We start from the raw sequence: 57,671 nt of genomic DNA on the forward strand, positions 1-57,671 counted from the left end.
CTAAAGCCTGGTTGCTTAAAGCTTCTTCGCTTTTTCGATCGCTTCGTCGATAGAACCTACCATGTAGAAAGCCTGCTCTGGCATGTGATCGTACTCACCTTCCAGAATGCCTTTAAAACCACGGATAGTTTCTTTCAGCGGTACATATTTACCTGGCGAGCCAGTGAATACTTCAGCAACGAAGAACGGCTGAGACAGGAACCGCTGAATTTTCCGTGCACGGTAAACTAAGGTCCGGTCTTCATCAGAAAGCTCATCCATACCTAAGATGGCGATGATGTCTTTCAGTTCTTTGTAACGCTGCAGTACCGTTTGTACGCCACGGGCAACGTCATAATGCTCTTTACCGATAACCAATGGATCTAACTGACGAGAAGTTGAATCCAGCGGGTCGATTGCCGGGTAAATACCCAGTGAAGCAATGTTCCGGCTCAGTACTACCGTTGCATCTAAGTGCGAGAAGGTAGTAGCTGGTGACGGATCGGTTAAGTCATCAGCAGGAACGTAAACAGCCTGAATAGAGGTGATAGAACCGGTTTTAGTAGAAGTGATACGCTCTTGTAACGCACCCATCTCTTCCGCCAGCGTTGGCTGATAACCTACCGCTGACGGCATCCGGCCTAACAGAGCTGATACTTCAGTACCTGCCAGAGTATAACGGTAGATGTTATCAACGAAGAACAGCACGTCACGGCCTTCTTCCCGGAACTTCTCGGCCATGGTTAAGCCGGTTAACGCAACGCGTAAACGGTTACCTGGTGGCTCGTTCATCTGACCATACACTAACGATACTTTATCCAGTACGTTAGAGTCTTTCATCTCGTGATAGAAATCGTTACCTTCACGGGTCCGCTCACCTACACCGGCGAATACTGAGTAGCCGCTGTGCTCGATTGCGATGTTCCGGATCAATTCCATCATGTTTACGGTTTTACCTACACCGGCACCACCGAACAAACCTACTTTACCACCTTTGGCGAACGGGCATACTAAGTCGATAACTTTAATACCGGTTTCCAACAGGGCGTTTGATGCCGCTTGCTCTTCGTATGAAGGCGCAGCGCGGTGGATTGACCAGCGCTCTTCTTCACCGATCGGGCCAGCTTCATCAATCGGGTTACCTAATACGTCCATAATACGACCTAAGGTCGCTTTACCGACAGGTACCTGAATGGCTTTGCCTGAATTTCCAACCAGGGTACCACGACGTAAACCGTCGGTGGTGCCCATTGCGATAGTACGAACTGTACCGCCACCCAGCTGCTGCTGTACTTCCAGCACTAACCCAGCCAGATCACCGTCAGTCACGTTTAACGCGTCATAGATGCTAGGTACCGCTTCTTGTGGAAAATCGATATCCACAACGGCGCCAATGATTTGGACGACCTTACCTTGACTCATGATGTTTCCTCAAATTTCTCAAAACTGTTCACCTTAGCCTACAGCTGCCGCACCTGCGACAATTTCGCTGAGCTCCTGGGTAATAGCGGCCTGACGTGCTTTGTTATACACCAGCTTCAGGTCGTCCATTAAATTACCGGCATTGTCGGTAGCGGCTTTCATCGCCACCATTCGCGCTGCATGTTCACTGGCAGCGTTTTCAACAACCCCCTGGTAAACCTGCGACTCGATATAGCGGTCCAGCAACATATCTAAGATAGGCTGCGGGTCCGGCTCGTACAGGTAATCCCATTTATGCTCTTTTGGCGAAACTTCTGTTTGCGGCAAAGGTAAGAGTTGATCGATCACTGGCTCTTGCTTCATGGTATTTACAAAAGTGTTATATACCAGGAATAAGCGGTCAATCCGGCCATCCAGGTATGCCTGCAGCATAACCTTGACCGAACCAATCACATCAGCCAAACGTGGTACGTCACCTGAACCCGTTTGTTGTGCTACGACTTTACCGCCGAAACGCTTAAAGAACGCGGTGGCTTTGTTACCGATAACGGCAAACTCTGCTTCCACGTTCTGGCTTTTCCAGCTTTTCATTTCCAGCACAACTTTCTTAAACTCGTTGGTATTCAGGCCACCGCAAAGACCGCGATCGGTTGAAATAATAATGTAGCCAACCCGTTTAACGTCACGCTCCGATAAATACGGGTGACGGTATTCGATGTTGCCCTGAGCAATATTACCGATAACTTTGCGCATACCTTCAGCGTATGGGCGGGTTGCAGCCACGCGCTCCTGCGCTTTGCGCATTTTGCTGACCGCAACTTTTTCCATAGCACTGGTGATCTTGCGAGTATTGTTAATACTCCCGATCTTACTTTTTATCTCTTTACCACCGGCCATGACTGTATCTCCGTTTCATTCAACGAACGGGGTGGCTGTTGCCACCCGCGTAATTTACCAAGTCTGAGTTGCTTTAAACTTCTCAATTGCCGCTTTCAGCGACGACTCGATTTGATCGTTGTAGTTACCGGTTTTCGCGATATCAGCCATCAGCTCGGCATATTCGGCTTTCATAAAACTGATTAAAGCAGCTTCAAAATCCTGGATTTTGGCCACTTCAACATCTTTCAAAAAGCCTTTTTCGATAGCGAAAATAGACACACCCATTTCGCCAACGCTCATCGGGCTGTACTGCAGCTGTTTCATCAGCTCAGTAACCTTCTGACCGTGCTCTAACTGGGCGCGGGTTGCTTCATCCAGGTCAGACGCAAACTGAGCGAATGCCGCCAGTTCTGAGTACTGAGCTAATGCCAGACGAATACCACCACCTAATTTCTTGATGATCTTGGTTTGTGCCGCACCACCTACCCGCGATACTGAAATACCAGCGTTAACCGCAGGGCGGATACCGGCATTAAACAAATCAGATTCTAAGAAGATCTGACCATCAGTAATCGAGATTACGTTGGTAGGAACGAACGCTGATACGTCACCGGCTTGGGTTTCAATAATTGGCAGGGCGGTTAATGAACCGGTCTGGCCTTTTACTTCACCATTAGTTAAACGCTCAACATAGTCGGCATTAACGCGTGATGCCCGCTCCAGCAAACGTGAGTGAAGATAAAATACGTCACCCGGGTAGGCTTCACGGCCTGGTGGACGGCGTAACAGCAACGAGATTTGACGATAAGCAACAGCTTGTTTAGACAAATCATCATAAACGATCAGTGCATCTTCACCGCGGTCACGGAAGTATTCGCCCATGGTACAACCAGAGTATGGCGCCAGGAACTGCAACGCGGCGGCTTCAGAAGCAGAAGCGACTACCACGATAGTATTTGCCAGCGCACCGTGCTCTTCCAGCTTACGCACTACGTTAGCAATGGTAGAGGCTTTCTGACCGATAGCGACATAAATACATTTAACACCAGTGGTTTTCTGGTTGATGATGGCATCAATTGCTAAGGCTGTTTTACCGGTCTGACGGTCGCCGATTAACAATTCACGCTGGCCACGACCGATAGGGATCATCGCATCAACCGACTTATAACCGGTTTGCATCGGCTGGTCGACTGACTGACGGTCGATTACGCCCGGGGCGATTTTTTCTACCGGGGCATAACCCGCAGCTTCAATCGGGCCTTTACCATCGATAGGCGCACCTAAGGTATTAACTACCCGGCCTAACAGCTGTGGACCAACCGGTACTTCTAAGATACGGCCGGTGCTTTTTACTTTAGTACCTTCGGTTAAGTCCGCGTACGGACCCATTACCACAGCACCAACAGAATTGCGCTCTAAGTTAAGCGCGATAGCATAACGATTGCCAGGAAGCTCGATCATCTCACCTTGCATACAATCAGCAAGGCCATTAATCCGGATAATACCGTCAGTTACCTGAACGATAGTACCTTCGTTACGAGCTTCACTGACCACTTCAAACTGAGCAATTCTACTCTTGATCAGTTCTGAAATTTCAGTGGAATTCAGTTGCATACTCTATTCCCCAATTACGACTGCAGCGCAGTTGCTAAACGATCCAACTTACCGCGGACCGAGCCATCAATAACCATGTCACCTGCTTTGATCAGCATGCCGCCGACCATGTCAGGATTGACGCTACAGTTCAATTTAACTTTGCGTGCCAAACGTTGCGATAATGCAGCTATCAGCTTGTCTTGTTGAGCTTTATCAAGGGCAGTAGCAGAAGTAACCTCGACGGTTATTTCTTTCTCATATGCCGCTTTATGTTCAACAAAGGCAACCAATACTTCAGGCAACGCCAACAAGCGGTGATTTTCTGCCAGTACCTTTATAAAGTTCTGACCCTGCTCGTTGAGTTGCTCACCACAAACCTGCAAAAACAGGTCGGCTTGCTTTTCAGCAACCCCAGAAGTACGCAACAGTGCTGCAACCTGGTCGTTTTCTGCGACTTGCGCAGCAAAGGCCAGCATTTGCAGCCAGGCATCCAGCGCTTTTTGCTCAACAGCAAAATCGAAGGCCGCCTTGGCGTACGGACGAGCAATATTCGTCAAATCAGACATAGCTCATCCCCATTACAGTTCTTGTACCAGTTTTTCCAGAATGTCGCTGTGAGCAGCTTCGTCGATAGAACGTTGCAGAATTCTCTCTGCACCGGCTACCGCTAAGGCAGCTACCTGCTTGCGTAAATCTTCGCGTAAACGATTCCGTTCCGCTTCAACTTCGGCTTTGGTCTGCGCCAGGATGTTATCCCGCTCAGCATTCGCTTTCTGGGCCGCTTCCTCAATCATCTTCGCTTCGCGTTTTCTCGCTTGCTCAATAATTTCAGCAGCTTGTGCTTTAGCATCTTTTAACTGATCTTTGGCTTTGTCCTGGGCTAACGCCAGGTCTTTTTCCGCCCGATCAGAAGCTGCTAAACCGTCAGCAATTTTTTGTTGGCGCGTTTCGATGGCATTCATCAGCGGCGGCCATACAAACTTCATACAAAAAAGTACGAAGACGGTAAAAGCGATTAATTCACCTAACAGAGTGGCGTTTAAGTTCACGTCCGCTCCTCCTTATTTAGTTGTTCGACGATTAAAAAACCTTCAATTACAGTGCGAACAACATGTACATAGCGATACCTACGCCGATCATAGCTACGGCATCGATAAGACCAGCAAGGATGAACATTTTAACTTGCAGTGAAGGAGCCAGTTCAGGCTGACGGGCACAAGCTTCTAAAAACTTACCACCCATGTTACCGAAACCCAGTGCTGTACCAATAGCACCAAAACCGATTAACAACGCTACAGCGATTAATTTAATAGCTACTGCAATTTCCATTTTTATCTCCGATATTTCTATAGTTAAAGTTAAAGTTAAAGTTAAAGTTAAAGTAAAAATTAATGGTTATCTGAACTGGCCATACTTAAGTACACAATGGTCAGCATCATAAACACGAACGCCTGTAATACAATTACCAGAATGTGGAACACGGCCCAGACAAAGTGCAACGGCAGTTGTGCCAGACCAATCGCACCAATCAGGATAAAGATCATCTCCCCGGCATACAGGTTACCGAATAACCGCAGCGCCAATGAGAATGGCTTAGCCACCAGCGCAATCAGTTCGAGTAATAAGTTGAACGGGATCAGCAAAATTTGCAGAGGGACATTTTTGGTACTGAACGGATGTAAAGTCAGCTCTTTAATAAAGCCCAGCACGCCTTTAATCCGGATAGAGTAGCCAATCATCAGCAAAAATACGCCAACCGCCAATGCAGCTGTCATATTGATATCTGTGGTAGGTACAATTTTCATATAGACATCTTTCGAGTCCATGCCAAACGCCGTTTCACCAACAAAACCGGCGAAGGCAGGCAGAAAGTCTACCGGCACTAAATCCATCAGGTTCATTAAAAACACCCAGACAAAAATAGTTAATGCCAGTGGTGCGATTAATTTACTTTTACCGTGATAGGTGTCTCTAACGTTGGCCGCAACAAACTCGACCACCATTTCGATAAAGCACTGAAGCTTTCCTGGTACACCGACGGTAGCTTTATTCGCTACACTGCGGAATATCCAGAGAAATAATATCCCCAGGCCAATAGACCACGCTAAGGTATCGACATGCCATGTCCAGAACCCGGCCTCGCTACACGCTTTGTTAAACGCGACACTGCCATCGACAGTACACATTTTAGCGTTAGTAAGGTGGTGCTGAATATGGCTAGACAGTGTTAACTCTTCACCTGCAGCCATGTTTCATCCCAATAGTTTAATGTTTAAAGAAAAACGGTGCTGTCCACTGTGTCAGTAAGGTGATCAGGAAACCAGTAATAAATGCCTCTGGTACTAAATGCTCCTGTTGTAACACTACTGCACACAATATAACAGTTAACAATACTTTCAAACTGTGGCCACGCATCAGCGCTGCCGCTACTCTCTCTGCCTGCTCTGCGCCACTATAACGAAACGCAAAAAAAGCGAATACAAAATTCGGTACTGCTGCGGCCAAACCGCCTTTAAAGGCTGATTTAGCGCCAGCGCTGTCTGTTAGCAAAAAAAACGCCAGTGCTATACAACCGGCGACGATTACCTGAGCTAATACTGCGAAATACGCGGATTTTCTGCTCTGGCTTGCGATATTTTCTGCCACTGTACCCCTCGTTGTAATAGCCCATGCAGGGGTAGAAAAAACTTGCGAAAGTATACTTATTTGCCTCTGATTTGCAACAAAAAGCGGTTTAAGCCGCTGCTTGTCCATATCATTGAGAAATAAACCACTTAATCTTCCCCGGTAATTTGCATTTTGGCTAAAATACCGTCGAGTTCGGCCAGGCTGCTGTAATTAATAACCAGATTACCTTTGCCTTTTTTGTTATACATAATCTGCACAGGTGCGGCAAAACGTTCACTTAACCTTTGTTCCAGCGCGTCAACATCCGGATCTTTTGCTTTTGCTGTCACAGGTGTTTTCGGTTCAAGAATCCGCCGCACCAGGCTTTCGGTTTCACGCACAGTAAGCTGTTTATGGGCAACCAGACGGGCAGTTTCAGACTGGTTATCATCAGCCAGCGCCAGCAAAGCCCGGGCATGGCCCATTTCGATATCACCGTGTTCCAGCAACACCTTAACATCGTCATTCAGGGCATTTAAACGCAGTAAATTAGTGACGGTTGCCCGCGACTTACCGACTGCATCAGCCACTTGTTGGTGCGTTAAGTCAAATTCGGTTAATAAACGATCCAGGGCAACAGCTTCTTCCATTGCATTCAGATCTTCACGCTGAATGTTTTCAATTAGCGCTATAGCTACTGCGGCCTCGTCTGGCACATTTTTAATCAAACAGGGTACTTCGGAAAGCCTTGCCAGCTGCGCGGCCCGCCAGCGCCGCTCGCCAGCAATGATTTCATAACTGTTATCGCTGATGGCGCGTACTACAATTGGCTGAATGACGCCCTGGGCCCTAATGGAACTGGCCAGGTCTTCTAACGCATCTTGTGACATATCTTTGCGTGGCTGATATTTACCCGGCCGTAAAAACTCGACCGGCAGTTTCTGCAGTTCAGCAGATTGCTGGTTAGCGTTATTATGCTCCGTCGATTTATTCGATGTAAGTAAAGCATCTAAGCCCCGGCCTAAACCGCGTTTTTTCACCGCCATGCGCAAAAATATCCTTTAACTTATCGTGGTTATACTGAGGTTGCTTTGCCACTGGTTTTTTTTTCAGAACGCCGCAGAATTTCACCGGCTAACGCCAAATACGCTTTAGCGCCGGTTGAGTTTTTATCGTAATACATCACCGGTGTACCAAAGCTGGGCGCTTCTGCTAACCGGACGTTACGCGGGATTACAGCCCGGTATACCTTGTCACCAAAATGTTGTTTTAATTGTTCTGACACATCATTAGCCAACCTGTTACGGGGGTCATACATGGTACGCAGGATACCTTCGATTTTAAGATCAGCATTAATTACCGCTGCCAATTTATTAATGGTATCGACTAATGCTGTCAGGCCTTCCAATGCAAAATATTCACATTGCATGGGCACCAGCACGGTATCAGCGGCGGCCATAGCATTAACGGTTAGCATATTCAGCGAGGGCGGGCAGTCGATAAAAATAAAATCATAACTACTGCGGTAATCTTTTAAAGCGGTACGCAGACGAAGTTCGCGGGCAAAAACATCCATCAACCTAACTTCAGCAGCAGTAACATCCGAATTAGCTGCGATCAGATGATAGCCACCGCTGGTTTCTTTGACGACAACTTCAGTCAGTGGTTTTTGATCGATCAGTAACTCATAAGAGGTAGCATGCACTTCATATTTATCTACCCCACTGCCCATAGTGGCATTGCCCTGTGGGTCGAGGTCGATTAGCAAAACCTTGCGTTTGGTGGCCGCCATTGATGCTGCTAAATTGACAGCAGTGGTGGTTTTTCCTACCCCACCTTTCTGATTGGCAATGGCGATGATTTTACCCACAAGGCTCCCTCATTATGGTTAAGTACTGGTAAGAATAACCAGATGCCTGCTGGCATCCAGTTCAGGTACCTGCAAAGGTATAACTGCGCTTACTTTAACAAAATCCGGCAAAGCTGCAATTTCTTCTTGCACCGCCGCGCCTTTCATTGCATAAAAATTGCCGTTGGCAGCAGGCAGATGGCGGCACCAGTGCAGCATATCACTGGCTGAGGCAAAAGCTCTGCTGATAACACCATCGTATAGTTTTTCTGGATGATGTTGTTCTACCCTGCTTTGCAATGGCTGAATATTACTCAGGCCAAGTTGTATTTTTACCTGATTTAAAAAGCGGATCCGTTTGCCAAGGCTGTCCAGCAAAGTAAAGCTTTTTTCGGGGTGGTAAATAGCCAGTAACACGCCTGGCAAACCCGGGCCGGTGCCAACATCAATAAAATGTTCACCCTGCAGATATGGTGCTATCACCAGACTGTCCATTACATGCTTAACCAGCATTTCTGCAGGGTCGCGCACTGACGTCAGGTTATAGGCGCTGTTCCATTTGTGTAATAGCCGGACATAGTCAATACACTGTTGTAGTTGACTGTCGCTCAGCTGCAGGTTGGTTTGAGCTACCAGTTGCCGCAGTTTTTCAAGCATACCGATCCTTTCAGGCATAGCAACGCCAGGTTAAGCTGATTTACGAAGTAGACCCTGTTTTTTCAGATAAACCAACAACACAGAAATAGCCGCTGGGGTAATACCTGAAATCCGTGACGCCTGGCCTACCGTAGCCGGTTGGCTTTGATTTAATTTCATAACAACTTCATTTGATAAACCTTTAACGGCGGTGTAATCAAAAGAGTCTGGTAATCTGGTTGCTTCATTGCGCTGTTGTTTGGCAATTTCATCCTGCTGACGATTAATATAACCTTCATATTTAATCTGAATTTCAACTTGTTCTGCCGCAATCGGATCGACCAGAGATGGCCCTAGATCATCAATTTGCATCAGTTGCTGGTAAGTCATTTCCGGCCGGCGCACCAATTCTTCCAAACTGGCTTCCCGGCTCAAAGGGGTTTTCAGTAACTGATTAACCGCTGTTAAAGCCGGATGTTGTGGGTGGATCCAGCTTTGCCGTAAGCGCTGGCGCTCCAGCTCTATCAGCTCCATTTTTTCATTAAATGCCTGCCAGCGTTGATCATCCACCAGACCAAACTCACGGCCTTTGGTAGTTAAGCGTGCATCGGAGTTATCTTCACGCAGCAATAAGCGATATTCAGCCCGACTGGTAAACATCCGGTAGGGTTCTTTGGTACCCTGTGTGGTTAAATCGTCAACCAGTACCCCCAAATAAGCCTGATCCCTACTAGGTGCCCAGGCTTCTCGTTCAGTGGCAAACAGCGCAGCGTTTAAACCAGCGAGTAAGCCTTGTGCACCGGCTTCTTCGTAACCAGTAGTACCATTTATCTGACCGGCAAAAAACAAACCTTTAATAAATTTAGTTTGTAATGAACTGCTAAGATCACGTGGGTCGAAAAAGTCATATTCAATTGCATAACCCGGTCGGGTAATATGAGCATTTTCCATACCTTTGATTGAGCGAACTATCGATAACTGGACATCAAAAGGTAAACTGGTTGAAATACCATTTGGATAAAGCTCATGGGTAGTTAAGCCTTCAGGTTCAATAAAAATTTGATGCTTATCTTTATCGGCAAACCGCATCACTTTATCTTCAATTGATGGGCAATAACGTGGACCAATTCCTTCTATTACGCCGGTGTACATTGGTGAGCGGTCCAGATTATCGCGGATCACCTGATGGGTTTGTTCATTGGTATAGCTTATATAACAGGGTATTTGCTTTGGCTGATCGCTGTGTTTACCTAAAAAAGAAAATACCGGTGTTGGATTATCCCCTGGCTGGGCCTGCATCAGCGAAAAATCGACTGTTCTGGCATCAATTCTTGGTGGGGTACCGGTTTTTAATCTATCAACCCGAAATGGCAGTTCCCGTAAACGTTTTGCTAATGCTATTGACGGTGGATCACCTGCTCTGCCGCCGGAAAACTGTTCCAAACCAATGTGGATCTGACCCCCTAAAAATGTTCCTACCGTCAGCACTACTGCTTTTGCACGAAACTTTAAGCCCATTTGGGTAATGACACCCTGTACCTGATCCTGTTCAACTATCAGATCATCACAGGCTTGCTGAAAAATTCGCAGATTAGGTTGGTTTTCCAGGATTTGCCGGATTGCTGCCCGATATAGCTGACGATCTGCCTGAGCGCGGGTGGCCCTTACTGCAGGCCCTTTAGAGCTGTTCAGGGTTCGAAACTGAATACCACCTTTGTCTGCTGCTATTGCCATTGCGCCGCCAAGGGCATCAATTTCTTTAACCAGATGGCCTTTGCCAATACCACCAATAGCCGGGTTGCAAGACATCTGGCCCAGAGTTTCAACGTTATGAGTCAGCAATAATGTTTGTAAGCCCATTCTGGCAGCAGCCAAAGCAGCTTCGGTACCAGCATGACCACCACCGACAACGATCACATCAAAAGTTTCTTGATACAACATATCTGCCTCAACTCTGGCTTAACAGCCGCTTCAAAATAGGGCGCGTATTGTAGCGCGATCCAAGCACTTGTGAAACGTCTAAAGCGGATCAGGATCGCATAAATATATATAAGATCTATTTAAAGATCTTTTTACTACTATTACTACTAAGCAGCCTGTTTTCGGTGGATAAGCATTTTTTACGATATCGGATCAATAGCTTAAATAGGATCAGATCCTGTGATCAAGGTTGGATCAAGTTAGTTTGAACTGGTGGACAACTTAGCTACTTATACACAGGTGAAGTTGATATTTTTTTTATAAAGGGTATAAGTACAGGTTAGTAACCGGATAAAAGCTTAGTTATACACATTTTGATTTATATATTTAGAATATTGTTGATAACTTGGGGGTAAGACTCTTGCAGGTATTTAGGTATTCCATGGTTAAAACCACGTTTTATCAATGCTTTATCAGGTGATTGTTAAGCCAGTAAAACTTTAACCGGGTAAAGTAGCGGTTGGTTGGTTTTATTGCTGAGGTCAACCGGGAGCAGTGATTTGTTTATCTGTTCTTCCTGAGATACTTGTGTTTTGGCGAGTGGTTATCACTCGCCTTTTTTTATTTGCGCTATCAAAGCAGGTAGCCAAACTAAAGCCTGATCTTCAGGTAAATCTGCTGTCAGAACATCTATTTCCAGATTAGCTAACAGCTGTTTTGCGCCCTGTTGTTGTAATAACAAGCTCAATGTTTTGCCTGCCTGACAAAAAGTATCGTAACTGGAATCACCTAAAGTGATCACGGCGTAAGAAAGTGTGGTAAGATCACGCCGATCTTGTGCTAATTGATCCGCAAAGGGTTGAATATTATCAGGCAGATCTCCTGCGCCATAGGTGGATGTGATCACTAACCAGATGTGAGTCGGGTTTAGCTGATCCAAATCGGGTTGAAGATGAAGCGTTGCTTCATATCCCGCTTGTACCAGTGTTTCAGCAACTTGTTCTGCCACATATTCCGCTGCGCCCATTTGGCTGCCAACGAGGATTTCTATCATGGTGATCCTCCAGGTGGTAAATGTTTGGCTATACTACTGGAATAAAATCGGGGAAAGCTAGGTCTTTTGCCCGTTTTCGTGTTTTTACTGCATTGCAGGCCAGGTAAAAACAACAATAGCACTTACCAACAAGCCTGCGTGTGATTGAGGTTATAACAACGTATGTCTGAAACTTTGTCTTTTTCCCAGCTAATGCTGCCGGAACCGCTGGTACGCGCGGTCACTGAACTTGGTTACGAAACACCATCGCCTATCCAGGCGGCGGCTATTCCAAAACTATTAGCTGGTGAAGACGTGTTAGGCCAGGCGCAAACAGGTACCGGTAAAACCGGTGCTTTTGCTCTGCCTTTACTTGCGCGGCTTGACCCTGCGCAAAACGATCCGCAAATTCTGGTGCTGGCACCTACCCGCGAACTGGCTATTCAGGTAGCTGAAGCCTTCCAGGCATATGCGCGCTATATGCCGGCATTCCATGTGTTGCCTTTATATGGCGGCCAGAGCTACACCAATCAGCTTAAATCGCTGAAACGGGGTTCGCAGGTTATTGTCGGTACGCCAGGTCGTATTTTGGATCACCTTGACCGGGGTACTCTGAAGCTGGACAAGCTGCGCGCTATCGTGCTGGATGAAGCCGATGAAATGCTGCGGATGGGCTTTATAGATGACGTGCAAACCATTATGGATGCCACGCCACCAGGCCGCCAGGTGGCGATGTTCTCGGCTACTATGCCCACTCAGATCCGGGCTATTGCCCAGAAGCATCTGAAAAATGCTGAAGAAATTAAAATTGCTTCGAAAACCAGCACAGTTGAACGCATTACTCAGCGTTATGTATTGCTGGACTCTAACCAGAAGCTCGATGCCTTAACCCGCTTACTGGAAGGTGAAGAATATGATGCCAGTATCGTGTTTGTTCGCACCAAAAGTGCTACCGAAGAAATAGCCGAAAAGCTGGGTGCCCGCGGCTATGCTGTTGCTTGTTTAAATGGTGATATGAATCAGGCACATCGTGAGCAAACCATTCGCCGGATGAAAGCCAGCCAGCTGGATATTATCGTTGCCACCGACGTTGCAGCCCGAGGCCTGGATGTAGAGCGGATTAGCTTAGTGGTAAACTACGATATTCCGTATGACAGCGAGGCTTATGTCCACCGGATTGGCCGGACCGGCCGCGCCGGACGTGAAGGTAAGGCAATACTTTTTGTGTCGCCTCGTGAGCGTCGTTTACTACGCACCATTGAACACGCAACCAAGCAACCGATTGAGCAAATGTCACTGCCTACTGGTCAGGTGATTGAGCAGCGCCGGATCGAGTCGTTCCGTGAACAACTGGCCCAAACTATTGAAACTCAGAACCTGAGCTTTTTTCAGGAGCTGGTTACAGATTGGCGTGAAAAACTGGAAACAACGGATGTTGACCTGGCTGCTGCCTTGTTATTCCTGGCACAGAAAGATCAGCCGCTGAATGTTGCCAAACAATTTCCGGAATTACGCCAGCCACATGCCCGCGGTGAGCGGGAAGAACGGCCAAGGCGTGAACGTAGCGATCGCCCTGAACGTTCAGGTGACCGTCCGGAACGTTCAGGCGAGCGACCAGATCGCGGGCCACGTGTTCGCCGCGAAATGAAAGGTGATTATAATAATTACCGGATTGAAGTGGGTAAAGAGCACGGCGTGCGTGCCGGTGATATCGTTGGTGCTATCGCTAACGAAGCCAATATTGACAGCCAGTTTATCGGTAACATTAAACTGTTTGATCATTTCAGTACCGTTGAATTGCCAGCCAATATACCCGCTGAAATTTTCCAGCACCTGAAAAAGGTGTATGTGCGTAAGCAAAAGCTGAATATCACTATTGATACCGGCAGCGCTGCAGGTAATGCCAACCCGGGTAGTGGTGGCGAAAAACGCAGTGGCCCTGGACCGCGTCCGGGTGCAGCGCCAAGGGCACCACGTAAACCAAGAGATTAAAATCGTTAAATACGATAAATATCTGGCCTCGCTGTTGCGGGGCTTTTTTTTGGCGACAGAACAACTGGTAAATGTGCCGAACGCTGCTTGTTTGCCTGGCTTAAGTTCCTTATGGTAGTCAGCTAGTTATAACCGCTGAAAATAATAAGAGCGTACCTTTTATGCCTGCAGTTTTGTCCCGGCTTGTGTTGCCACCATTGTCACTATCATCGTTGCCTGTGCTTAGTTTGCTGGCAGTATTGTTTTGCAGCTCTTTTGCGGCCGAGAGTGCTATTCGCCAGACTAAAGGCGATTATGAAGATAAGTTCCGCCAGTTAGATGAAGTGTTGCCCACGCCGAATATTTACCGTAACGCCGCCGGTGAACCCGGCCAGCAATACTGGCAACAGCAGGTTGACTATAAAATGGACGTGGTGCTGGATGAAGCACAACGGCGGCTTAGCACTAAGCAGCAAATACGTTATAAAAATAATTCGCCTTACACCCTTAAATACCTTTGGCTGCACCTTGATCAGAATATTTTTAAAAATGATTCAATGGCCGAGATGAGTACTGATTTTGGTGGGATTGGCCGCCGCGGTCCGGAAACGTCGGTCGGCGATGGCGAGATTACCGCCCGCTTAAGTCTGGAAGAGTTGCGCCGGCAGCAATTTATGGCTGATAACGAATTAGGCTTTCAGGTTTCAAATGTGAAAAGCAGCGCTGGCAAAGCATTGCCGGTAACTGTGGTCGGCACCTTAATGCGGATTGATCTGGAAACCCCGTTAAAGCCGGGCCAGCAGGTCGATTTCAGCCTCGATTTTGCTTTTAACATTGTGGAAGAAGATGCGGTGTCTGCCCGCGCTGGCTATGAACATTTTCCGGATGATGCCCGTGAAGGCGGTAACGATATTTTTCTGTTGGCGCAGTGGTTCCCGCGTTTAGTGGCTTATACCGACTATGAAGCCTGGGCCAACAAAGAGTTTTTAGGCCGGGGCGAGTTTACTCTGGAGTTTGGTGATTACGACGTTAAGCTTACCGTACCGGGTGATCATATAGTGTCTTCAACTGGTGAGCTGCAAAACAGCAGCAAAGTATTAAGCCGCGAGCAATTAAACCGGTTGGAGCAAGCTAAAACGGCCAAGCGGCCGGTATTTATTGTTACTGAGCAGGAAGCGCTGGAAAACGAGAAAGAGGGCACAGACAGCAGTAAAACCTGGCATTTCAAGGCGAAAAATGTCCGGGATTTTGCCTGGGCCTCGTCGCGCAAATTTATCTGGGATGCCAAAGGCTATCAGCAGGGCGGTAGCGAGCAACCGTTTGTGATGGCTATGTCGTTCTATCCGAAATAAGGCGGTGAGCTTTGGCAGAAGTACTCCACAGAAGCCGTGGTTCACACCATGGAAGTGTATTCCCGTTTCTCGTTTGATTATCCGTATCCGGTAGCGCAGTCAGTTAATGGCCCGGTTGGTGGTATGGAATACCCGATGATCACCTTTAACGGCCCCCGTACTAAATTGCAGGACGATGGCAGCCGCACATACTCTCAGGCCGAAAAACGCTTTTTAATAGGCGTAGTGATCCATGAAATTGGCCATATTTATTTTCCGATGATTGTAAACTCTGACGAGCGGCAATGGACCTGGATGGATGAGGGGTTAAATAGTTTTCTGGATGGGGTAGCCGGGCGTGAATGGGACCCGACGATTCCATGGGGCGTAGAACCACGCGATATCGTTGATTATATGAAGTCTGATATTCAGGTACCGATTATGACCCAGTCTGACAGCGTATTACGGTTGGGACCTAATGCTTATACTAAACCTGCGGCAGCGCTGAATATTCTGCGGGAAGTGATCCTCGGCCGAGAGTTGTTTGATTTTGCTTTTAAAGAATATGCTACCCGTTGGAAGTTTAAACGACCGACACCAGCTGATTTTTTCCGGACCATGGAAGAAGCAAGCGGGGTTGATCTGGATTGGTTCTGGCGTGGCTGGTTTTACAGCACCGACCATGTTGATATTTCGCTGGATAAAGTGTTTCAGCTGCGTTTAGACACCAAAAACCCGGATATCGATTTTCAGCGCCAGCGTCGGCAGGAGCTGGATAAGCCCGTTTCGTTGTTTGTTGAGCGCAATAAAGCCGAGGGCAAGGTACTGTGGATAGATCAGAACCCGGACGTGCGCGATTTTTATGACGAGAACGATCGCTTTACTGTTACCAATAAAGAACGCAATGCCTACAACAAGTTTCTGCATGAGCTGGAACCCTGGGAGCGCAAAGCGTTTGAGCGGGCGGTAGCGGAAGATAAAAACTATTACGTGCTGCAGTTCAGCAATAAAGGCGGCCTGGTGATGCCAATTTTAATGCAACTGAATTATGCCGATGGCAGCAGTGAGCAGCAGTATATTCCGGCTGAAATCTGGCGTCGCAGCCCCAAGGCAGTAAATAAACTTATTGTGACAGCCAAAGATAAAGTGCTGCAAGACGTGGTAGTTGACCCAAAATGGGAAACGGCCGATGTCGATATTGAAAATAACTTTTATCCAAGGCGTATCGTGCCGTCACGAATAGAGGCTTATAAGTCGGAGCAAAGCAAAGCTAAAGTCAGCCGCGATATTATGCAGGACAGCAAAACTGAACTGAAAGATCCGGCAAAAAAATCAGCAGCTGACAAGCCAGTTGAACAAGGCGGCAATTAATGCGCCGCTTGCTGAACCTGCTGTTACTGGCTTGCTGCTGTGGCCAGTTGGCGGCGCATGAGATGAAAACAGCACTGAGTAAAATGCTGTTTAATCAGCGCACTGGCAATATTGAAGTGATGCATCGCTTTTATGTGCATGATGCCGAGCATGGTGTAAAACAGTTATTTGATAAAAATGCCGACTTACTGAACAACCAGCATACCCAGCAGCAGTTTGATCAATATGTCGCTGAGCATTTTAGCCTCAGCTCGCTGGCGGGGGAGCCTATCGCGTTAAGCCTGGTTGGCGGTCAGCTGGACGGCCGGTTTTACTGGGTCTATCAGGAAGCCGCTATCCCCAAAAAGCTGACCGGGCTGCGTTTAAAGCACAGCTCGTTGCAGGCACTGTGGCCTGCTCAGGTTAATACCGTCAATATTGAAGGTATCGGCGGCGTTAAAACGCTGAGTTTTGACAATAAAACGAGCTGGCAGCAGATAAGTTTCTAGCAGCAACTTTAAAATCTGCTGTTTCGACGCTATATATCAGAGAATATGTGTTAGCGGGAGCCTGCAATGATTGTTGCCTGTCCAAATTGTAATAGTCTTAACCGTTTGCCGGCCGATAAACCGGCCCTGAATGCCAACTGCGGTAAATGTAAGCAGGCACTGTTTGCCGGTCAGCCAATAGAGCTGACCAGTGCTAACTTTGCCGCCCACGCTAATAAGTCTGAATTGCCGTTAGTAGTCGATTTCTGGGCCAGCTGGTGCGGTCCTTGTAAGAGTTTTGCACCGGTGTTCAGCCAGGCGGCGCATGAGCTGGAACCACATTTTCGGTTTGCTAAAATTAATACCGAACAGCAGCAACAGCTGGCAAGCCAGTTTGCTATTCGCTCTATTCCTACTTTAATGGTGTTTAAACAGGGCAGTGTTGTGGCTCAGCAGGCGGGTGCATTACCTAAGCAGGCCTTTTATCAGTGGTTATCTCAATATAAGTAAGTGTTTACCAACCTAATTATCTAGCTATGGAGGCAATATGACTGACTCACGTTTTACTCTTAGCAGCCCGGACTTGCAGGAAGGCCATTTTATGGCAAAAGTTCACGAATTTGATGGCTTCGGCTGTAACGGCGACAATGTGTCCCCTGAATTAGCGTGGCAAAATCCACCGCAGAATACAAAAAGTTTTGCACTAACAGTATTTGACCCTGACGCGCCCACCAGCTCCGGGTTCTGGCACTGGCTGGTATCCGATATTCCGGCCGATGCTACCGGCTTAGCGCAGGGCGCGGGTCAAGGCCGTTTGCCGCCGGGTTGTCGCAGCTTTAACAACGATTATGGTAGTAAAGACTTTGGTGGTGCCTGCCCGCCTGAAGGTCATGGTATGCACCGCTACCAGTTTACTGTCTGGGCATTACCGGAGGAGACACTGGCGGTACCCGATGACGCCAGTGCCGCGGTGGTCAGTTTTATGCTAAATGCCAATGCCTTGGCCAAGGCAACTTTAACGGCCACTTACGCCCGATAGCTATTGCTACAACTATTGCTGCCAGAGCAGTAACACCCAATCCTACTAAGGCCGCATATCGCGGCCTTTTTTTCTGGGCTAAGCTGGGCTTTTGCTTACAGGCTATGCCAGCCTGAGCAGCTTATCGCAGGAGTATCAGTTGCCACAGCGCTACTATGTCTTGTTAGCCGGGTTTTTCAGCCAGCTGCTTTGTTTAGGTGTGGCCCGCTTTGCCTATACGCCGTTGCTGCCGTTAATGCAGCAGCAAACAATACTAAGTGATAGCAGCGGCGGTATGCTGGCGGCTGTTAATTATTTAGGCTATATGACCGGCGCACTGCTGGCAGCCAGCCTGACTAATCTTAAACTAAAAGACAGCCTGTACCGGCTTGGTCTGCTGCTGGCGGTGGTAAGCACGTTGGGTATGGCACTCACCCAGAACGTCTGGCTGTGGTCAATCTGGCGCTTTGTGGCAGGTTTAAGCAGTGCCGGCTCAATGCTGATTGCTTCAGGCCTGATCATGCATTGGCTGCTTAGCCATAAGCAGCGCGCTGAACTGGGTATTCACTTTGCCGGACTGGGCCTGGGTATTGCGCTTGCTGCGGTGTTGGTAGAATTAATGCTAAAACTGCAGCTGGACTGGCGCGCCCAGTGGCAATACTTCACCTTGCTGGCGGTGCTGCTGGCTATTCCGGCCTGGCGCTGGTTGCCGCGCCCTGCCAGAGTTACCGTTGCCGCGCATAGCCGCTCAGCTGATACCCCACCTTCTGAACGTTTTTATCGTCTGATGCTGGCCAGTTATTTTTGCGCCGGCTATGGCTATGTGATCAGTGCCACCTTTATCGTTACTATAGTAGAGCGGATGCCGGGTTTAACCGGCAGCGGTAACCTGAGTTTTATTGTACTGGGCTTAGCCGCCGCCCCCGCGGTGCTGCTATGGGACTTTATTGCCCGCAAAACCGGCTACCTGAAAGCCATTATGCTGGCGCTACTGGCGCAAATGCTGGCGATTATATTGCCGCTGTTGGTTAGTTCGTTGCTTGTGGTGTTATTAAGCGCAGCACTATTTGGCGCCACTTTTATCGGGGTGGTCAGTTTAGTATTGACGATGGCAGGGCGCTTGTACCCCAGTAAACCAGCCAAATTGATGGGTAAAATGACCTTAGCCTACGGCAGTGCTCAGGTAATTGCCCCAGCCTTAACAGGCTATCTGGCGGAAGTAAGTGGTTACTATACTGTCGGCCTCTACCTGGCCGCCGGCTTTGTTGGTCTGGGGGCACTGCTGATAGCGGTATTGATCGTTGCCGACCAAACTGCACAGCAGCTGGATGAAGCAAAATAGCTGGGTAGCTGAAATAAGATTATTTGCCGATACAAAATGAGCTGAAAATCCGGCCCAGTAAGTCATCACTGCTAAATTCGCCGGTAATTTCATTTAAATGCTGCTGGGTTAGCCGCAGCTCTTCAGCCAAAATTTCACCAGCGATATAGCTGTGCAGCTGCTCCTGGCCGATCTCCAGGTGCTCCGCAGCGCGATCGAGCGCGTCTAAATGGCGGCGGCGGGCCAGGAAGCTGCCCTCGGTGCTGGCGTCAAAGCCAATGCATTGCTTTAAATGCTCGCGCAGTGCATCAATGCCGGCGCCGGTTTTGGCTGATAGCCGGTATACCGGTGTTTTTGCATTCAGGTCGGCGGTCGGCTCTGCAGTGAGCATCTCGCCGGTAATATCAGCTTTATTGCGAATAACGGTAACCCCTAAGCTCGCGGGCAGGCGGTCAATAAAGTCGGGCCAGATAGCGTGCGGGTCGGTGGCGTCAGTGGTGGTGCCGTCGACCATAAACAATACACGGTCGGCCTGGGCAATTTCCTGCCAGGCGCGCTCGATGCCTATTTGTTCTACCTGATCGGTGGCTTCGCGCAAACCGGCGGTGTCGATAATATGTAGTGGCATACCATCGATATGAATATGTTCGCGCAGTACATCGCGGGTGGTACCGGCTATCTCGGTCACAATTGCGGCTTCGCGCCCGGCTAAAGCATTTAGCAGGCTGGATTTACCGGCATTGGGTCGGCCGGCTATCACCACTTTCATGCCTTCGCGCAGGATACTGCCCTGTGCCGCCTGTTTTTTAACGGTAGCCAGATAGTCGATGATTTCTGCTAAGTCAGTGGCAACTTTACCGTCAGATAAAAAGTCGATTTCTTCGTCAGGGAAGTCGATTGCAGCTTCAACATACATCCGCAGGTAAATGACTTTTTCCACTAATTCGTGGATCCGCCGCGAGAACTCGCCCTGCAGCGATTGCATAGCGCTGCGGGCCGCTTGCACGCTACTGGCATCAATTAAATCGGCAATGGCTTCGGCCTGGGCTAAATCGAGCTTGTCGTTCAGAAAAGCCCGTTCCGAGAACTCACCGGGGCGGGCTATCCGCACATTTGGTGCAGCCAGCACCTGTTTTAGCAGCATATCGAGCAACACCGGGCCACCGTGGCCTTGCAGCTCGAGCACATCTTCGCCGGTAAAGGAATTGGGTCCTGGAAAGTACAGGGCTATGCCCTGATCCAGCACCCTGGCTTCGCTATCAAAAAACGGTAAGTACTCGGCATAGCGTGGTTTAGGCAGCTTATGCAGGATAGCCTGAGCAACTTTTTTAGTGTCGGGGCCGGAAATGCGGATAATACCAACACCGGCGCGGCCGGGCGCGGTGGCTAAAGCGGCGATGGTGTCGGTACTAAACATAGTTGCCTCTTAATGGAAAAAGCCTGTCGCTTGATGCTGACAGGCTGTTTAGTTAGTGCTGCTGGCCGGGTAAGGAGATCATCATTTCGCCACTTTCGACAGCACATCCCTGTGCTGTCTCAGCCTGCGCGGCATCCCTGCCGCTGCTACGCAAGAACACCCGACTCCAGCCTGTCGGTATTGTCGTCAGGCTTTCTTGGTATGTAAGCCTTTCTTTTCCATGCCTTTATAGATATACAGCATCTGCGCCAGTGAAATAAGGTTACTGACAAACCAGTACAGTACCAGGCCGCTTGGGAACCAGATAAAGAATACGGAGAACGCAACCGGCATCCACATCATAATTTTCTGTTGTAGCGGGTCGGTAACCTGCATTGGTGTCAGTTTTTGCATTGCGAACATACTTAAACCAAACAGCACCGGCAGAATGTACCACGGATCTTTCGCTGATAAGTCGGTGATCCACAGCATAAACGGCGCATGGCGCAGCTCGACGCTTTCTACGAATACCCAGTATAACGCCAGGAAAATCGGCATTTGCACCAGCATGGGTAAACAGCCACCCATAGGGTTAACTTTTTCTTTGCGGTACAGCTCCATCATCGCCGGGCCCATTTTCTGGCGGTCGTCTTTATATCGGGCTTGCAGCTCTTCAATTTTTGGCTTTAAGTTGCGCATCTTGGCCATTGATTCATATTGAATTTTGGTCAGCGGATACATAATGCCTTTAACAATAACGGTGATCAGGATAATTGCCAGACCCCAATTCACCACAAAGCCCTGAATGGTGGTCAGTAACCAGAATAACGGCTGCGAGATAAACCACAGGAAGCCATAATCGACGGTTAAATCCAGGCCATTAGCCAGTTCTGCTAATTTGTCCTGCTGTTTCGGGCCGGCATAAAAGGTACTGCCAATCACGGTGCTTGCGCCTGGTTGCAGTTCAATTACTTCGCTGCGGCTACCGATAACGCCTTTATTGCCAGAGACCATACTATATAAACGCTGTGGCTGGGTTTGGTCCGGTACCCAGGCAGCAACAAAGTAATGCTCCAGCATGGCAACCCAGCCGCCGGTACTGTTAATGGCCAGGTTTTTCTTAGCCATATCGTCAAAGTCATATTTTTCGTAACGCTCTTCACTGCTGCCGTAGGCGGCACCACGGTAAATAGGCATCATCATGCTGGCGCTTTCGCCATTATCAATATTTTGTACCAGGTGCTGATATGGCTGAATGCTTTTGCTGACATCACTTTCGTTGACAATAGAATATTCAACCCGGACATCATATTTACCACGGCTAAAGATAAAGCGTTTTTCTATTTGTAAGCCATTAAAGTTGGTAACCAGCGGTACCACCAGCTGATCACTGCCATCAGCCAGCTGATACTGCTGTTGGGCAAACTGATAAGGCTGGCGGCTATTGGTTTGATCATCCGGGCCATCAGCGCCAATCAAGCCAGACTGCGCAGTATATTCAAAGCCCGGTAGTTTGCGCATTAACACATATGGCAACTCGCTATCTTTGGTTAACTCATATTCTGGTAAGGTTAAACCCACGATATCACCGCGACTGGTATCAATCTCAACGTTTAAGACGTCGGTTGCTACTTTCACCAGTTGGGCCGATGGGGTGGCTGTGGCGGTAACCTGGCTGGGCGCATCATCACCGGTTAACCGGATGTCACCGTTACTGTCGGTAGTACTACTGCCAGGCGTTACACTTTGTGCCTGTTCAGCCGTAGTGGGGGCAACAATAGGTTTTGGACCATAATCTTTTTGCCATTCCTGCCAGAGGAAAAAACTGACGATTGCCAGGGCAATTACTAAAAAACTGCGTTGTGAATCCATGGGTTAGCTTTTCTCATTATGCTTATCAGGAACGGGATCATCACCGCCCTTATGTAAGGGGTGACATTTTAATATGCGTTTGCCTGCTAACCAAGCACCTTTTACCGCACCAAAGCGTTCAATCGCGGTAATGGCATAATGTGAACAAGTTGGATTGAAACGGCAATGTGGCCCCAGCAGCGGGCTTAACACCAGCTGATAGCCACGAACCAGCATTAACATCAGCTTGATTGTAAAGCGATGTACTGGCGAGCGATTTTGCTCCATAGCCGTTCCAGTTGTTTCAACAATTCACTATTCGGGGTGTTACTGATATCACCCTTTACCATTAATACCAGATCGACGCCGGGCAACTGGTGTTGATGCAAACGAAAGCTGTCACGCACACAACGTTTTATACGATTGCGTTGCACGGCCAATTTAACACGTTTTTTAGCGATAGTAAGGCCTAATCGCGGGTGTTTAAGCTGATTTGGTTTGGCAAGAATGGTAAACAGGGGAGAAGCAACCCGAAACGGGTGTTGGAAGACATTGTCAAATTGACTGGGAGTTAACAGGCGTAACTCCCGGCCGAAGTCCAGGCTGACCACGCAGCGCTTAACAGCCGATTACGCTGATAAACGCTGACGGCCCTTAGCACGACGACGCGCTAAAACCTGACGACCATTTTTAGTGGCCATACGAGCACGGAAACCGTGGTTGCGCTTGCGTTTTAATACGCTTGGTTGAAACGTTCTTTTACTCATAATTTCATCCGTCCGGTCGAAATATTTACTAAGATTACCTGAGTTTTAGCAAATACACCAAAACGCAGCTGACAAAAATGAGCGCGAATTTTAAGTACTTCGGGCTGCAAAGTCAATGCGATCCTTGTTTTTATTCTGATCTGATCGTTGTGTTCAGGTTTGGTCTAATAAGTTTTCCACAGCCTTACTGATCTTACTGAATAAAATGTGAGTTATTTGTTTTTTAGGCCAGAAAGTGTTGCTGAATTTATTCGGTATTATTAAATAGAATAAAGGAATATAAACCAATATAAAGAGTAGGTTATGTTATTTTTTATTGGGTGAGAGTTTTTTTTGAAAAGTCAATATTGAACTTGTGGATAAGATCATACGATAATGGCCGACTTTGGTAATGACACCAGCCTTATTTTATAAAATTAATCAGGGCTTCAGGAGAGAAGGTGTATCAATCTGTTTGGCAAAATTGTTTACAGGCATTGCAGGCGGAACTTCCCGCCCAGCATTTCAGCATGTGGATCCGGCCATTACAGGCTGACAGCTCTTCTGATTCGTTGATCCTGTATGCGCCAAACCGCTTTGTACTGGACTGGGTACGAGAAAAATATTTAAACCGGATCCTTGAACTGATCCAGGATTACTGTGGCGATGATGCGCCCCGGTTGAAGTTAGATGTAGGCAACAGCCAGCAGCAAACTAAGCGCCCTCCCGGTAACAGTCATTTACCTCAGCCGGAAGCCAATCCTAATAATCATACCCAGGCACCGCGTGAAGCCGCTGAACCGGCCCCCAAAACTATTGTCCGTAGCAATGTACGGGCGAATTACACTTTTACCAACTTTGTTGAGGGTAAATCAAATCAATTGGCCCGTGCTGCTGCCAGTCAGGTAGCCGACAACCCCGGCACCGCTTATAACCCTTTGTTTATTTATGGTGGTACCGGCCTCGGTAAAACTCACTTATTGCATGCAGTGGGTAACGGTATTCTGGCCAAAAAGCCAGACGCTAAAGTGATTTATATGCACTCCGAGCGTTTTGTGCAGGATATGGTAAAAGCATTACAAAACAATGCGATAGAGGAATTTAAGCGCTACTATCGTTCGGTTGATGCGCTGCTTATCGATGATATTCAATTCTTTGCCAATAAAGAGCGGTCGCAGGAAGAGTTTTTTCATACCTTTAATGCTTTGCTCGAAGGTAACCAGCAAATCATTTTAACCAGTGACCGTTACCCGAAAGAAATTGATGGCGTAGAAGACCGCCTGAAATCACGTTTTGGCTGGGGCTTAACTATCGCCATCGAACCGCCGGAGCTCGAAACCCGGGTGGCGATTCTGATGCGCAAAGCCCAGGAAAACCAAATTCGGTTACCTGAAGAAGTCGCTTTTTTTGTTGCCAAGCGCTTACGCTCTAATGTGCGTGAACTGGAAGGGGCGTTAAACCGGGTTATCGCCAATGCCAATTTTACCGGCCGGCCGATAACCATTGATTTCGTCCGCGAAGCATTACGAGACTTGCTGGCGCTGCAGGATAAACTGGTTACTATAGAAAACATCCAGAAAACGGTGGCCGAATACTATAAAATCCGGATTGCTGATTTATTATCTAAGCGTCGCTCCCGCTCAGTCGCCCGGCCGCGACAAATGGCTATGGCGTTATCGAAAGAACTGACCAATCATAGCCTGCCGGAAATTGGCGATGCGTTTGGCGGGCGGGATCATACAACAGTGCTGCATGCCTGCCGCAAAATTGAATCATTAAAAGAAGAAACCCACGAAATTAAAGAGGATTTTCAAAACCTCATTCGCACGTTGTCTTCATAGCAGTTTTTAACAGGGTCATCCTAACTTAGGGTTTAGCTATGCAATTTGTTATTAACAGAGACGCCTTACTCAAGCCGCTGCAAATGGTGTCGGGTGCTATCGAACGGCGTCACACTTTACCTATTTTATCTAACGTGTTGCTGGAGGTAACTGAGCAGCAGCTGGCGTTGACGGGTACCGATCTGGAAGTAGAGTTGGTTGCTACTACCGATGCAGTGCAAGTGCAACAAGTTGGCAGGGTTACCGTGCCGGCAAAAAAGCTGCTGGATATTTGCCGTAGCTTGCCGGAAAACAGCGATATTAAAGTGTTATTGCAGGCTGAAAGTTGCATTTTAACCTGCGGCAAAACCAAGTTTACGTTATCGACTTTAAGTGCAGCCGAATACCCTAATCTGGAAAGCTGGCAGGGCGAGGTCGACATTAGTATCAGCCGCCAGCAGCTACGAAAGTTATTGGACGACACCGCATTTTCGATGGCGAATCAGGACGTCCGTTACTATCTGAATGGTTTGTTGTTTGAAGTGGATAACGGCAGTTTAACTGCAGTGGGTACTGATGGTCACCGTCTGGCGCTAAGTAAATTGGCGCTGCCAGGCGTTAATTTGCAGCAAAAGCAAATTATTATACCCAGAAAAGGCGTGCTGGAAATTATGCGTTTACTGGCAAATGATGATCAGCTTATTCAGTTAAGTCTCGGCCAGAATCATATCAGGCTATCTGATCAGGGTTTTACCTTTAGTAGCAAACTGATCGATGGACGCTTTCCCGATTATCGACGGGTTTTACCGCGCAACAGCACTAAGTTGGTCACCGCTCATCGTCCGGTTCTAAAAGATGCGTGCACCCGTGCCTCGATTTTGTCGAATGAAAAGTATCGTGGCGTGCGGTTCACTCTTAGTAACAATGAGCTGCAAATCATGGCGAATAATCCTGAGCACGAGCAGGCTGAGGAAGTGATTGAAGTTGAGTATCAGGGTGATCCACTGGAAATTGGTTTTAACGTTGGCTATATGCTCGACGTGCTAAACACGCTTAATACCGACCTGGTAATTCTGCATTTAAATGACGCTAATTCCAGCACCTTAATCGAAGGTGTTGGCAATGAAGGCGCATCTTATGTTGTTATGCCGATGCGTCTATAAGTAATGGCATTGTTGTCTTTGCAAGTTAGCCAGTTCCGCAATATGCCGGCGCTGGCGTTAACTGCCCATCCTGAATTTAATCTTATTTATGGCGAAAATGGCAGCGGTAAAACCAGTTTGCTGGAGGCTATTTATTATCTGGCGCATGGCCGCTCGTTTCGCAGCAGGGTGCATCAACGGTTAATTAAAGATGATGCTGCCCATTTTACTCTGCACGCCAAAGTTAGTAATAATCAGCAAAGTTATAGCCTGGGCTTGCAGCGCAGCCGCACGGCCGAATTGTTGCTGCGGTTAAATGGCGCTAACGTCCAGCGCTTGGCTGAATTTGCCAGCTTATTACCGGTACAATTGCTCACCCCGGATAGTTTCCGTTTGTTTTTTGGTGGGCCGAAAGAACGCCGGCAGTTTTTTGATATGGGTGTGTTCCACGTGGAACCCGATTTTTTTCCGGTCTGGCTGCAGTTTAGTCGGGTGCTTAAGCAGCGAAATTCTTTATTAAAGCAGCGGCGCCGATATGATGATGAGTTTGCCTACTGGGACCAGCAATTTGCCAACCTGGCATGGCAGTTACAAAGCCAGCGCCAGCAGTATATTGACCAATTAAATGAGGCCTATAAGCTTTTGGTAGCTAACAATTTACTGTTGGCTGATATAAGTATGCAGTTGCAAAGTGGCTGGCCAGAACGGATTAGCAGCGAGCAGGCATTGCTGGAACTACTAAAACAAAATTTTGAACAAGATTGCCGGCAGGGCTTTAGTCAGTATGGCCCGCAGAAAGCCGATTTGAAATTAAAAAAAGCTCAGTTGGCGGTGGAAGAAGTATTATCCCGCGGCCAGCTAAAAGTGTTATTATTTGCACTTAAAATCGCCCAGAACAATGTAATTAGTAATAGTGGTAACAAACAGCCATTGCTACTAATTGATGATTTGGCGTCGGAACTGGATGCCAGTTCTACCCAACTTGTTTTTGAGTATTTAACCCAGATTAATTCACAGGTATTTATTACTGCAATTAATGCTGATCAGGTTTCACCTTATATTGCTGCCGAGCGCAGCAAAATGTTTCACGTGGAACACGGTCAGATAACAGCACGGACAGATGAAGATGGCCGAACAACATAATTACGATTCCTCAAGTATTAAAGTATTAAAAGGGCTGGATGCCGTTCGTAAAAGACCAGGCATGTATATCGGTGACACCGATGACGGCACGGGCTTACACCATATGGTGTTCGAGGTAGTCGATAACTCTATCGACGAAACGCTGGCTGGCTATTGCACCGACATCTGGGTAACTATTCATAGCGACGGCTCGGTATCAGTCCGCGACAATGGCCGTGGTGTACCAACTGAGATGCACGAAGAGGGCGTGTCGGCAGCTGAAGTTATTATGACAGTATTGCACGCCGGTGGTAAGTTCGACGAAAACTCCTATAAGGTATCAGGCGGCTTACATGGTGTCGGTATTTCGGTAGTTAACGCCTTATCAGATAAGTTAGAACTGACAATTCGGCGTAAAGGCCAGGTACATAACCAGATCTATCACTTAGGTGTCCCGCAGGCGCCGTTAGCGGTAATTGGCGAAACAGAAGACACTGGTACCGCTATCCGTTTCTGGCCAAGCCCAACCGTGTTCAGCGACATCGATTATCACTACGATATCCTGGCTAAGCGCCTACGCGAACTATCATTCCTGAATTCTGGGGTGAGCATTATCCTGACTGATGAGCGCAATGATAAAAAAGACCACTTTAAATATGAAGGTGGTATTGAAGCGTTCGTCCAATATCTAAACCGTAGCAAAACCAGTGTTCACCCTAAGGCGTTCTATTTTACCGATCAGCGCGATGATGGTATCTCGGTAGAGGTGGCCATGCAGTGGAACGACAGCTATCAGGAAAATGTATTCTGTTTTACCAACAACATTCCACAACGCGACGGCGGGGCACACTTAGCCGGTTTCCGTGGTGCTTTAACCCGGGTGCTGAATAACTATATTGAGCAAGAAGGCTACGCTAAAAAAATGAAAGTGCAGGCCTCGGGCGATGATGCCCGCGAAGGCTTAACAGCGGTGGTTAGCGTTAAAGTACCCGATCCGAAATTCAGTTCACAAACCAAAGATAAGCTGGTGTCCAGTGAAGTACGTTCAGCTGTTGAAGGCATCATGGGCGAGAAGCTGAACGAATACCTGCTGGAAAACCCGGGTGATGCGAAAATTATCGTCGGTAAAATAGTCGATGCGGCGCGGGCACGTGACGCTGCGCGTAAAGCGCGGGAAATGACCCGGCGTAAAGGCGCGCTGGATATTGCCGGTTTGCCAGGCAAGCTGGCCGACTGTCAGGAAAAAGACCCGGCTTTCTCTGAACTCTATATTGTAGAGGGTGACTCAGCAGGCGGTTCAGCCAAGCAGGGCCGTAACCGCAAAAATCAGGCTATTTTGCCACTGAAAGGTAAAATTCTGAATGTGGAGAAAGCCCGCTTTGACAAGATGTTGTCATCGCAGGAAGTTGGCACCCTGATTACCGCTTTAGGTTGTGGCATTGGCCGGGAAGAATATAACCCGGATAAAACCCGTTACCACAGCATCGTCTTGATGACAGATGCCGACGTCGACGGCTCGCACATTCGCACCCTGTTATTAACCTTTTTCTACCGTCAAATGCCGGAGTTAATCGAGCGTGGTTACATTTATATTGCTCAGCCTCCGCTGTTTAAAGTAAAAAAAGGTAAACAAGAACAATATATTAAAGATGAGCCTTCGTTAGTTGAATACTTAACTACTCTGGCGCTGGATGAAGCCAGCCTGCACGTTAATGCGGATGCGCCGGGCATTGGCGGCGAGCATCTGGAAAAACTGGTACGTTTGTATCACAAGGTTACTGCGATTATTGACCGCTTAAGCCGGAAAATACCGTATAACCTGCTAAACGAACTTATCTATGTTACTGGCCTCAGCCCGGACAACGTCAAAGATAAAACCGTGGTAGAAGCCTGGGTTAAAACCCTGGCTAAGCGCTTAGACGACAAAGAGGGTGATGGCTCCAGCTATAAATACGATGTGATAGAAGACCGGGAACGCCATTTGTTCCAGCCGAAAATCATTATTCGCCAGCATGGTATCGATAACGAATATGCGCTGCATTACGACTTTATCACCTCACGTGATTATCAAAACATCGTTAGTTTAGGCGATGAAATTCGTGATTTGATGGAAGAAGGTGCTTATATCCGCCGCGGTGAAAAGGTGAAGCCAGTAGAAACCTTCATTGAAGCACTTAACTGGTTAATGGCTGAATCAAAGCGTGGCTTATATATTCAGCGTTATAAAGGACTGGGCGAGATGAACCCGGATCAGTTGTGGGAAACCACGATGGACCCACAAAACCGCCGCATGCTGCAAGTAACCATTGAAGACGCAGTAGGCGCCGACCAGCTGTTTGCCACCCTGATGGGCGACCATGTTGAGCCGCGGCGAGCCTTTATTGAAGAGAATGCGCTGTACGTTGCCAACTTAGACGTATAGTTTTTTACCAGATAACAAGACAGGGGCTACGGCCCCTCAGTCATTTTAGCGAGTTAGCTGCGCATGCATAGATATGATATTAAAACCTTTCAGGGCCTTATTTTGGCCTTGCAGGATTACTGGGCCCGCCAGGGCTGTGTTATTGTCCAGCCGCTGGATTTAGAAGTGGGCGCCGGTACTTTCCACCCGATGACATTTTTACGCTCACTGGGGCCAGAGCCGACTAATGTGGCTTATGTGCAGCCTTGCCGCCGGCCAACTGATGGCCGCTACGGTGAAAACCCGAACCGCTTGCAGCATTACTATCAATTCCAGGTAATCTTAAAGCCTTCCCCAGACAATATTCAGGAGCTGTACTTAGGCTCATTACGTGAGTTGGGGATTGATACTCTGGTACACGATATCCGCTTTGTAGAGGATAACTGGGAGTCGCCGACATTAGGCGCCTGGGGCCTGGGCTGGGAAGTGTGGTTGAACGGTATGGAAGTTACCCAGTTTACTTATTTCCAGCAGGTTGGTGGTTTAGAATGCCGGCCGGTTACCGGAGAAATTACTTACGGCTTAGAGCGGCTGGCGATGTACATTCAGGGTGTCGATTCAATTTATGACCTGGTGTGGACCGATGGCCCGCTTGGCCTGGTTACTTACGGCGATGTGTTCCATCAGAACGAAGTAGAACAATCGACTTATAACTTTGAACATGCTGATGTGCCGGCACTATTTGCTCAGTTTGATCAGTGTGAAAAAGAAAGCCACTACCTGATAGGACAGGGCCTGGCATTGCCTGCCTATGAAAAAGTAATGAAAGCCTCGCATGCCTTTAACTTACTGGATGCCCGCCACGCGATATCAGTAACCGAACGCCAGCGCTATATTCTGCGGGTGCGTACCCTGGCGAAAGCTTGTGCTGAAGCGTACTTCGCCAGCCGGGAGAAGCTCGGTTTTCCGCTATGTAAAAATGGCAAGCAATCGCAGCAGGAGGCAAAATGAGCGCACAGGATTTTCTGGTAGAAATTGGTACTGAAGAGCTGCCACCAAAGGCACTTAAAACCTTAGCCAGTGCTTTTGCTGATAACATTACCAGTGAGCTGGCAAAACAAGAATTACGCCATGGCGACGTTGTCTGGTATGCCGCCCCGCGTCGCTTAGCGGTGCGGGTAAATGGCCTGGCTGCCAGCCAGAGCGATAAGGTGGTTGAGAAACGCGGCCCGGCTATTGCTGCCGCTTTTGACGCTGATGGTAAGCCAACCAAAGCGGCTGCTGGCTGGGCTGCCGGCTGTGGTATTAGTGTTGAGCAAGCCGAACGGCTGGAAACCGAAAAAGGTGCCTGGCTGCTGCATAAGCAGCTGCAAAAGGGCCAGAGCACGGCTACGTTGTTAGCAGATATTGTTAAAACCGCACTGGCAAAATTGCCTGTTACCCGACCCATGCGCTGGGGTAGCTCTGATGCCGAGTTTATCCGGCCGGTGCATACCATTGTTATGCTGTATGGCAACGACATAGTACCGGCAACTATTCTCGGTCGCAGTAGTAGCAATAAGAGCTACGGCCATCGTTTTCATGCACCGGCCCTAGTTGAAATTGCCAATGCCGATGCCTATTTACCGGCCTTACAGCAGGCTTATGTAGTGGCAGATTACCACGTGCGTAAAGCGACTATTGCGGAGCAGGTTAAAGCAACGGCTGACAGCTTAAATGCTACTGCACAAATGGATGAAGCTTTGCTGGAAGAAGTGGCGTCGTTAGTTGAGTGGCCGGTGGTTTTAGTGGGCAGCTTCGAACAAAGTTTTCTGCAGGTGCCGGCCGAGCCGTTGATTTCGACGATGAAAGATAACCAGAAGTACTTCCCGCTGTTGGATAAGCAGGGCAACTTGCTGAATAAGTTTATCTTTGTGACCAATATCGCCAGTAAAGATCCGCAGCAGATTATCAGTGGTAACGAGAAAGTAGTGCGGCCGCGCTTAGCTGATGCTGAATTCTTCTTTAAGACTGACCGTAAAACCAAATTGATTGAGCGGCTGGATAGTTTAAAAACGGTATTGTTTCAGCAGCAGTTGGGTACTTTGGCGGAAAAGTCAGAGCGCATTAGCAAAGTGGCAGGTTTTGTCGCGGCAAAAATTGGCGCCGACCAGGCCGCTGCAGAGCGAGCCGGCTTATTGTCGAAAACCGATTTAATGACCAATATGGTTGGCGAGTTTCCGGAAGTGCAGGGCATTATGGGCATGCACTACGCCCGGCTGGATGGTGAAGACGAAGCCGTTGCATTAGCGTTGAACGAGCAGTATATGCCGCGCTTTGCCGGTGACCAGTTACCAAGCCGGCTGGAAGGTGCCGCGGTCGCCATTGCCGATAAACTGGATACTTTAGTGGGCATTTTTGGCATCGGCCAAACACCGAAAGGCGATAAAGACCCCTTTGCACTGCGCCGGGCAGCGATAGGCGCCCTGCGAATTATGGTTGAGAAACAGTTACCATTGGATCTGGTTGAGGTTATTGGCTTTAGCCAGCAAACTTTTGGTAGTAAGTTAACTAACCCCAAGGTTGCCGACGAGGTGTTGGACTTTATGTTGGGCCGGTTCCGCGCCTGGTATCAGGATGAAGGCTATGTAGTCGATGTTATTCAGGCAGTACTGGCACGCCGGCCAACCAGCCCGAGTGATTTTGACCGACGGGTAAGTGCGGTGGCCGCATTCAGCAAACTGGACGCTGCAGCAGCGTTAGCAGCCGCCAATAAGCGGGTAGCCAATATCCTGGCTAAAGTAACTGATAGCATTCCATCGCAAGTGAGCACTAACTTACTGCGAGAGCCCGCCGAACAGGCGCTTTACCATGCGATAACCAACGAACAGGCGTATCAGGCAGAAGGACACAGCTATAGCGACAGCCTGGCGCATTTAGCCGGGATGAGAGCCGTTATCGACAGCTTTTTTGACCAGGTAATGGTGAATGCTGATGATAACGCGGTGCGTTTTAACCGCCTGGCGTTGTTAAAACAGCTGCGTGAATTATTCCTGCAAGTTGCTGATATTTCAGTTTTACAGTAGTAATTGCCATTAGACTTGTTAAAAGCCAGCTTAACCGCTGGCTTTTTTGTTTGTGGGATACGATAAATAGCTGGCTAGCCGGAAAATAAATTTGGGTTGGCGTGAACCTGACCGTGGCTCGCTTCGTCTTTTTATCGTAATAACAACAATAAGGGCAACAATGCAGCAGGCACAACTTGATTTACTGGTGCTGGCTATGCAAGCCGGTGACAAGCGGGCGTTTGGCTTGCTGTACCAGCACTATCACCGTGACTTGCGTCGGTTTGCTGCTTACTTGCTGGCTAATCCGGCAGTGGCTGAAGATCTGGTGCAAAACGTCTGGTTAAAAGTAAGCCAGCGAATTGCCCGGCTCAACGACCCTGCGATATTTACCAGCTGGTTATACCGGGCGGTGCGTTGGGAAGTGCTGGACTATCAGCGGCAGGCGGCGAGTAGAAAACAGCAGCCGATTGACGACGATGAACCAATGGCTGTCAGCGGCCCGGATTATATTCAGCAGCATACAGACGGCAGCGACTTAAGCAAAGCACTGGCAGTGTTGGCTGCGGCTGAGCGCCTGGTATTACAGCTGCATTATTTACATGAACTGGAGCTAAGCCAGATCGCGTTGATTATAGATGTACCGATTGGCACGGTTAAATCGCGCTTATACCGGGCACGTCAGCAGTTGCAACAACAACTGCAATAACCCCACTGGTAATAATGTTTATAGAAAAAAGAGGAGCAGGTTATGACTATCGATAAAGATATTAAGCAGCAGCTGGCTCAGCAGGCAGCAGAGCTGGATAAGTTAATGCGGGAAGAGCAGGGGCTGGATAAGGTGTTGGCTTCTGGTTTTAAAGGCGGCCTCGGTAAGATAATGGCGCTTGCCTATCTGCTGGCTATCATCCTGGCCGCCGCCATTTTTTACTGCGGCTATCAGTTCTTAACAGTTGCTCCGGAGCAGCAGTTGTTCTGGGGGGTGTCATTGTTGTTGGCATTTCAGGCCCAGGTTGCTACTAAACTGTGGATCTGGATGGAAACCAACCGCAGTTCAACTCTGCGTGAGGTGAAAAGGCTGGAGTTGGCTGTGGCGAAGTTAACGGGTTAACACACCCTGTTGCGGCCAGTGTTTTTCGCCAGATATAACTGTTTATCGGCTTGGTCGATTGCAGCAGCCAGGCTGGTGCTATCGTGGCAGCCGGCAACCCCGAAACTGGCTGTGACCGGCAGCGCTAGTTTGTCATGCTGCAGTGGCTGGTCCAGCAAAGCCTGGCGAATCTTCTCAGCAACCAGCATGGCGTCGTCAGCGCTGGTTTTAGGCAGAAAAAACAGAAACTCTTCACCGCCAATCCGGCAGGCAATATCTTGCTGACGCAGGTTGCTGCGGAACAATTTGGCCAGATGGCGCAGCACAGCATCACCGGCGGCATGACCATGTTGGTCATTCAGATGTTTGAAATGATCGATATCACAGATAATTACAGCAATTGGTAGCAGTAATTCGGGTTGCTGCTGCAGGCTGATGCTTAATGAAGAATCAATAAAACGACGGTTAAGCAGTAAGGTAAGAGGGTCGGTATTCGCCTGAACTTCTTTGCTTTGCTGTAATAGGTCCATCGCTTCATGGCTACGTTCACGGTAGTGATCGTTAATCCAACAGACAATAATGACAATAAGCAATGAAGCAATAAACCGGCTGGCTTCGGCTTCTTTATAATCTGCCATAATAATGTCTGGAATAAACAACATTACAACCAGTACTACTAATAGTACTGCATTGCTTAACAGGGCTTTTTTAACCCCGAGTAAGCCAAACAGAATAGCCGGGAAAGGGAACACCCAGTAAAGAGCGGTGTTATTAAAGCCGCCCTGGTATACCAGGGCAAGTACAAAAATGCCGACCAGAACAGCTTCAATATTACAAGCCAGGTTTAAATTGCCAGACCAGCGGAAGTAGCTGATATTAATAAGAAAGGTGGCGCCAGTGCCGAATAAGATTAGCGGCAGCAAGGCTATTTCACCACCGAGGTTTTTAAAACCATAGATAAACATGACAACAGAGGTAATGTAACTGACAAAAGATAAAATGTAACGCCGACGTCGGGCATCAATTTTTTCAGCTTGCTTAGCACTATCTTTATTTAAAGCTGCCTGCAACAGCGCTACCCCCTGTTTTTGTCTATCCTAGCATAGAAATTCAGAATTATAGTTATAGCCGCTTAAGGAGAGGCTTCTTGCTGTTTTGCATGTTCTACCAGTGCCCGAACATCAGCCAGCAGTTGCTGGGCATCGTACACTATGCCATCTTTAACCGTATACCGAATGCCCTGAGTACGGATAGCTTTATTATCGGCATTCAGCCGATAGTGGCCTGTGCCATAAAGCACTTTAAAGTTAGCCAATGGATTTTCGGCAACGATAACCAGGTCGGCTTTCTTACCGGGCACCACGCTGCCAATGTCTTGCTCCAGCCCCAGGGCAATAGCACCATTCAAGGTGGCGGCCTGAATCACTTCCAGCGCATTAAAGCCGGCTTCACGCAGCAGCTCCAGTTCCTGAATAAAAGCAAAGCCATAAATTTTATAAATATAGCCAGCGTCAGAGCCGACTGTGATCCGGCCACCATGATTTTTATAATCGTTCAAAAACTGCATCCAGATCCGGTAGTTTTCGCGCCACGCAATTTCATGGTCGGTAGTCCAGTCAAACCAGTATGAACCATGGGCGTAACGACTGGGCGTAAAAAACCGGCTTAGGGTAGGCAGGGTGTAATCCTGGTGCCATTCGGCATTACGCTGGGCGGCAGCATCACGGCTGGCCTCATAAATAGTAAGTGTTGGGTTGATGGTAAAATTCAGCTCAATTAATTCATCACGCACGGCGTTCCACTTGTCTGAACCCGGCGCGGCAGCCTGACGCCATAACTCGCCGGCTGCACCAAAGCGGTCTTGCTCATTCTGATAGTTGTAATTTGCCGGATAGTTTTGAATAGTCTGGCCGGTAAACAGGGCCTCTGGTAGCCCATACCAATGCTCCATCGAGCCTAAACCCATCCGGGCGCTGTCCAGTACATTGGTACGCGCCACATTCAGCTGGGCGTGGTGCATCATGGTACCCAGTTGTTGTTTGTTTGCTTCATCCAGCGCGGCAGCAATAATACCCGGGGTGGCACCAAAAAATTTAATACCGGCCGCACCGGCCTTTTTAATATCGCGCACCCATTTGCGGGCCTGCTCCGGATTAAACGCCGCCTGCGCCAGCCCCTGGCCAAAACCAACGTAAGGTACTATTCGTGGCGCCACTATCCGGTTTTCAGCTGCTGCTTTAACATGCTTTAAAGTCCAGGCCAGGCCGTTAAAACTGCCAGGCTCCCGCACCGTGGTAATACCATGGGCCAACCAGAGTTTAAATACGTATTCCGCCGGGATACCGTTAGCTGAACCGCCAATATGGCCATGCATATCGACAAAGCCAGGCAGAATATACATGCCGCTGATATCCATCTCGGTGTCACCATCTTTTGCTACCGGCCGACCATCGGCAAGCACGGGTACATCGGGGTAGCCCACTACCACTACCTGACTGATCCGGTCTTTTTCAATGACAATATCCACCGGGCCAATAGCCGGTGCGCCTTCACCGCTAATTAAAGTGCCGCCGCGCAGAATTAACCGCTTATACGGGCCGTCACCTTCACCTTGGTTGCGCTCAGGCGCAGAGGGGGTACGTTCAATATCATTGGCTAATATTGGCAAACAAGTGGTGCTAATAAACAGCATTAAGGTGCTAAGCAGCAAGCGCATGGCAAGTCCTTTAAGATTATACAGGGAAAGCATACGAACCAGTGTGCCAAGGCATAAGCCTCAGCGCCAGTGCAACGCGGTAAACTGCCTCAACTAAAGCGTGAACAGTAAATATCAGCTAGTCCTTCAACAAAGGCCACTTCATCTTCCGTCCAGCGTTTGATCACAGCTGTTTGCTCACAGCAAATAATGCCGCTGAGTTTATCGCCATGAAAAATAGGCACGTCCAGTAAAGATTTGATATCAAAAGGTTTTAGAAATAAATCAGCCAAATCCCGGGTTGCCGGGTCACTCTGTGCATCACTTGCCCTTATTACCTTTTTCTTATCAAGTGCTGCAAAGTAGCCAGGAAAGCTCCAGCGATCTATCAGCAGAGCCTCTTTGCTCATGCCGCTGTCTTTATCCAGCAGCAACTCACATCGAAGTAAGTCTTCGTCAGTATATTGCCATAGTCCCACCTGTTGAATCTTCAGACCATTAAGACAGCATGTTAAGATCTGCTGCCTCGCCTCGCTGTCTGAAATATCCCTATTTTGTAGAGCACTGCGAAGTTGCTCAAGCTCGGCTGACAGATATGGTTCCATAAATACAATATTCTCCGGGGTGCTAAGGTAAACCAAAGTTGCAGCATTAAAAATGGATGGTTTCAGCGAAATTTGCAACCTCAGATATAAAAACGCCAGTAAGTTTTTTAGGTTTTAAATCCGGTATTTATTTTAGTTTGTGGCAAGTGCTGTTGTAGCCACTGTAAAAAAGGCTGATATTGGTCCATAGGAAACTTGTAACGTACAAAAAGACTATTATTCAGCCTGAAATCTATATAAGCCAGTTGGTCCTGCTGGTACAGACTGAGTTGTTTTATATCGCTGATTCTGGCTCTCTCCATCGCCACTTGCAGCCAGGTTCCATCACTGGAGAACAGTTTCTGAATATCTTTGCTAAAGACGAATTCGCCCTTATTTGCCGGAGTTAAACTCATTGTTATTACTATGTCGGCAATCAGCAGTATCAGTACCGCGCCGGCGGTATACCAGTTGAACCACCAAAGCAGAAGCATTAACACCAGCAGCACTATGGCTTTTACCGGCACTGAGTCTTTAATTAAAGGCCATAACATAACACGCTACTCCATAGCATTAACTCACACAGCGACGGTATAAAACCGAGGTTTTTAAGTCAAGCGGCGCTTTGCAAGCGATTGTAACAAAGGGTGAAAGGCTGCTGGACGCTGGCGCATTATTTGAGATAAACACAGATGAATAAAAAAATTTTAGACATGGTGCAGGGAACCGCGCAGGATTTTTACAATGCCGGGGTAATGCATGATACGACACTGCGGGAGCAGGGACAAAAAAAGCCAAATGGCCCTTCGTTAAAGTTGCTTAATCTGGTGGCTAAAAAGGGCTTAAAGATACTGGCATAATCGATATTACCCACTAACCTTTTTCACCACATACCGATATGGCAGCTCAGTAGTATCGCTGGCCAGTAACTCATGGTCCATAAAGCGGCAGAATGCCGGGATATCGCGGGTGGTTGCCGGGTCGTCGGCGATAATTAATAAAGTGTCACCGACCTGCATTTTGCGAATGGTTAAGCGGATCATCATCACCGGCTCGGGGCAGCGCATGCCTAAGGCGTCCAGGGTTTGGGTGGCGCTGTTAAAAAGCGGGTTCATTACTACTCCGATAATCTTAATCTTCTTCAAAAGCTTAGTTTACTGGCTTACGCAAGTTGCACTAATCAGGCAACGGCTGTAGGTTGCAACACCCACTGTGCTCGCCACAGCAACTACTCCGGGCTTCCTGCCCTACGCTGCGCCAGCTAAAGCTGTTCAAATTCGTTCCTGACGAATTTGTCGCTCGGGCTGGCGCCCTCACTCAGACACTCTGTGTCTGCGCAAGTGGGGTTCCAACCATCGCCTTGGTTTAGCGACACCTTCTGTTCACTAAAACGAAAAAAGGGCCGTAAAAACGGCCCTTATTCTATGCGATTGCGCTGGTCGCTACCAGCCTGTTGCTAACAGCTTATGGCCGCTCAAAAACAGTCGCGATGCCCTGGCCTAAACCAATACACATGGTAGCCAGGCCAAACTTGCCGCCTTTATCTTCCATTACATTGATTAAAGTGGTGCTGATCCGCGACCCTGAGCAGCCGAGCGGGTGACCAAGTGCTATGGCGCCGCCATTCAGGTTTACTTTCTGATCTTTGACTTCCATTAAGCCTAAATCTTTCATTACCGGTAGCGCCTGCGCCGCGAATGCTTCGTTTAGCTCAGCGTAGTCGATATCGTTAATGGAGATGCCAGCCATTTTCAGGGCTTTTTTCGAGGCCGGTACCGGGCCGTAACCCATAATAGACGGGTCGCAACCAGCTACACCCATCCCCCGCACATAAGCACGGATAGGTAAGCCCAACTCTTTCGCTTTCTCTTCACTCATTACCAGCATGCCCGAGGCCCCGTCTGATAACGCCGACGAGGTTCCGGCTGTTACGGTGCCGTTCGCCGGGTCGAATACCGGCCGTAACTGGCCCAATGCTTCTACTGTGGTTTCCGGGCGAATAACTTCATCGTAATCCATCAACTTTAACACGCCATCTGCGTCGTGGCCTTCGGTGGGGATAATTTCATTTTTAAAGCGGCCTTGCTCGCTGGCCTCTTGCGCTAAGCGATGTGAACGGGCACCGAATTCGTCTTGCTGCTCGCGGCTGATACCGTGCATTTTACCCAGTAACTCAGCAGTTAAGCCCATCATGCCGGCGGCTTTGGCGATAGTGGTGGATAAGCCAGGGTGAAAATCGACACCGTGGTTCATTGGTACATGGCCCATATGCTCGACACCACCAATGAGATACACCTCACCCATACCGGTTTGAATAGCCCGAACCGCGTCATGCAGTGCCTGCATTGACGAGCCGCATAAGCGGTTAACGGTAACAGCGGGCACCGAATGCGGAATACCGGCTAACAACGAGGCGTTGCGCGCTACGTTAAAGCCTTGCTCCAGGGTTTGCTGCACGCAGCCCCAGATAATATCGTCGATATCACTCGGCTTTAACGCCGGGTTGCGTTCCAGCAATGATGCCATTACGTGGGCCGATAGCTGCTCAGCACGAACATTACGGTACATACCATTTTTTGAGCGCCCCATCGGGGTGCGGATACAATCTACTATTACAGCGTTTTTCATTATTCTGCTCCTGCGCTTAAACCGGGAAGAAACGCTGGCCGTTATCGGCCATGGCGCGGGTTTTATCTGTAACCTGATAAATTTCGCCTAAGTGAGCGTATTTATCGGCCAGGGCAACAAAGTTGGTTAAACCTATGGTGTCGACATAACGCAGCGGGCCGCCACGGAACGGCGGGAAGCCCAGGCCAAATATCAGGCCCATATCGGCTTCGGCTGCGGTTTGTACTATGCCTTCTTCTAAACAACGAATGGTTTCGTTAATCATCGGCACCATTACCCGGGCAATAATCTCATCCGGGCTGAATTCCTGCTTATCGGCGGCAATGCCGGCCAGTATTGCAACACTTTGCGGGTCGATATCTTTTTTCGGCTTGCCTCTGGCATCTTTGCTATAGGCATAGAAACCCAGGCCATTTTTCTGACCATAGCGCTCGCTTTTATACATCGCTGCAACCGGATCGTTGTCCAGTTTCGCCATCCGGCTCGGGAAGCCATCTGCCATTACGTCGGTGCAATGGAAGGCGGTATCCAGGCCAACGACATCGAGCAGATAGGCCGGGCCCATCGGCCAGCCAAATTGCTTCTCCATTACCTTATCTATCTGGGCAAAGTCGGCGCCGTCCAGTACCAGTTTGCTGAAACCGGCAAAATACGGAAACAGTACCCGGTTAACAAAGAAACCCGGGCAGTCGTTGACCACGATAGGTGATTTACCCATTTTCGCAGCGTATGCCACTACCGCAGCCACGGTTTCATCGCTGGTGTGCTCGCCGCGAATAACTTCCACTAACGGCATCCGGTGAACCGGGTTAAAGAAGTGCATACCGCAGAAGTTTTGCGGCCGGCTCAGGTTTTTCGCTAAGGCATTGATGGAAATTGTTGAGGTGTTCGAGGTTAATATCGCGTCATCACTAATTAAACCTTCCACTTCTTTTAGTACTGCACCTTTAATTTTCGGGTTCTCTACTACCGCTTCCACCACGATATCAACGTCTTTTACCAGTTCGTTGCTAAGGGTAGGGGTAATACTGGCAATCACTTTAGCCATACCGGCCACATCAAGTTTTTTGCGCTCAACTTGTTTACTTAATAATTTAGTAGCTTCGCCCATGCCCAGTGCCAGCGCTTTATCGGCGATGTCTTTCATTACTACCGGTACACCTTTTAACGCTGACTGATAGGCAATGCCGCCGCCCATAATGCCGGCACCCAATACGGCAGCTTTTTTAACTGCCTTAGTGGCAACTTTGCCGGCTTTTTTCGCTTTGCTCTTAATTAACTGGTCATTTAAAAACAAACCAACCTGGGCGGTAGCCGCATCGGTTTTCGCCAGTTTGGCAAAACCGGCATTTTCCAGTGCCATGGCGCCGGCGCGGTCTAAGGTGGCGGCCGCTTCAATAGTTTGTACCGCTGCCATTGGTGCCGGGTAATGCTTACCAGCGGTGGCAAATACCATACCCTTGGCCGTGCTGAAGCTCATTGTGGCTTCGGTTTTATTCAGTTTTAATGGTTGCAACTTAACTGCACGTTTTTTCTGCCAGTTCAGACTACCGGCAATGGCATCTTCTAATACGCTAAGTGCTGCTGATTCCAGTTTTTCCGGTGCCACTACCGCATCAATTAAGCCGGCTTTCTGGGCCTGCTCGGCGCTGTGGTCTTTACCAGTGGTGATCCACTCCATCGCGTTATCGGCACCAATGATCCGTGGCAAACGCACTGTGCCACCAAAACCTGGCATTAAACCCAACTTTACTTCAGGCAGGCCAATCCGGGTGCTGGTATCAGCGACCCGGTAGTCACAGGCTAATGTCCACTCGCAACCACCACCTAAGGCGAAACCTTTTATGGCTACCACGGTCGGAACCTGCAGGTCTTCACATAAATCGAAAATATCAGAGGCTTGCTTGATCCACGGTACCAGTTCTGCTTCCGGACGCTGGAAAGTACTTAAGAATTCAGTGATATCCGCGCCAACAATAAAGGTGTCTTTGCCACTGGTAAAGATCACACCTTTCAGGTTACTGTCAGCGTGCAGCTTGTCTAAAGCTGTCTTACAATCAGTCAGGGTCTGTTGATCAAATTTATTGACAGAGCCTGCGGCAGCAAAGGTAAACCGGGCGATACCAGGTTTAATATATTCAACACTGATAGTGTCACTCTGGTAGATCATAAATATGCTCCTTGGTCGCGTTATAGGGTGATTGTCGCAACTGGTACGATGAGGTTAACAGGTTCAGTGTGTCGTGCTTTACTAAAAATTTCAACCGTTATTTAAACAGGTGTTTGAAAAAGGCAGCCAAACCCAGCTAAACGTTGCCATTAGGTGTGACTAACTATAGTTGCTTTTCTATTTTTCGCTGGAGTCAGAGGTAAGTCGTGATAACTTTTCGTTCATTAGTCGCCGCCACAGTGTTAACTACAACGGTGGTGTCCTGCGTATTTGCAGCCCGGGCGGCTGATCAGGATAAATTACAACAGCAACGGCAGCGTTTTGTCGCGCTGGAACATAGCATCGACAACGTTAGCCGCAAGCAGGCTGAAAGTTGGTTTGCCGAGTTGGAAGGCTATCCGTTGCAGCCCTATTTACGCCTGAAACGGCTACAAAAGTTTTTAAACGCTCACGATGCAATAGAAGAATTTCTGACGCAATACCAGGGCACGCCAATGGATTGGCCGTTACGTAAGCCCTGGCTGCTGCGCCTGGCTGAGCAGCAACAAGCTGAACGCTTTCTGGCGAATTTTCCCGGCTCGTCAGATGCTGAGCTAACGTGTCTGGCATTGCGTTTTCAGTTATCAACCAAAGCCTTGCCTGAGGCAGAAATATGGCAGCAAACGGAGCAAATCTGGACTGAAGGTAAATCGCAGCCACGCGCCTGTGACCCGTTATTTACTGCCTGGCGCAACAGTAAACCGTTGCAAAGTGAAACAGTGCATCGTCGGCTGCAACTGGCCGCAGAAGGCGGCCAGGCCCAGCTTATACCCTATTTAAAAACCTTGTTACCAGCTAATGAGCAGTATATCGCAGATTTATGGCAGCAAACCCGGCGTAATCCGGCGGTGATCGCCAGGGCAAAGTTTTTCCCAGGCAAACATATAATAGAACGCGATGTGCTGGCCTATGGCTTAAAGCGCTTAGTCTGGCGCTCACCCGATCAGGCACTGGCCACCTGGCAACGTCATGTAAATGACCCTTATTTCAGTAAGGCGCAGCGCTTGGATGTGCAGCGTCAGTTTGCCATAGCACTGGCCAGTAAGGGTGACAGCCGGGCTGAAAACTGGCTGACAACCTTACCCGCAGAGTTGTTTGACGTGAATCTGGCGCAATGGCAGGTTGCTCATGCGCTGCGCGAGCTGGACTGGCCTAAAGTGCAACAGGTGGTAGAGCAGCTACCCGCCGAGCTGCAGGGCGATATTAACTGGCGTTACTGGCGGGCCAGGGCACTGGAAGAGCAGGGTGAAGCCGGGCTGGCCAAGGCGGAATTTACGGCTATTGCCGGCCAGCGTCACTACTATGGTTTTATGGCTGCCGCCAGAATTGGCTTGCCCCCAAGCCTGGCGCATAACCCGGTAAAGGTAAGCGATGAAGAAATCGCGTTGTTACAACAGCACCCCGCGGTGCAACGCGCCCAGCAGTTTCTGGCGCTGGGCCGGCTGACAGAAGCACGCCGTGAATGGAATCATTTACAGGATACCTCAGACGAGCAGCAGAAAATTACCTCGGCCAAGCTGGCCAGTCAGCTACAGTGGTATGAGCGGGCGATCTTTTCGCTGGCCGATGTCGGTTACTGGGATGATGTCGAGCTACGCTTTCCGCTGGCCTATCAGCAGGAAATGCAGCTATCTGCCGATAAGTATAATATCGACTCGGCTTGGAGCATGGCGATTGCCAGACGTGAAAGCTCCTTTATGGCCGATGCAAACTCGCCGGTGGGTGCACGTGGGCTAATGCAGATAATGCCCGGTACGGCCAACGAAATTGCGAAAAAGCAGGTGCAAATTCGCCAGCTATACAACCCGGTCACCAATATTGATTACGGTACCGATTATCTTAATTATTTAAAAAGGCGTAACGACGGCAACCTGTTAAAAGCGACCGCGGCTTACAATGCTGGCTATAGCCGGGTAAGGCAGTGGATCCCGCGGGATTATGCATTGCCGGCAGATGTTTGGGTAGAAACCATTCCGTACCGGGAAACCCGCGAGTATGTTAAAGCCGTAATGGCCTACTACCAGATTTACAATATCCGGATGAATGTCACTCAGGATGTTTTTAAACCGCTGGTGGCTATGAAGATTGGGGTGATAGTGGAATAGTGCTATTATTGCGCTCATCAGCCCACTCAACTAAAAAAAGGTAGCTATGAACTCAGGTTATCAGACGTTATATCAGGCTCATATCGCCCAGTTACAGCAGCGTACCCAGCAGGTGCTGGCGCGAGAAAATCTGGATGGTTTAGTTATTCATTCCGGCCAGGCCAAGCGTAAATTTCTGGATGATATGGATTACCCTTTCAAAGCGAATCCGCATTTTAAAGCCTGGTTACCAGTCATTGATAATCCGCATTGCTGGTTGTTGCTGGATGGGGTGAATAAACCCAAGCTTATTTTTTACCGGCCAAAAGACTTCTGGCATAAGGTGCCTGATGAACCTGCTGATTTCTGGGCAGAATATTTCGATATTCAGCTGTTAGATAAAGCCAATAAAGTTGAAACCCTGTTGCCTTACGATAAAGCGCGGCTGGCTTATATTGGTGAGTACCTGGAAGTGGCGCGGGCATTGGGTTTTACCGAGATTAACCCTGAACCGGTATTAAGCTACTTACATTATTATCGTGCCTATAAAACCGGCTATGAGTTGGCTTGCTTACGCCAGGCTAACAAAATGGCAGTAGCAGGTCATCGGGCTGCCAAAGCTGCGTTTTATGCTGGTGGCAGTGAGTTTGACATCCAGCTGGCCTATCTGGCTGCTGTTGGTCAGACAGAAAACGAAGTGCCTTATGGCAATATTGTTGGCCTGAACCAAAACGCTGCTATTTTGCATTACACCGCATTAGAACGGAAAAAGCCGGCGCAGCACCACTCGTTTTTAATTGATGCCGGCGCCGAGTTTAACGGTTATGCCGCCGATATTACCCGTACATACAGCTTTAACACTAATGATGAGTTCAGCGAGCTGATAGCGGCGGTAAACCAGTTAGAATTAAAACTGGTTGATGGTTTAAAACCCGGTATAAATTACGTCGATTTACACCTGCAATGCCATCAGGGTATCGCCCAGATCCTGCACGACTTTGACTTTGTCCGGCTGGACCCTGCAACCATAGTTGAGCGTGAAATCAGCCGTACCTTTTTTCCCCATGGCCTGGGCCATCATTTGGGGTTACAGGTGCATGACGTCGGTGGCTTTATGCTGGATGAGCGTGGCACCCATATTGCTCCGCCAGATAGCCACCCGTTTTTACGCTGCACCCGGCTGATTGAGCCAGATATGGTGTTTACCATTGAGCCGGGTTTGTATTTTATTGACAGCCTGCTGGCGGATTTAAAGCAAACAGATGCCGCTGCCAGCCTGAACTGGGATAAAATAGCGGCGTTTCGCCAATTTGGTGGCATTCGGATCGAGGACGATATTATTGTCCATCGGGATCGTAATGAAAACATGACCCGGGATTTGCAGCTCGCCTGACAGGGCGTTAAGGGACGCTATGCAATATCGCTCTATCATCCGGATCCTGGGGCTGCTGATCGCGATTTTCAGTATCACCATGATCCCGCCGGCACTGGTTGCTTTTGGCTATAAAGACGGTGCAGGTGTACCTTTTATCCTGTCGTTTTTATTGTGTCTGGCAATGGGCTTTGCCATTTGGTATCCCAATCGTAGCCACCGTTCTGAGTTAAAAGTACGGGACGGTTTCTTAATCGTGGTGTTGTTCTGGACGGTGCTGGGAGCGGTTGGCGCTATTCCACTATTACTAACCAGCAATCCCGATATGGGGCTGGCCGATGCCTTCTTCGAGGCTTTCTCGGGCCTTACTACCACCGGTGCCACCGTATTAACCGGTATTGAAACCCTGCCCAAAGCTATTCTGTATTATCGCCAGCAGCTGCAATGGCTGGGCGGAATGGGGATAATTGTACTAGCGGTAGCCATTTTGCCCCTGTTAGGGGTGGGTGGTATGCAGCTGTACCGGGCAGAAACGCCGGGGCCGGTTAAAGATAATAAAATGACCCCGCGGATTGCCGACACTGCCAAGCATTTATGGTACATCTATCTGGCGATAACCATTGCCTGCGCCCTGGCATTTCATCTGGCAGGTATGTCAGTGTTTGATGCTATTTGTCATGCATTTTCCACGGTAGCCATTGGTGGCTTTTCAACCTATGACGCCAGTATGGGGTACTTTAACAGTGCCACCATCAATATGATTTGCGTCATCTTTTTACTGATAAGTGCGGTTAATTTTCCGCTGCACTTTGCCGCTATCCGCGGTAAAAGCGTGTCGACTTATTTCAGGGACCCCGAGTTTAAAGTGTTTTTAGGTATTCAGGCCAGCCTGGTGCTTATCTGTTTTCTGGTGCTGTTAAACACCAATGTGTATGAGACTAGTGGCGAAGCGCTGAACCATGCTGCTTTTCAGGCAGTGTCGATATCAACTACAGCCGGCTTTACCACTGATGGTTTTTCTACCTGGCCATTGTTTTTACCCATCCTGTTAATTTTTTCCAGTTTTATTGGTGGCTGTGCCGGTTCTACCGGCGGTGGCATGAAAGTGGTAAGGGTATTACTACTATTTTTGCAGGGCCGGCGCGAGCTGAACCGGTTGGTGCATCCGCGGGCGGTATATGCCATTAAACTGGGGCGCCGGCCGGTAGAAGACCGGATTGTTGAAGCAGTATGGGGCTTTTTTGCCGCTTATGCTGTGGTGTTTGTAGTTATTATGTTGTCACTCATATTAACAGGCATGGACAATATCAGCGCTTTTACGGCCACCGCAGCCTGTTTAAATAACCTTGGCCCGGGGCTGGGAGAAGTTGCCGCTCATTTTGGCTCTATCCCTGACGCCGCCAAATGGCTGCTGATTGTTGCAATGGTATTTGGCCGGCTGGAAATTTTTACCCTGCTGGTATTATTTACCCCGGCATTCTGGCGGGACTAGCCCTGGCTTTGGCCATGGCTAGTCGCTTGCTGCACCAGAGTCAGATAAAAATGGCGCTTACCTGAAACAGTTTTTCCACTTCGACAATATGCTTTTTGTTTACCATAAACAGAATCACGTGGTCATCTGTTTCAATAACAGTCGTGTCATGGGCAATTAACACTTCGTCACCGCGTACTATGGCACCAATGGTGGTGCCGGGTGGCAGTTTCAGGTTGCCAATGGTTTTGCCAGCTACCTTGCTGGTGCTGCTGTCACCACGTACTACCGCTTCTATTGCTTCAGCAGCGCCACGGCGTAACGAGTAAACGTTAACGATGTCGCCGCGGCGAATATGGGTAAGCAATGCCGATATGGTTGCTTGCTGCGGTGATACTGCGATATCAATTTCACCGCCTTGCAACAGATCGACATAGGCGCCGCGTTTAATCAGGACCATGGTTTTCTGGGCGCCCATCCTTTTGGCCAGCATCGCCGACATGATATTGGCTTCATCATCATTGGTAACAGCAATGAACACATCAACCTGCTCAACACTTTCTTCTTCCAGCAGCTCCGGATCAGAGATATCGCCAACATACACCAGAGTGCTGTCCAGACTGGAGGCCAGAAACTCGGCCCGCTCTTTACTGCGTTCTATCAGTTTTACACTGTGGGTTTTTTCCAGTGCCCTGGCTAAACCAAAGCCAACGTTACCACCACCGGCGATCATTATCCGCCGGTAACTGCGCTCCAGTTTTTGCAGCTCGCTCATTACCGCTCGGATATGTTTAGTCGCGGCAACAAAAAAAACTTCATCGTCTGCTTCAATAATGGTAGTACCCAGGGGTTTTATGGCATTACCACGACGGTAAATTGCCGCGACCCGGGTTTCAATATTGGGCATATGTTCTTTTAATGCTGATAAAGCATGGCCGACCAGCAAACCGCCGTAATAAGCTCTGACAGCAACCAGACTTACTTTGCCTTCGGCAAATTCAACTACCTGCAGCGCACCCGGATAGTCTATTAAACGGCGGATATAGTTGGTTACCAGCGCTTCCGGGGCGATAAAATGGTCGACCGGCATATCATCTTTGTTAAACAGCTCATCGCGATACTTCAGATACTGGTTGGTGCGGATGCGGGCTATTTTCAGCGGGGTATTAAAAATACTGTAGGCAACCTGACAGGCAACAATATTGACTTCATCACTGTTTGTTACCGCTACTATCATATCGGCATCTTCTGCCCCGGCTTTTTTAAGTACATCAGGGTGAGAGCCATGGCCATGCACCACCTGTAAATCGAATCTGTCCTGCAGATTACGTAATTTATCCAGATTAGTATCAACCAGGGTAATGTCGTTTTGCTCACCAACCAGGTTTTCAGCTAAGGTGGCGCCTACCTGGCCTGAGCCTAAAATTATAATCTTCATCCGGCGTGGTTATCCTGTGGCGCTTTTTGCAGCAGCGCATAATAAAAGCCATCACGGTTCAGCTGGCCTGGGAACAGTTGCCAGCCCGGCTGGCCGGCAGTTGTAATCTCGTCGTTGTCTTGCGGTCCAATAGGGAGCAAGCGGGCATCGGTATTATTACTGAGAAAAAGGGTTATTTGCTGATGGTTTTCGGCCGGTAGCACACTGCAGGTAGCGTAGAGCAACTTGCCACCCGGCGCCAGCAGGGCCCAGCATTGTTGTAAAATTTGCTGTTGCAGCTGCACCAGCGGCGCGATATCACTTTTTTTTCGAAGCCAGCGAATATCTGGGTGGCGACGAATAACCCCGGTGGCTGAGCAGGGGACATCCAGCAATATTTTGTCAAACAACCGGCCATCCCACCAGCTATCAGGGTTGGCCGCATCGGCTGCTAACACTTCAGCATCCAGGCCAAGCCGTTGCAGGTTTTCCCGCACCCGAACTAAACGGCCAGGGTCTTTATCCAGCGCGGTAAGCTTAGCGTTGGGAGCCAGCTCCAGCAGGTGGCAGGTTTTACCACCAGGGGCACAACAAGCATCGAGAATATGCCGCTCATTTTCCGGCGCCAATAGCCACGCAGCATATTGGGCCGCGGCATCCTGCACTGAAAACCAGCCCTGCTGATAACCCGGCAATTCAGTAACATCTGTCGGGGTATTCAGCAACAGAGCCGTTGGCAAGGCTGCAATCGGTTGACTGTATCCAATGTCTTCAGCAGCTAATGCAGTGCAGAATTCCTCTGTACTAATTTGCCGGGTATTAACCCGCAACCACAATGGTGCTTTAAGTTGATTAGCGTCGAGGATGCTTTGCCAGTCATCAGGATATGCTGTTTGCAGGCTGCTGATTAACCAACCTGGATGGTTGAACTGCACAGCCTGGCTGGCCTGGCTGAAATTGAACAACTGTGGCTGGCGCTGTACATTACGTAACACACCATTAATTAACTTAGTCAGTGACTGGCCTTTTAACTCGCGGGCGGCATCCACTGTAGCGTTAATGGCTGCATGGTCTGGTACCCGCATAAAATGCAGCTGGTAAATGCCAACATAAATCAGAAACTGCAACACCCGGAAGTTTTTAACCAGCGGCTTTTGCATCAGCCGGGCACAGACATGTTCCAGCTGTGGCAGGGTGCGCATCACTCCAAAGCAGATTTCCTGCAACAAGGCTTTATCCAGCGGATTAGTGATTTGCTGCTGGGCTTTGGGTAACACATCAGACAACGAGCGGCCCTGGTCAATTACCTGATAACAGCACTGGGCAGCTAAGGCCCGGCAATCACGGCTCATGTGTTAGCCAATACTGGTGTTGCCGGTAGCTTAGTACCAACTTTAAACCAGTCAGCCCGGCCATTCAGGAAATCTGCAACCGCCATTGGTTTCTTGCCAGGTGGTTGCAGCGTAGTAAGTACTAACACACCACTGGTGCAGGCTATCTCAATGCCTTTTTTACTGGCAGCTAATATCTGGCCGGCGGGCGCCTGATGCTCAGTGTTTTGCCAGCTGGCCTGCCAGATTTTTACCGTGCCCTGAGTTAATTGCAGATAGCTGGCTGGCCACGGATTAAAGGCCCGGATTTCCCTGCTCAGGGCTTCAGCACTTTTGCTAAAATCGAGCAGACCTTCTTCCTTATGTAGCTTTTCGGCATAACAGGCGAGGCTGTTATCCTGCGGTTCAGCACTGACTTGCAGGGCCGGCAACTGCGCCAATGCATTTATTAAAGCCTGAGGACCCAGCTCTGCCAGCCGGTCATAAAGGCTGGCGCTGGTATCTGTGGGGGCAATTTCGCAGCTGACTTTGCTTAGCATAGCGCCGGTATCCAGTCCTTCGTCCATTTGCATAATGGTAACACCGGTTTGCTGATCACCAGCCCAGATGGCCCGTTGAATGGGGGCAGCGCCGCGCCAGCGCGGCAGTAAGGAACCATGCACGTTAATACAGCCTAACCGCGGGCTTTGCAGCACGGCCACAGGCAATATCAGGCCGTAGGCTACCGCTACCATTACATCAGCATTTAGCGCAGCGAGCTCGGCCTGAGCTTCGGCTTTTTTCAACGATTTGGGCTGATAAACCGGTAACTGATGTTGTTCAGCCAACTGTTTTACCGCACTGGGTTGTAGCTTCTGGCCACGACCTGCCGGGCGATCTGGCTGGCTATATACCGCAATAACCTGATGGGGGCTGGCAATTAAAGCCTGTAAATGACGGGCGGCAAAATCGGGGGTGCCGGCAAATATAATACGTAAAGGCTGAGTCACTGTGAGTCCTGTATTACAGCGCGTGGCGCTGGGCCATTTTGGCTTCTTTTTCCATTTTCTTGCGAATGCGCTCTCGTTTTAATGGTGACAAATAATCAATGAACAACTTACCCACCAAGTGATCCAGTTCATGTTGCAGACAAATAGCCAGCAAGCCATCTGCCGCCAGTTCAAATGGCTCACCGTTACGATCAAGCGCCTTCACTTTAACTGTGGCGGCCCGCTCTACCGAGGCATAGTTTTGCGGCACTGACAAACAGCCTTCTTCATAGCTGGTGATGCCGTCACGCTCAACAATTTCCGGGTTAATCAGCACCAGCGGTTCATCGCGATGTTCAGACAAGTCTATTACCACTACCCGCAGGTGTACATCTACCTGGGTAGCCGCCAGACCAATACCATCTTCATCATACATAGTTTCAAGCATGTCACTAACTAACTGCTTGATTTGCTGAGTTACTTCAGTAACCGGTTTCGCTACAGTACGTAACCGATCGTCAGGAAAATGTAATACTTTTAAAACTGCCATAATACCTACAAAAATATGCTTTATTTCAAAGGTTGTGATATGTTTTAATTTTAGCCATTAATCCGCTGTATTAACAGCATAGTGTGCAATAATTACAACAAGAATAAGTTCAAGGAAGCAGGCATGCTGAAAAAAATTGCAATATCTGTAATCGCACTGTTTTGTTGGTTGTCGTTCAGCCTGCAAGCTGACGTACTGCAAATAAGAGAGGATGCACCCGCTTCCTATGTGGTGAAGAAAGGTGACACGCTGTGGGATATCTCAGCACTGTATCTTAATGAACCCTGGTTATGGCCACAATTGTGGCAGATGAATCCACAAGTAGATAACCCGCATTTAATTTACCCCGGCGATGTGCTGACCCTGACTTATGACAGCATGGGGCGGCCACGTTTGTCGGTAAACGATAATGTGAAACGCTTGTCGCCGGAAGTGCGTAAAACCATGAAGGGCGATGGTGCTATTACCACCTTACCGCTGAGTATGATCCGGCCTTTCCTGACTTACGAACAAGCGCTGAGCGAAGAACAAATTGCGGCTATGCCTTATATTCTTGGCACCAATACTGCGACCAAGATGGCAGCAGAGACTCATACCGTCTATGTGAAAGGTGTATTGCAACCAGGCACGTCCTATGGCGTTTACCGCAAAGGTAAGCCATATGTTGACCCGGATTCAGGTTCAGTTTTAGGCTATGAAACAAGCTTAATTGCTACTGCCCGCGCTTTTCGCCCGGGTCGCGAGGCCACTGAAGACAGTCCGCTTGAAGCAGCTTCAATGCACGTGCTGAGTGTAAAGCGCGAGATTAAACAGGGTGATAAAGTTATGCCAGCGCTGGAAGGACAGTCTTTACCGGCGTTTTTCCTGATTAGCAAACCAGACTTTGCAGTAGACGGCACTATTATTGATACCACATCTCAGTTAAGAGAATTCTCAAAAATGGATATCGTGGTGCTTAACCGTGGGTTAATTAACGATATGCAAGCGGGCCAGATGCTGGGGATTTATCGTCAGTCACCATCGGTTATTGATGGTGAGGATGGCCCGGTATATGTAGAAGATGCAAGTAAATTACAAAAGATGTTTCGTAATTTTGGTGATAACAGCATCAGCATGCCACGGGAGAAAGTGGGTGAGTTAATGGTGTTTAAAGTAGCAGAGCGGGTAAGTTTCGCCATTGTTACCAGTACCCGTCGTCCAATCCGGGTTGGAGATGCTATCTCGAACCTTTAATTAATTTGATGGAGCCAGTTTGCCATGGATGATCTCCGCAACTGGCTCGCTTTAGCCTCTGTGCATGGCCTGGATGGTCTGAAGTTCCAACGACTAAGCGAGCATATTCCACTGGCCGAGCTGGTCAGTTTACCTATTAGTACGTTACGCAATATCGGTTTTACGTCGCGTCAGGCCGAATTATTGGCACTCCAAGGTCCGCGGCGTGCTGATCTGGCAATGGAGTGGCTGGCTCAGTCAACTCAGCATCATGTTGTGACATACCACGACCCGCGTTATCCGCCATTACTAAAACAAACCAAACAACCACCACTCTTGCTTTTTGTTAAAGGTCAGGCAGAGCTTCTGCCAAGACAGCAACTGGCAATGGTTGGCACCCGCCAGCCAACACCAACCGGACGTAAAGTTGCCCAGAATTTTGCAGCAGAACTTGTTCAGCAAGGCTATATGGTTACCAGTGGCATGGCACGGGGTATTGATAGTGAGAGCCACAAAGGCGCACTGCAAGGAGGGGGCTTTACTATCGCGGTGCTGGCGCATGGCTTACAGCAAATATACCCGGCGAGCAACAGAGCACTGGCTGAGCAAATAACTGCAAGTGGTGCTTTGGTCACTGAGTTTTTTCCGGATATTGAGGCCAGAGCCGAATTTTTTCCGCAGCGCAATCGGATTGTGGTGGGCTTAAGTTCTGCAACCATAGTAGTGGAAGCGGCTATGAAAAGTGGTTCGCTGATTAGCGCGAATTTAGCGGCGGAATATAATCGTGATCTTTTTGTGGTACCTGGCCCGATATACAGCCGGCAATCTGCAGGTTGTCACTGGTTAATTCAACAAGGTGCTAAACTTGTCACTTGCGTGGCCGATATATTGGAAGAGTGGCAGTTTTTCGCCCAGAATGGCTTAAGTACTTTAGCGTTAGATGAAAAAAAGTCTGCGCCGGACTTGTCTGCGCAGCAGTTGTTGGCTAACGTAGGAGATGACGCTACTGCAATAGATTTAATTGCTGAGCGGTCTAACATGTCAGTGACAGACGTATCAATAACCTTACTGCAGCTGGAAATAGCAGGTGAGGTGGCAGCAGTACCCGGTGGTTACATTAGAGTGAGGAGTGCCTGATAATGTTTGATATCCTCGTTTATCTGTTTGAAAATTATATTCATAATGAATCTGATATATATGTAAACCACGCGGATCTGACCAAAGAGCTCAGCCGTGCCGGCTTTCATGATGACGACATTTTTAAAGCGTTAAAATGGCTCGATAGCTTGTCTGCTTTGCAGGAAAGCCATATTAAGCCCTATCTGACGAAGGTTAACTCAACTGCCGTCCGTATTTATACGGCAGAAGAGCAGCGCAAGCTGGATGTTGCGGACCAGGGATTTCTATTGTTTTTAGAGCAAATTAATGTGCTCGATGCCAATACCCGTGAGATGGTAATTGACCGGGCCATGGACCTTGACAGTGCAGCACTCAGCCTGGAAGATTTAAAATGGGTGGTGCTGATGGTGCTGTTTAATGTACCTGGCCGAGAAAACGCCTACGCCCAAATGGAAGACTTAATTTTTGATGAACCCGACGGGCCGCTGCATTAAGCGGCTGTTGCTGATATGACCGAAGATTCGCCGCTGTTTAAGCTGCCGCAACAGCAGCAGCTTTGCCCGTTATGTCAGAATGCACTACAGATAAAGTCGTCTAAAAACGGCCCCTTTCTGGGCTGTAGTGCCTACCCTGCCTGCAATTATATTAAACCATTGCACCAGCACGACCATGCGATAGTGAAAGTATTGCCGACAGAAATTTGTCCACAGTGTGGTGGCGAACTGGCGGTGAAAAACGGTCGTTACGGCATGTTTATTGGTTGCACTGGTTATCCGGCATGTGACTTTGTGGTTGATCAACATGAAGATAACAAAGACCAGCCGCAGCTAAGCTGCCCAAAATGCAAAAAGGGCTACCTGACCGAGCGAATTAATAAATTTGGCAAGCATTTCTATGGCTGCGATCGTTATCCTCATTGTCGTTTTCTGATAAATGATAAGCCGCAGCAGGGTAATTGCTATTGCTGCAGCTTTCCATTGCTAGTTGCTAAAAAAGACACTTTGTACTGTGCGAAAAAAGGTTGCGGAAAAAAACAGCCGGCCCCTGAGGCCGGCATAGCTTATTAATCGCTGAGTTGCCCAAGCATTTGTTCAAGTTCCGGATAAGCTGCCGCCGGCAGTAAATCGATCAGTTTGGCAAAGCGGGCTTTAAGCTCGGCCAGTGAGTTGGCTGATAAATTGATATGACCCATTTTTCTGCCAGGCCTTTTAGCTTTGCCATACCAGTGGATATGTAGCCCGGCCAGACTGAGTATAGCTGCTGGTGCACTGTCTTCACCCAGGATATTGATCATCAGGGTAGGGCGTAAAAGTTCAGTATTGCCCAGTGGCATGCCGGCTACCGCCCGCAAATGATTTTCGAACTGACAGACATCGGCGCCTTGCTGGGTCCAGTGGCCAGAGTTATGGACCCTCGGTGCGATTTCGTTAACCAGCAAGTTTCCGTTTACTTCAAAAAACTCTATCGCCAGTACGCCAACATAGTTAAGGCCATTAGCAATAGCGGCGAACATCTGTTCGGCCTGTTGCTGAAGTTGCCCGTTAACCGGCCGCGCCAATGATACGCTCAGCACACCATTGACATGATGGTTTTCAGTTAACGGGTATACTTTAACTTCACCGCTGGCTGCTCTTACCCCAACTAATGACAGTTCCCGGTTGAAGCTAATAAACTGCTCGGCAACAATTGCTTGCTTACTATCGGCAGCCAGAAAATCTGCCATCTGCTGCCATACTGCATTTGCCTTAGCAGGTTCCTTTAAGCGCCACTGACCTTTGCCGTCGTAGCCGGCCAATGCACTTTTAAAGATCAGTGGCAAGCCAAGATTGCTAACGGCCTGTTTAAAATCAGCTTCGTTGTTAATGACGCTATAGCTGGCGCTGGCTACCCCACAACGGGCTAGCAGGGCTTTTTCTAACCGACGATCGCCACCGGCTTGAATGGCGTCACTGCCGGGCAGAAACTTACCGCTTTGCTGGCACTGCTCAAGTATCGGTAAGGGAATATGTTCAAATTCTGCAGTTATTACGTCAGCATCTGCAATCGCATTTGCCAGGCCGCTCCCCAGTTGCTGCTGGGTTAGCGGATGAACAATAGTGTCTGAATTAACATCATAGGCACTGATTGTTATATTAAGGGGCGCCCCGGCCAGTGCCATCATCCGTGCCAGTTGACCTGCGCCTAGTACCAGTATCTTCATAGCGAAACCTTTGCTGGATCTGGCTGGCTTAGTACGGTGTCAGTTTGCGCCTGACGGAAAGCATCAATTTTTGTCATCAACTCTTTGTTGTGGGTTGCCAGAATTTGCGCTGCCAGTAAGCCGGCATTGGCGGCACCGGCTTCGCCAATGGCTAAGGTTCCAACCGCCACACCCTTTGGCATTTGCACTATTGATAACAGAGAGTCGATACCCTTCAGAGCTTTTGATTGCACAGGTACACCTAGCACCGGCAAGCTGGTAAACGCTGCTGCCATGCCCGGCAAATGAGCTGCGCCACCCGCCCCGGCAATAATGACTTTTAAACCGCGACTGGCTGCGCTACTGGCATAGTCAGCCAGCAACTGCGGAGTACGATGGGCAGATACCACGCGGGTTTCATAACTGATGCCAAAGGAATCGAGCATATCAGCCGCCAGTTTCATGGTTGGCCAGTCTGAGGTTGAACCCATTATAATACCCACTTGCATGCCGCTTTCCTTCTGAACTTAATGAACTGAAATGACTAAGGCGCTATTATAGCGGCAACTGAGAGTGATTAAAATTTTTACTGTTAACCGGGGTAAATTGATGAGTGGGTGCACCATAGCGACAGCGGTAGAACTGTTGCAGCAGGGCGAGGTGATTAGCTATCCGACTGAGGCTGTTTATGGCCTGGGTTGTGACCCGGATAACGAAGCCGCCGTGCTAAAGTTAGTGGCAATAAAGCAACGATCGGTAGAGAAGGGCTTGATTCTGGTAGCGGCTACTTACTCCCAGCTATTGCCTTATGTTGATGATAAAGCTATTCCTCTGGAAAAGCGTTACCAGATTATTTCCAGCTGGCCCGGCCATATCAGTTGGGTATTGCCCGCCAGCAAAAACGCTCCTAAATGGATTACCGGCCAGTTTACAAGTATAGCGGTGCGGGTCAGCGCTCATCCTGTGGTGCAGCAGCTGTGCCAGCAATATGGTAAGCCAATCGTTTCAACCAGTGCAAACCTGGCTGGTGAGCCTGCTATCACAGATTATCAGCGGCTCCTGGCTACTTTGGGTTTAAAGGTGGCCGCCATAGTAGAAGGTGCATTGGGCGGCGCAGCTCAGCCCAGTCAAATCCGGGATGCCATCAGCGGCCAGCTAGTAAGGAGTTAATATGGCACAGAGTAACAGCGAGCAGTTGCAACAGGTGCAACAGTTTTTAACGGCACTGCAGGATACGATTTGCAGCGAACTTGAAAAAGCAGATGGCAAAGGCCATTTTATCGAAGATGCCTGGCAGCGACCGGAAGGCGGCGGTGGTCGTAGCAGGGTACTGACTAATGGCGCAGTATTTGAGCAAGCCGGCGTTAATTATTCACACGTTTTTGGCGCGCAAATGCCAGCCTCTGCCACAGCTCACCGGCCAGAGCTGGCTGGCCGCAGCTTCCATGCCTGCGGGGTTTCATTGGTGTTGCATCCGCATAACCCGCATTTACCCACTACCCATGCTAATGTGCGGTTTTTCATTGCTGAAAAAGACGGCGAAGAGCCGGTCTGGTGGTTTGGTGGCGGTTTTGATTTAACCCCGTATTATCCGTACGAAGAGGATGTCGTGCACTGGCATCAAACGGCGAAAGCTGCAGTGGAACCTTTTGGTACCGAGTATTACCCGGCCTATAAAAAATGGTGTGATGACTATTTCTACTTAAAGCACCGTGGCGAAACCCGCGGCGTCGGCGGCTTATTTTTTGATGATCTTAATGCCCTGGGTTTCTCCCAAAGCTTCGGCTTAATGCGTGCAGTGGGAGAGGCGTTTTTACCAGCCTATCTGCCTCTAGTCCAA

At 48.8% G+C, this 57,671-nt stretch carries 55 protein-coding genes and 1 pseudogene (1 of these 56 only partly in view); 25 read left to right on the top strand and 31 right to left on the bottom strand.

From position 1 onward, the window contains the following. Positions 1-15: 15 nt before the first annotated feature. The 13 genes from atpD to mioC form a co-directional block, all read right to left on the bottom strand. Entirely contained in the window at positions 16-1,401 is a 1,386-nt protein-coding gene (gene atpD / locus H141_RS0110440; RefSeq protein WP_019676212.1) for a F0F1 ATP synthase subunit beta, read from the bottom strand. 33 nt (positions 1,402-1,434) lie between these two features. Continuing rightward, on the bottom strand, positions 1,435-2,298 hold the full coding sequence (atpG, locus tag H141_RS0110445; protein ID WP_019676213.1) for a F0F1 ATP synthase subunit gamma: 864 nt from the start codon (positions 2,296-2,298) through the stop codon (positions 1,435-1,437). A gap of 54 nt (positions 2,299-2,352) precedes the next feature. Continuing rightward, positions 2,353-3,894 (bottom strand): F0F1 ATP synthase subunit alpha, encoded by a 1,542-nt coding sequence (atpA, locus tag H141_RS0110450; protein ID WP_019676214.1) that lies wholly within the window; start codon positions 3,892-3,894, stop codon positions 2,353-2,355. A 14-nt stretch (positions 3,895-3,908) separates the two neighbouring features. Beyond that, complete coding sequence (atpH, locus tag H141_RS0110455; protein ID WP_019676215.1) at positions 3,909-4,442, bottom strand: F0F1 ATP synthase subunit delta; 534 nt, start codon at positions 4,440-4,442, stop codon at positions 3,909-3,911. Between the two features lie 12 nt (positions 4,443-4,454). Beyond that, positions 4,455-4,925 carry a F0F1 ATP synthase subunit B gene (gene atpF / locus H141_RS0110460; RefSeq protein ID WP_019676216.1) on the bottom strand — a complete coding sequence of 157 codons (471 nt, stop codon included), beginning with the start codon at positions 4,923-4,925 and terminating at the stop codon, positions 4,455-4,457. Positions 4,926-4,971: 46 nt separating this feature from the next. After that, complete coding sequence (gene atpE, locus H141_RS0110465) at positions 4,972-5,205, bottom strand: F0F1 ATP synthase subunit C (protein WP_010376881.1); 234 nt, start codon at positions 5,203-5,205, stop codon at positions 4,972-4,974. A 59-nt stretch (positions 5,206-5,264) separates the two neighbouring features. Further along, complete coding sequence (gene atpB, locus H141_RS0110470) at positions 5,265-6,125, bottom strand: F0F1 ATP synthase subunit A (protein ID WP_019676217.1); 861 nt, start codon at positions 6,123-6,125, stop codon at positions 5,265-5,267. Between the two features lie 16 nt (positions 6,126-6,141). After that, positions 6,142-6,522 (bottom strand): ATP synthase subunit I, encoded by a 381-nt coding sequence (locus tag H141_RS20125; RefSeq protein WP_033425483.1) that lies wholly within the window; start codon positions 6,520-6,522, stop codon positions 6,142-6,144. Positions 6,523-6,650: 128 nt separating this feature from the next. After that, positions 6,651-7,529: a ParB/RepB/Spo0J family partition protein gene (locus H141_RS0110480; RefSeq protein ID WP_019676219.1), complete on the bottom strand. Its 879-nt coding sequence runs from the start codon at positions 7,527-7,529 to the stop codon at positions 6,651-6,653. Positions 7,530-7,558: 29 nt separating this feature from the next. Further along, positions 7,559-8,353 carry a ParA family protein gene (locus H141_RS0110485; protein ID WP_019676220.1) on the bottom strand — a complete coding sequence of 265 codons (795 nt, stop codon included), beginning with the start codon at positions 8,351-8,353 and terminating at the stop codon, positions 7,559-7,561. An 18-nt stretch (positions 8,354-8,371) separates the two neighbouring features. Next, a complete protein-coding gene (gene rsmG, locus H141_RS0110490; protein ID WP_026349380.1) occupies positions 8,372-8,989 on the bottom strand; it encodes a 16S rRNA (guanine(527)-N(7))-methyltransferase RsmG in 618 nt (205 codons plus the stop codon). A 30-nt stretch (positions 8,990-9,019) separates the two neighbouring features. Next, positions 9,020-10,909: a tRNA uridine-5-carboxymethylaminomethyl(34) synthesis enzyme MnmG gene (mnmG, locus tag H141_RS0110495; protein WP_019676222.1), complete on the bottom strand. Its 1,890-nt coding sequence runs from the start codon at positions 10,907-10,909 to the stop codon at positions 9,020-9,022. Positions 10,910-11,495: 586 nt separating this feature from the next. Next, entirely contained in the window at positions 11,496-11,942 is a 447-nt protein-coding gene (mioC, locus tag H141_RS0110500) for an FMN-binding protein MioC (protein ID WP_019676223.1), read from the bottom strand. A 162-nt stretch (positions 11,943-12,104) separates the two neighbouring features. Between mioC and H141_RS0110505 the strand changes: the two genes are divergently transcribed. The 7 genes and pseudogenes from H141_RS0110505 to H141_RS0110530 all read left to right on the top strand — a co-directional run bounded on the left by H141_RS0110505 (position 12,105) and on the right by H141_RS0110530 (position 19,421). After that, positions 12,105-13,913 (top strand): DEAD/DEAH box helicase, encoded by a 1,809-nt coding sequence (locus tag H141_RS0110505; protein WP_205620377.1) that lies wholly within the window; start codon positions 12,105-12,107, stop codon positions 13,911-13,913. Between the two features lie 161 nt (positions 13,914-14,074). Continuing rightward, the gene (locus H141_RS21755; RefSeq protein ID WP_019676225.1) at positions 14,075-15,244 is read left to right on the top strand and encodes a gluzincin family metallopeptidase; all 1,170 of its coding nucleotides are present in this window, start codon (positions 14,075-14,077) and stop codon (positions 15,242-15,244) included. 33 nt (positions 15,245-15,277) lie between these two features. Next, a pseudogene (locus tag H141_RS21760) lies at positions 15,278-16,594 on the top strand (M1 family aminopeptidase); the annotation flags it as partial. Further along, entirely contained in the window at positions 16,594-17,082 is a 489-nt protein-coding gene (locus H141_RS0110515) for a DUF6702 family protein (RefSeq protein ID WP_019676227.1), read from the top strand. The pseudogene H141_RS21760 and the gene H141_RS0110515, both read left to right, overlap by 1 nt. 66 nt (positions 17,083-17,148) lie before the next feature. After that, complete coding sequence (gene trxC / locus H141_RS0110520) at positions 17,149-17,571, top strand: thioredoxin TrxC (protein ID WP_019676228.1); 423 nt, start codon at positions 17,149-17,151, stop codon at positions 17,569-17,571. A 37-nt stretch (positions 17,572-17,608) separates the two neighbouring features. Beyond that, on the top strand, positions 17,609-18,100 hold the full coding sequence (locus H141_RS0110525) for a YbhB/YbcL family Raf kinase inhibitor-like protein (RefSeq protein WP_019676229.1): 492 nt from the start codon (positions 17,609-17,611) through the stop codon (positions 18,098-18,100). A gap of 91 nt (positions 18,101-18,191) precedes the next feature. After that, positions 18,192-19,421 (top strand): YbfB/YjiJ family MFS transporter, encoded by a 1,230-nt coding sequence (locus H141_RS0110530; RefSeq protein ID WP_019676230.1) that lies wholly within the window; start codon positions 18,192-18,194, stop codon positions 19,419-19,421. Positions 19,422-19,440: 19 nt separating this feature from the next. Here the strand turns inward: H141_RS0110530 and mnmE are convergent, their stop codons facing one another. From mnmE to rpmH, 5 genes are all read right to left on the bottom strand, one after another. Further along, complete coding sequence (mnmE, locus tag H141_RS0110535; protein WP_019676231.1) at positions 19,441-20,817, bottom strand: tRNA uridine-5-carboxymethylaminomethyl(34) synthesis GTPase MnmE; 1,377 nt, start codon at positions 20,815-20,817, stop codon at positions 19,441-19,443. Positions 20,818-21,003: 186 nt separating this feature from the next. Then, positions 21,004-22,668: a membrane protein insertase YidC gene (gene yidC / locus H141_RS0110540; RefSeq protein WP_019676232.1), complete on the bottom strand. Its 1,665-nt coding sequence runs from the start codon at positions 22,666-22,668 to the stop codon at positions 21,004-21,006. A gap of 3 nt (positions 22,669-22,671) precedes the next feature. Continuing rightward, a complete protein-coding gene (gene yidD / locus H141_RS0110545) occupies positions 22,672-22,935 on the bottom strand; it encodes a membrane protein insertion efficiency factor YidD (protein ID WP_026349383.1) in 264 nt (87 codons plus the stop codon). Then, on the bottom strand, positions 22,890-23,258 hold the full coding sequence (rnpA, locus tag H141_RS0110550; RefSeq protein WP_019676234.1) for a ribonuclease P protein component: 369 nt from the start codon (positions 23,256-23,258) through the stop codon (positions 22,890-22,892). The genes yidD and rnpA overlap by 46 nt, the downstream gene beginning before the upstream one ends. An 18-nt stretch (positions 23,259-23,276) precedes the next feature. Further along, a complete protein-coding gene (rpmH, locus tag H141_RS21140) occupies positions 23,277-23,414 on the bottom strand; it encodes a 50S ribosomal protein L34 (protein ID WP_083923053.1) in 138 nt (45 codons plus the stop codon). A 440-nt stretch (positions 23,415-23,854) separates the two neighbouring features. On the opposite strand from rpmH, the gene dnaA reads away from it, so the two are divergent. The 8 genes from dnaA to H141_RS0110590 all read left to right on the top strand — a co-directional run bounded on the left by dnaA (position 23,855) and on the right by H141_RS0110590 (position 34,033). Continuing rightward, complete coding sequence (dnaA, locus tag H141_RS0110555; protein ID WP_019676235.1) at positions 23,855-25,234, top strand: chromosomal replication initiator protein DnaA; 1,380 nt, start codon at positions 23,855-23,857, stop codon at positions 25,232-25,234. Positions 25,235-25,272: 38 nt separating this feature from the next. Further along, a complete protein-coding gene (dnaN, locus tag H141_RS0110560; RefSeq protein ID WP_019676236.1) occupies positions 25,273-26,376 on the top strand; it encodes a DNA polymerase III subunit beta in 1,104 nt (367 codons plus the stop codon). Positions 26,377-26,379: 3 nt separating this feature from the next. Further along, positions 26,380-27,498 carry a DNA replication/repair protein RecF gene (recF, locus tag H141_RS0110565; RefSeq protein ID WP_019676237.1) on the top strand — a complete coding sequence of 373 codons (1,119 nt, stop codon included), beginning with the start codon at positions 26,380-26,382 and terminating at the stop codon, positions 27,496-27,498. Continuing rightward, entirely contained in the window at positions 27,482-29,899 is a 2,418-nt protein-coding gene (gene gyrB / locus H141_RS0110570) for a DNA topoisomerase (ATP-hydrolyzing) subunit B (RefSeq protein WP_026349384.1), read from the top strand. The genes recF and gyrB overlap by 17 nt, the downstream gene beginning before the upstream one ends. A gap of 63 nt (positions 29,900-29,962) precedes the next feature. After that, a complete protein-coding gene (gene glyQ / locus H141_RS0110575) occupies positions 29,963-30,889 on the top strand; it encodes a glycine--tRNA ligase subunit alpha (protein ID WP_019676239.1) in 927 nt (308 codons plus the stop codon). Further along, complete coding sequence (gene glyS / locus H141_RS0110580; RefSeq protein WP_019676240.1) at positions 30,886-32,943, top strand: glycine--tRNA ligase subunit beta; 2,058 nt, start codon at positions 30,886-30,888, stop codon at positions 32,941-32,943. The genes glyQ and glyS overlap by 4 nt, the downstream gene beginning before the upstream one ends. Positions 32,944-33,103: 160 nt before the next feature. After that, on the top strand, positions 33,104-33,631 hold the full coding sequence (locus tag H141_RS0110585) for an RNA polymerase sigma factor (protein WP_019676241.1): 528 nt from the start codon (positions 33,104-33,106) through the stop codon (positions 33,629-33,631). A gap of 42 nt (positions 33,632-33,673) precedes the next feature. Further along, positions 33,674-34,033, top strand: coding sequence for a DUF6768 family protein (locus H141_RS0110590; protein WP_019676242.1), 360 nt, complete (start codon positions 33,674-33,676; stop codon positions 34,031-34,033). On the opposite strand, the gene H141_RS20135 is transcribed toward H141_RS0110590, so the two are convergent. The 4 genes from H141_RS20135 to H141_RS0110610 all read right to left on the bottom strand — a co-directional run bounded on the left by H141_RS20135 (position 34,030) and on the right by H141_RS0110610 (position 37,845). Further along, positions 34,030-35,082 (bottom strand): GGDEF domain-containing protein, encoded by a 1,053-nt coding sequence (locus tag H141_RS20135; protein ID WP_019676243.1) that lies wholly within the window; start codon positions 35,080-35,082, stop codon positions 34,030-34,032. The two genes, H141_RS0110590 and H141_RS20135, sit on opposite strands and share 4 nt — an antisense overlap. 62 nt (positions 35,083-35,144) lie before the next feature. Further along, entirely contained in the window at positions 35,145-36,728 is a 1,584-nt protein-coding gene (locus H141_RS0110600) for an amidohydrolase family protein (protein WP_019676244.1), read from the bottom strand. An 89-nt stretch (positions 36,729-36,817) separates the two neighbouring features. Further along, on the bottom strand, positions 36,818-37,312 hold the full coding sequence (locus tag H141_RS0110605; protein ID WP_157610848.1) for a GAF domain-containing protein: 495 nt from the start codon (positions 37,310-37,312) through the stop codon (positions 36,818-36,820). Between the two features lie 107 nt (positions 37,313-37,419). Continuing rightward, complete coding sequence (locus H141_RS0110610) at positions 37,420-37,845, bottom strand: hypothetical protein (RefSeq protein WP_019676246.1); 426 nt, start codon at positions 37,843-37,845, stop codon at positions 37,420-37,422. 138 nt (positions 37,846-37,983) lie between these two features. Between H141_RS0110610 and H141_RS21650 the strand changes: the two genes are divergently transcribed. Then, on the top strand, positions 37,984-38,151 hold the full coding sequence (locus H141_RS21650; protein WP_019676247.1) for a helix-turn-helix domain-containing protein: 168 nt from the start codon (positions 37,984-37,986) through the stop codon (positions 38,149-38,151). A 6-nt stretch (positions 38,152-38,157) separates the two neighbouring features. On the opposite strand, the gene tusA is transcribed toward H141_RS21650, so the two are convergent. The 3 genes from tusA to fadB form a co-directional block, all read right to left on the bottom strand. Then, positions 38,158-38,406, bottom strand: a complete 249-nt coding sequence (gene tusA / locus H141_RS0110620; RefSeq protein WP_019676248.1) for a sulfurtransferase TusA — start codon at positions 38,404-38,406, stop codon at positions 38,158-38,160. 349 nt (positions 38,407-38,755) lie between these two features. After that, on the bottom strand, positions 38,756-39,919 hold the full coding sequence (fadA, locus tag H141_RS0110625; protein ID WP_019676249.1) for an acetyl-CoA C-acyltransferase FadA: 1,164 nt from the start codon (positions 39,917-39,919) through the stop codon (positions 38,756-38,758). A gap of 16 nt (positions 39,920-39,935) precedes the next feature. Beyond that, on the bottom strand, positions 39,936-42,089 hold the full coding sequence (gene fadB, locus H141_RS0110630; protein ID WP_019676250.1) for a fatty acid oxidation complex subunit alpha FadB: 2,154 nt from the start codon (positions 42,087-42,089) through the stop codon (positions 39,936-39,938). 206 nt (positions 42,090-42,295) lie between these two features. Between fadB and H141_RS0110635 the strand changes: the two genes are divergently transcribed. From H141_RS0110635 to H141_RS0110645, 3 genes are read left to right on the top strand one after another with little or no spacing between them, the layout of a single operon-like run. Then, on the top strand, positions 42,296-44,233 hold the full coding sequence (locus H141_RS0110635; RefSeq protein ID WP_019676251.1) for a transglycosylase SLT domain-containing protein: 1,938 nt from the start codon (positions 42,296-42,298) through the stop codon (positions 44,231-44,233). A gap of 46 nt (positions 44,234-44,279) precedes the next feature. After that, entirely contained in the window at positions 44,280-45,605 is a 1,326-nt protein-coding gene (gene pepQ / locus H141_RS0110640; protein ID WP_019676252.1) for a Xaa-Pro dipeptidase, read from the top strand. A gap of 19 nt (positions 45,606-45,624) precedes the next feature. Beyond that, entirely contained in the window at positions 45,625-47,076 is a 1,452-nt protein-coding gene (locus H141_RS0110645) for a TrkH family potassium uptake protein (protein WP_019676253.1), read from the top strand. A gap of 40 nt (positions 47,077-47,116) precedes the next feature. Here the strand turns inward: H141_RS0110645 and trkA are convergent, their stop codons facing one another. Genes trkA through def form a run of 4 tightly spaced genes read right to left on the bottom strand, consistent with a single transcriptional unit; the run spans position 47,117 to position 51,321 of the window. Continuing rightward, positions 47,117-48,493 (bottom strand): Trk system potassium transporter TrkA, encoded by a 1,377-nt coding sequence (trkA, locus tag H141_RS0110650; protein WP_019676254.1) that lies wholly within the window; start codon positions 48,491-48,493, stop codon positions 47,117-47,119. Then, entirely contained in the window at positions 48,490-49,824 is a 1,335-nt protein-coding gene (gene rsmB, locus H141_RS0110655; RefSeq protein WP_019676255.1) for a 16S rRNA (cytosine(967)-C(5))-methyltransferase RsmB, read from the bottom strand. Before rsmB ends, trkA begins: the two co-directional genes overlap by 4 nt. Next, the gene (fmt, locus tag H141_RS0110660) at positions 49,821-50,792 is read right to left on the bottom strand and encodes a methionyl-tRNA formyltransferase (protein ID WP_019676256.1); all 972 of its coding nucleotides are present in this window, start codon (positions 50,790-50,792) and stop codon (positions 49,821-49,823) included. The genes rsmB and fmt overlap by 4 nt, the downstream gene beginning before the upstream one ends. A gap of 13 nt (positions 50,793-50,805) precedes the next feature. Next, a complete protein-coding gene (gene def, locus H141_RS0110665; protein WP_019676257.1) occupies positions 50,806-51,321 on the bottom strand; it encodes a peptide deformylase in 516 nt (171 codons plus the stop codon). A gap of 123 nt (positions 51,322-51,444) precedes the next feature. Here def and H141_RS0110670 point away from each other — a divergent pair, with 123 nt between their 5' ends. The 4 genes from H141_RS0110670 to H141_RS0110685 are packed head-to-tail and all read left to right on the top strand — an operon-like array spanning position 51,445 to position 54,719. Continuing rightward, positions 51,445-52,554, top strand: a complete 1,110-nt coding sequence (locus tag H141_RS0110670; protein WP_019676258.1) for a LysM peptidoglycan-binding domain-containing protein — start codon at positions 51,445-51,447, stop codon at positions 52,552-52,554. A gap of 24 nt (positions 52,555-52,578) precedes the next feature. Next, complete coding sequence (gene dprA, locus H141_RS0110675; RefSeq protein ID WP_019676259.1) at positions 52,579-53,670, top strand: DNA-processing protein DprA; 1,092 nt, start codon at positions 52,579-52,581, stop codon at positions 53,668-53,670. Between the two features lie 2 nt (positions 53,671-53,672). After that, positions 53,673-54,146: a DUF494 family protein gene (locus tag H141_RS0110680; RefSeq protein ID WP_019676260.1), complete on the top strand. Its 474-nt coding sequence runs from the start codon at positions 53,673-53,675 to the stop codon at positions 54,144-54,146. Between the two features lie 15 nt (positions 54,147-54,161). Continuing rightward, positions 54,162-54,719, top strand: a complete 558-nt coding sequence (locus H141_RS0110685; protein WP_019676261.1) for a DNA topoisomerase family protein — start codon at positions 54,162-54,164, stop codon at positions 54,717-54,719. Here the strand turns inward: H141_RS0110685 and H141_RS0110690 are convergent. Beyond that, on the bottom strand, positions 54,716-55,852 hold the full coding sequence (locus H141_RS0110690; RefSeq protein WP_019676262.1) for a 5-(carboxyamino)imidazole ribonucleotide synthase: 1,137 nt from the start codon (positions 55,850-55,852) through the stop codon (positions 54,716-54,718). The two genes, H141_RS0110685 and H141_RS0110690, sit on opposite strands and share 4 nt — an antisense overlap. Next, positions 55,849-56,340, bottom strand: coding sequence for a 5-(carboxyamino)imidazole ribonucleotide mutase (gene purE / locus H141_RS0110695; protein ID WP_019676263.1), 492 nt, complete (start codon positions 56,338-56,340; stop codon positions 55,849-55,851). The genes H141_RS0110690 and purE overlap by 4 nt, the downstream gene beginning before the upstream one ends. A 100-nt stretch (positions 56,341-56,440) precedes the next feature. Here purE and tsaC point away from each other — a divergent pair, with 100 nt between their 5' ends. Both tsaC and hemF read left to right on the top strand, forming a co-directional pair. Next, positions 56,441-57,001: an L-threonylcarbamoyladenylate synthase type 1 TsaC gene (gene tsaC, locus H141_RS0110700; RefSeq protein WP_026349387.1), complete on the top strand. Its 561-nt coding sequence runs from the start codon at positions 56,441-56,443 to the stop codon at positions 56,999-57,001. A 1-nt stretch (position 57,002) separates the two neighbouring features. Further along, positions 57,003-57,671: the 5' portion of an oxygen-dependent coproporphyrinogen oxidase gene (gene hemF, locus H141_RS0110705; RefSeq protein ID WP_019676265.1), read on the top strand. It continues 261 nt past the right edge of the window; the window shows 669 of its 930 coding nt (coding positions 1-669); it begins with the start codon at positions 57,003-57,005; the stop codon falls past the right edge of the window.

This window comes from Arsukibacterium perlucidum DSM 18276 (assembly GCF_000382165.1).
Classification (GTDB): domain Bacteria; phylum Pseudomonadota; class Gammaproteobacteria; order Enterobacterales; family Alteromonadaceae; genus Alishewanella; species Alishewanella perlucidum.

Coding starts and splice junctions, on each gene's coding strand:
- H141_RS0110600 (WP_019676244.1), bottom strand. CDS start 36,728: ATGCGCTTGCTGCTTAGCACCTTAATGCTGTTTATTAGCACCACTTGT.
- H141_RS0110590 (WP_019676242.1), top strand. CDS start 33,674: ATGACTATCGATAAAGATATTAAGCAGCAGCTGGCTCAGCAGGCAGCA.
- fadB (WP_019676250.1), bottom strand. CDS start 42,089: ATGATCTACCAGAGTGACACTATCAGTGTTGAATATATTAAACCTGGT.
- tsaC (WP_026349387.1), top strand. CDS start 56,441: ATGAGTGGGTGCACCATAGCGACAGCGGTAGAACTGTTGCAGCAGGGC.
- H141_RS0110480 (WP_019676219.1), bottom strand. CDS start 7,529: ATGGCGGTGAAAAAACGCGGTTTAGGCCGGGGCTTAGATGCTTTACTT.
- fadA (WP_019676249.1), bottom strand. CDS start 39,919: ATGAAAAACGCTGTAATAGTAGATTGTATCCGCACCCCGATGGGGCGC.
- recF (WP_019676237.1), top strand. CDS start 26,380: ATGGCATTGTTGTCTTTGCAAGTTAGCCAGTTCCGCAATATGCCGGCG.
- H141_RS0110585 (WP_019676241.1), top strand. CDS start 33,104: ATGCAGCAGGCACAACTTGATTTACTGGTGCTGGCTATGCAAGCCGGT.
- H141_RS0110505 (WP_205620377.1), top strand. CDS start 12,105: ATGTCTGAAACTTTGTCTTTTTCCCAGCTAATGCTGCCGGAACCGCTG.
- H141_RS0110645 (WP_019676253.1), top strand. CDS start 45,625: ATGCAATATCGCTCTATCATCCGGATCCTGGGGCTGCTGATCGCGATT.
- H141_RS21755 (WP_019676225.1), top strand. CDS start 14,075: ATGCCTGCAGTTTTGTCCCGGCTTGTGTTGCCACCATTGTCACTATCA.
- mioC (WP_019676223.1), bottom strand. CDS start 11,942: ATGATAGAAATCCTCGTTGGCAGCCAAATGGGCGCAGCGGAATATGTG.
- purE (WP_019676263.1), bottom strand. CDS start 56,340: ATGCAAGTGGGTATTATAATGGGTTCAACCTCAGACTGGCCAACCATG.
- H141_RS0110685 (WP_019676261.1), top strand. CDS start 54,162: ATGACCGAAGATTCGCCGCTGTTTAAGCTGCCGCAACAGCAGCAGCTT.
- pepQ (WP_019676252.1), top strand. CDS start 44,280: ATGAACTCAGGTTATCAGACGTTATATCAGGCTCATATCGCCCAGTTA.
- atpH (WP_019676215.1), bottom strand. CDS start 4,442: ATGTCTGATTTGACGAATATTGCTCGTCCGTACGCCAAGGCGGCCTTC.
- glyS (WP_019676240.1), top strand. CDS start 30,886: ATGAGCGCACAGGATTTTCTGGTAGAAATTGGTACTGAAGAGCTGCCA.
- H141_RS0110515 (WP_019676227.1), top strand. CDS start 16,594: ATGCGCCGCTTGCTGAACCTGCTGTTACTGGCTTGCTGCTGTGGCCAG.
- rsmG (WP_026349380.1), bottom strand. CDS start 8,989: ATGCTTGAAAAACTGCGGCAACTGGTAGCTCAAACCAACCTGCAGCTG.
- H141_RS0110690 (WP_019676262.1), bottom strand. CDS start 55,852: ATGAAGATACTGGTACTAGGCGCAGGTCAACTGGCACGGATGATGGCA.
- trxC (WP_019676228.1), top strand. CDS start 17,149: ATGATTGTTGCCTGTCCAAATTGTAATAGTCTTAACCGTTTGCCGGCC.
- yidD (WP_026349383.1), bottom strand. CDS start 22,935: ATGGAGCAAAATCGCTCGCCAGTACATCGCTTTACAATCAAGCTGATG.
- atpA (WP_019676214.1), bottom strand. CDS start 3,894: ATGCAACTGAATTCCACTGAAATTTCAGAACTGATCAAGAGTAGAATT.
- dnaN (WP_019676236.1), top strand. CDS start 25,273: ATGCAATTTGTTATTAACAGAGACGCCTTACTCAAGCCGCTGCAAATG.
- rpmH (WP_083923053.1), bottom strand. CDS start 23,414: ATGAGTAAAAGAACGTTTCAACCAAGCGTATTAAAACGCAAGCGCAAC.
- def (WP_019676257.1), bottom strand. CDS start 51,321: ATGGCAGTTTTAAAAGTATTACATTTTCCTGACGATCGGTTACGTACT.
- mnmE (WP_019676231.1), bottom strand. CDS start 20,817: ATGTTTAGTACCGACACCATCGCCGCTTTAGCCACCGCGCCCGGCCGC.
- atpD (WP_019676212.1), bottom strand. CDS start 1,401: ATGAGTCAAGGTAAGGTCGTCCAAATCATTGGCGCCGTTGTGGATATC.
- gyrB (WP_026349384.1), top strand. CDS start 27,482: ATGGCCGAACAACATAATTACGATTCCTCAAGTATTAAAGTATTAAAA.
- rsmB (WP_019676255.1), bottom strand. CDS start 49,824: ATGAGCCGTGATTGCCGGGCCTTAGCTGCCCAGTGCTGTTATCAGGTA.
- yidC (WP_019676232.1), bottom strand. CDS start 22,668: ATGGATTCACAACGCAGTTTTTTAGTAATTGCCCTGGCAATCGTCAGT.
- H141_RS0110525 (WP_019676229.1), top strand. CDS start 17,609: ATGACTGACTCACGTTTTACTCTTAGCAGCCCGGACTTGCAGGAAGGC.
- H141_RS0110610 (WP_019676246.1), bottom strand. CDS start 37,845: ATGTTATGGCCTTTAATTAAAGACTCAGTGCCGGTAAAAGCCATAGTG.
- dprA (WP_019676259.1), top strand. CDS start 52,579: ATGGATGATCTCCGCAACTGGCTCGCTTTAGCCTCTGTGCATGGCCTG.
- glyQ (WP_019676239.1), top strand. CDS start 29,963: ATGCATAGATATGATATTAAAACCTTTCAGGGCCTTATTTTGGCCTTG.
- atpG (WP_019676213.1), bottom strand. CDS start 2,298: ATGGCCGGTGGTAAAGAGATAAAAAGTAAGATCGGGAGTATTAACAAT.
- atpB (WP_019676217.1), bottom strand. CDS start 6,125: ATGGCTGCAGGTGAAGAGTTAACACTGTCTAGCCATATTCAGCACCAC.
- H141_RS21650 (WP_019676247.1), top strand. CDS start 37,984: ATGAATAAAAAAATTTTAGACATGGTGCAGGGAACCGCGCAGGATTTT.
- atpE (WP_010376881.1), bottom strand. CDS start 5,205: ATGGAAATTGCAGTAGCTATTAAATTAATCGCTGTAGCGTTGTTAATC.
- tusA (WP_019676248.1), bottom strand. CDS start 38,406: ATGAACCCGCTTTTTAACAGCGCCACCCAAACCCTGGACGCCTTAGGC.
- H141_RS0110670 (WP_019676258.1), top strand. CDS start 51,445: ATGCTGAAAAAAATTGCAATATCTGTAATCGCACTGTTTTGTTGGTTG.
- H141_RS0110680 (WP_019676260.1), top strand. CDS start 53,673: ATGTTTGATATCCTCGTTTATCTGTTTGAAAATTATATTCATAATGAA.
- trkA (WP_019676254.1), bottom strand. CDS start 48,493: ATGAAGATTATAATTTTAGGCTCAGGCCAGGTAGGCGCCACCTTAGCT.
- H141_RS0110605 (WP_157610848.1), bottom strand. CDS start 37,312: ATGGAACCATATCTGTCAGCCGAGCTTGAGCAACTTCGCAGTGCTCTA.
- mnmG (WP_019676222.1), bottom strand. CDS start 10,909: ATGTTGTATCAAGAAACTTTTGATGTGATCGTTGTCGGTGGTGGTCAT.